The organism is Streptomyces sp. WM6372, assembly GCF_001279655.1.
Lineage (GTDB): Bacteria > Actinomycetota > Actinomycetes > Streptomycetales > Streptomycetaceae > Streptomyces.
This window is the reverse complement of sequence record NZ_LGDB01000001.1, coordinates 168,237-225,539: the sequence shown is the minus strand read 5'-3', so window position 1 is coordinate 225,539 and position 57,303 is coordinate 168,237. Positions and strand designations below refer to the sequence as shown.

Genomic DNA, 57,303 nt, shown 5'->3' with positions numbered 1-57,303 from the left:
GAGGTCTTCTTCGTGACCGGCCGCCCCGCCCGCTGGATGGACGTGGTCAGCGACCACGTCCACGGCCACGGCCTGGCGATCTGCGCGAACGGGGCCGCGGTGGTCGATCTCCACGCCGGCCGGGAGTTCGTGGAGGTCCGCGCACTGCCGCGGGCCACGGCGCTGACGGTCGTGGAGACACTGCGCGCCGCCGTGCCGGGCACCTCCTTCGCGGTCGAGATGACCACCGGCATCAACTACGAACCGCTGTACCCGCCCTTCTTCCAGGACCCGGGTGCCCATGTGGCCACCGCCGAGAAGCTGCTGGAGGAGGAGGCGGACGACACCTCCGCTCCCGTCCTCAAGCTCCTCGCGCACCATGCCGAGCTCGCCCCGGACGAGTTCCTGGCGCTCGCCCGCTCCGCCGCCGGTGCCTACGCGTCGATCACCCGCTCCAGCCCGACCGCTCTGCTGGAGATCAGCGGACTGGGGGTCTCCAAGGCCAGCACCCTGGAGCTGTGCTGCGCCGAGCGCGGTATCTCACCGGCCGAGGTCGTCGCCTTCGGGGACATGCCGAACGACGTGGAGATGCTCCGCTGGGCGGGCACCTCGTACGCGATGGGCAACGCCCACCCGGACGTGATCGCGGCCGCCTCCGGCCGTACGGTCGCCAACAACGAGGACGGCGTCGCCGTCGTCATCGAGCGCATCCTCGCGGATCGCGCCGCGCAGCAGCGCTAGGACGAGCGCCGGGACGAGCGCCGGGGCCTCAGAGCAGGACCTCGGAGCGGGGCCTCAGAGCAGGCCCTCAGAGCGAGCCCTCAGAGCGGGGCCTCCCACACCAGGGTGGTCCCGGTGCCGTCCTCCCCGATGCCGGGGCCGTACCAGCTCGACCCGCCCAGCGACTCCGCCCGCCGGCGCAGATTCCGCAGCCCGCTGCGCCGGCCGCCCTCGGGGATGCCCACCCCGTCGTCGGCGACCTCCAGCCGCACCCCGGGCCTCCCGTCGGCCAGCGTGCCGGTGCAGTCCACGACCACCTCGATCCGGGACGCCTCCGCGTGCCGGAAGGCGTTCGACAGGGCCTCGCGCAGCGCCGCGATCAGGTTCTTGCCCACCAGCTCGCCGACCACCGCGTCGATCGGCCCGAGGAACCGGTGCGCCGGCTTGAAGCCCAGCGGCACCGCGGCCATGTTGATCTCCCGCAGGACCCGGGTGCGCAGCCCCGACGGGGCCTCGGCCGGTCCCTGCTGGAGCGCGAAGATCGCGGTACGGATCTCCTGGATCGTCACGTCCAGCTCGTCCACGGCCTTGCCGACTCCGTCGACGACCTCGGGGACGACGGAGCGCCGCTGGGCGCCCTCCAGCATCATCCCGGTGGCGAACAGCCGCTGGATGACCAGGTCGTGCAGGTCGCGGGCGATCCGGTCGCGGTCCTCGAACACCGCGAGCCGCTCGCGGTCGCGCTGCGCCTCGGCCATCATCAGCGCGAGCGCCGCCTGGGAGGCGAACTGGGTGGCCAGCGTCCGCTCGGCCTCGCTGAACGGCCTCTTGCCACGGCCCCGCGGGGTGACGAGCGCGCCCAGCACGCGTCCGCCGCTGTGCAGCGGCAGCATCATGCAGGGCCCGTACTGGCTGGTCAGCCGGCTGATCATGCGGGGGTCGCTGGCAGCGTCCTCCACGAAGACCGGCTCGCCTTCGAGCAGCTTCGCCACCACCGGGCTCTCGGCCGGGATCACCAGGCCGAGTGAGGTGGCCGCGCTCTCGGCGGAGACGGCGACGATCTCCATGCCGCCCTCCTCGGCCGGCAGAAGCACGATCCCGGCGGCGGAATCCGCCAGGTGGCGGGCCTGCTCGGCCACCACCGAGAGGGCGTCGTCCGCGTCCCCGCCCGACAGCAGGGCGGTCGTGACGGCCACCGAACCGTCGATCCACCGCTCCCGCTGGGTGGCGGCCTCGTACAGCCGGGCGTTGCCGATGGCGATGCCCGCCTCGGTGGCCAGCACCCGGACCATGTGGATGTCGTAGTCGTTGAACCGGCCGCCGCCGTTCTTCTCGGCGAGGTACAGATTGCCGAAGATCTCCCCCTGCACCCGGATCGGGACGCCGAGGAAGGTCTTCATGGGCGGGTGGTGCGGCGGGAACCCGGCCGAGCGCGGGTCCTTCGTGAGATCGGCGAGCTGCACCGTGTCGGGATGGGAGATCAGCGCGCCGAGCAGGCCCCGCTTCCCGTCCGGCCGGTGCCCGATCTTCCGGGCCGTCTCGGCGTCGATGCCGAAGGTGACGAAGTCCGACAGCCCGCGGCCCTCGGTGTCGACGACCCCGATCGCCGCGTACCGGGCGTCCGCGAGCTCGGCCGCCGTCTCACAGATGCGGTCGAGGGTGGAGTGCAGTTCGAGGCCGGTGCCCACGGATCGCATGGCCTCCAGCAGTTGTGGCACCCGGGCGGTGAGCTCGGTGGAGAGGCCCTGCAGACTCCGGGTGGCCTGCGTGGCCGCCTCCAGCGGGTCCGGAGTTCCGGGGGGCGACTCCGGCGGTTCCTGCGACTCCTGCACTGACATGCCCTTGAGATTAGTTAGTCCCTTTTACCGGGGAAAGTCGGCCAGGGCGCCGTCGGCCGACCGCTCCTGCTCCAGCAGGCTGCGCAACGGGCCCTCGGCTACGGCCAGCTCGGCGTACGAGCCACGCTGTACGACCGCTCCGCGCTCCAGTACGAGCACTTCGTCGACCGCCTCCAGGCCGGCCAGCCGGTGCGTGATCAGCACGGTGGTGCGGCCCTCGGTCGCGGCGAGCAGATCCGCGGTCAGGGCGTCCGCGGTGGCCAGGTCCAGGTGCTCGGCCGGCTCATCGAGTACGAGGACGGGGAAGTCCGCGAGCAGCGCCCTGGCCAGGGCCAGCCGCTGGCGCTGGCCTCCGGAGATCCGCTCGCCGTGCTCGCCGACCAGGGTGTCCAGCCCGTCCGGGAGGCCCTCGGCCCACTCCAGCAGCCGCGCCGCCGCCAGGGCCTCCCGCAGCTGCTCCTCGCTCGCGCCGGTCCGGGCCAGCCGCAGGTTCTCCCGTACCGAGCTGTCGAAGAGGTGCGCGTCCTGCGCGCACAGGCCCACCATCCGGCGGACCTCGTCGCTGTCGAGGGTGCGCGCGTCGGTGCCGCCCAGGGTGTACGTACCTTCGTGCGGTTCCAGGAACCGCAGCAGGACCTGCGCCAGCGAGGTCTTGCCCGCACCCGAGGGGCCGACGACGGCGATCCGCCGGCCGGCCTCCAGGGTGAGGTCCAGCCCGCGCAGCGCGTCCTGCTCCTGCCCGGGATGCCGGGCGGCGAGCCCGGTCAGCCGCAGCGGGAACGGGGAGGCCGGTACCGCGGCCGGCCGCTCCGGCTCGGCGACCGGGACGGGCGCGTCGATGACCTCGTAGATCCGCTCGGCGCTGCGGCGCACCCGCTGGCGGTACTGGACGGCCTGCGCCAGCCCGTTGACGGCCTCGAAGGCGGCGAGCGGGGTCAGCACGGCCACGGCCATGGCCACCCCGGACAGCCGTCCGTCGTGCACGGCGTCGGCGGCCAGGGCCGCGGCGACCACCACGGTCAGCCCGCACACGAGGGCGGTGAGCCCGCTCCCGAGCCCGGTCGCGGCGGCTCCCCGCGCGGAGATGCCGGTCAGCGTCCGGTCGCTCTCCTTCGCGGCGCCCTTCCGCCCGGCCAGCGCGCCGGCGACCGTCAGCTCGGCGGTCCCGGTCAGCAGATCGGCCACCCGGGTGGCGAGTTCTCCCCGGGCCGGCGCCAGCCGCCGCTCCGCACGCCGGGCGCAGGCTCCGCTGACCAGCGGCACCCCGACCCCGGCCGCGAGCAGCCCGACCGCGAGAGCGGCTCCCGCCCCGGGCAGCAGCCAGGCGGTGAAGGCGACCGAGCCGGTGCCGACGAGTACCGCGGTGCCGACCGGCAGCAGCCAGCGCAGCCAGTAGTCCTGGAGGGAGTCGGCGTCGGCCACCAGGCGGGCCAGCAGGTCTCCGCGCCGCTGCTCGCGCAGCCCGGCGGGCGCGATGCGCTCCAGCCGGCGGAACACCGACACCCGCAGGTCGGCGAGCATCCGCAGCACGGCGTCGTGGGAGACCAGCCGCTCCGCGTACCGGAAGACGGCGCGCCCGATCCCGAAGGTCCGGGTGGCCGTGACGGCCACCATCAGGTAGAGCACGGGCGGCTGCTCCGAGGCCCGCGAGATGAGCCATCCGGAGACGGCCATCAGCCCCACGCTGCACCCGACGGCCAGTGCCCCGAGCAGCAGGCCGAGCCGGAACCGCCCCTGCCACGCCTTGGCCACCGCCCGCACCCGCCGCAGCGGATCTCCCCCGCCCGAGTCGGCGCCGCCGCCCTTGGCCGCCCTCTCGGGGGCATTGCCGAGGATCCATTCCCCGGGGCCGGACGGCCCGTTGCGCTCCCCGCCGAGGCCGTCGGAGCCCTCGGCCGTGGCCCTCCCGGGCAGGACGGCGCTCCCGGGCCGGACACCGGACGGCGTCGGCAGGACGTCCTCCCCACTCGGCAGGACTCCCGACGCGCCGACCCGCACCACCCGGTCGGCCACGGCCAGGAGCGCCGGCCGGTGGACGACCAGCAGCACGGTCCGTCCCACCGCGAGGCGTCGTACGGCGTCCACCACGGCCGCCTCGGTCGCACCGTCGAGAGCGGCGGTCGGCTCGTCCAGCAGCAGCACCGGCCGGTCCGCGAGGAACGCCCGCGCCAGTGCCAGCCGCTGGCGCTGGCCGGCGGACAGCCCTACCCCGCCTTCCCCGAGCTCCGTGTCGACACCGCGCGGCAGCGCGGCCACGAACTCCCATGCCCCGGCGTCCTTCAGTGCCTCGGCCACCGCGTCCGCGGACGCGTCCGGCCGTGCCAGCCGTACGTTCTGCGCGATCGTCCCGGCGAACAGGTGCGGCCGCTGTGGCACCCACGCGATCCGCTCCCGCCACTGTTCGAGGGAGAGCGAGGCGAGGTCCACACCCCCGATCCGCACCTGCCCCGCGGTCGGCTCGACGAAGCCGAGCAGTACCTGGAGCAGCGTGGACTTGCCCGCCCCGCTCGGTCCGGTGAGCGCGACGCACTCCCCGGGTCCGACCGCCAGCGACACCGGTCCCGGCGAGTCCTCGCCCCGGCCCTCGTAGCGGACCGCGACCGCGTCGAACTCGATCCGCAGCCCCGCAGCCGGCACCGGGGCCACTCCGCCGGAGGCGGCTAGGGGGGTCTGGAGCACCTCGAAGATCTCCTCCGCGGCCGCCAGCCCCTCGGCGGCCGCGTGGTACTGCGCCCCGACCTGGCGCAGCGGCAGATACGCCTCGGGCGCCAGGATCAGGATGACCAGCCCCGTGTACAGGTCGAGCTCCCCGTGGACCAGCCGCATGCCGATGGTCACGGCGACCAGCGCCACCGACAGCGTCGCCAGCAGCTCCAGCGCGAAGGAGGACAGGAAGGCGATGCGCAGCGTCCGCACCGTCGCCTGGCGGTAGTCGTCGGTGATCTTGCGGATCGACTCGGCCTGGGCCTTGGCCCGGCCGAAGACCTTCAGTGTCGGCAGTCCCGCCACCACGTCCAGGAAGTGCCCCGACAGCCGGGACAGCAGCCGCCACTGGCGGTCCATCCGGGACTGGGTGGCCATGCCGATCAGCACCATGAACAGCGGAATGAGCGGCAGCGTGACCACGATGATGGCTGCCGACACCCAGTCCTCGGTGACGATCCGGGCGAGGACCGCCACCGGGACGACCACCGCGAGCCCCAGCTGGGGCAGGTAGCGGGAGAAGTAGTCGTCCAGGGCGTCCACGCCCCGGGTGGCCAGCGCCACCAGCGACCCGGTGCGCTGCCCGCTCAGCCAGCCGGGCCCCAGATCCGCGGCCCGGTCCAGCAGCCGGCCCCGCAGCTGCGATTTGACCGCCGCACTGGCCCGGTGGGCCGCCAGCTCCGTGAGCCAGGCGAGCAGACCCCGCCCCAGCGCGACCGCCGCGAGCAGCAGCAGCGGTGTCCGCAGTGCATCGCCGTCCAGCCCCTGCTCGAAGGCGCCGACCACGATCTCGGCGATCAGCATCGCCTGACCGACGACCAGCCCTGCCCCGGCAAGTCCCAGGACCACCACGGCCGCCAGGAAGAGGCGGGTGGAGCGGGCGTACCGAAGCAGGCGCGGGTCGATCGGTTTCACGTGAAACATCTCCCAGAGCAGGGTCAGGAAGCAGGGTCAGGGATCAGTGCGCATCGACGATGTGCTGCGTACCGATCCGCTTGCGGAACACCCAGTACGTCCAGCCCTGGTAGAGCAGGACGAGCGGCGTGGCCACTCCGGCGCACCAGGTCATGATCTTCAGGGTGTACGGGCTGGACGAGGCATTGGTGACCGTCAGGTTCCAGGCCTCGTTCAGCGAGGACGGCATCACGTTCGGGAAGAGCGTCAGGAAGAGCATCGCGACGGCGGCCGCGATGGTGATCCCGGACAGGGCGAACGACCAGCCCTCGCGGCCCGCCAGGTTGAAGCCCAGGGCCCCGACCAGTGCGAGGACCGCGACGGCCATGGCGATCAGGCTCTTGCCGTCACCGTGCGAGACCTGCGTCCAGATCAGGAAGACGAGGGCCAGTACGGCGGTGAGCACGCCCAGCCGGGTCGCCAGCGTGCGTGCGCGCTCCCGGATGTCCCCGACCGTCTTGAGCGCGGTGAACACCGTTCCGTGGAAGGTGAAGAGCGTGAGGGTGACGAGCCCGCCGAGCAGGGAGTAGCCGTTGAGCAGGTCGAAGAGGCTGCCGACGTACTCCATGTGCTCGTCGATCTTCACTCCGCGCACGATGTTGGCGAAGGCCACGCCCCACAGGAACGCGGGGATCAGCGAGGTCCAGAAGATGGCGTGTTCCCAGTTGGTCTGCCACCGCTCCTCGTCCCGCTTGTGCCGGTACTCGAAGGCGACACCGCGGATGATCAGGCAGACCAGGATGAGCAGGAGCGGCAGGTAGAACCCGGAGAAGAGGGTCGCGTACCACTCGGGGAAGGCGGCGAAGGTGGCACCGCCCGCGGTCAGCAGCCAGACCTCGTTGCCGTCCCACACGGGCCCGATCGTGTTGATCAGGACCCGCTTCTCGGTGCGGTCGCGGGCGAGCAGCTTGGTCAGGACGCCGACTCCGAAGTCGAAGCCCTCCAGGAAGAAGTAGCCGGTCCACAGGACGGCGATGAGCACGAACCAGACGTCATGGAGTTGCATGGTGTGGTCCCCTCAGCCTCAGTACGAGAAGGCCATCGGCCGGTCGGGGTTCTTGTCGTCCCCGCCGATCTTGGTGGGCGGGTTCAAGTCGGCTTCGGTCAGCTCGGGCGGACCGAGCTTCACGTACTTCACGAGCAGCCGGACTTCGATCACCGCGAGCACGGCGTACAGGAGCGTGAAGCCGATCATCGAGGTGAGCACCTCGCCCTGGGACACGTGGGGCGAGACCGCGTCGCGGGTGCGCAGGACTCCGTAGACCACCCAGGGCTGGCGGCCCATCTCGGTGAAGATCCAGCCCCAGGAGTTGGCGATGAGCGGGAAGCCCATGGTCCAGAGGGCGACGATCCAGTACCAGGTGGTGAACCGGGGGCTCAGCGCCTTCTTGAAGAGGACCAGGTGCGGGACCTCGTCCTCGCCGGTGCGCAGCCCCGGAGGCAGCATGAACTTCTTCCGGGTGAGCCAGAGACCCAGTACGCCGACGCCGAGGGAGGCCATGCCGAAGCCGATCATCCAACGGAAACCCCAGTAGGCGACCGGGATGTTGGGCCGGTAGTCGCCGGGCCCGAACTTCTCCTGTTCGGCCTTGTTGACGTCGTTGATGCCGGGGACGAAGGAGGTGAAGTCGTCGTTGGCCAGGAAGGACAGCAGGCCGGGGATCTCTATTGCGACCTTGTTGTGGCCCTTTTCTACGTCTCCGTAGGCGAAGACGGAGAAGGGCGCGGGTGCCTCGCCGTCCCAGAGCGCCTCCGCGGCGGCCATCTTCATCGGCTGCTGCTTGAACATCACCTTGCCGAGCAGGTCGCCGCTGATGGCGGTGCCCATGCCGGCGATGATCAGCGTGATCAGGCCGAGCCGCAGCGAGGTCCGCATCACGGGGATGTGCCTCTTGCGTGCCAGGTGGAAGGCGGAGATGCCGACCATGAAGGCGCCGCCGACCAGGAAGGCCGCCGTGATGGTGTGGAAGAACTGGGTCAGCGCGGTGTTCTGGGTGAGGACCAGCCAGAAATCAGTGAGCTCGGCCCGGCCCCGCTCCTCGTTGATCCGATAGCCGACCGGGTGCTGCATCCAGGAATTGGCCGCGAGGATGAAGTACGCGGAGAGGATGGTGCCGATCGAGACCATCCAGATGCAGGCCAGGTGGATCTTCTTCGGCAGCTTGTCCCAGCCGAAGATCCACAGGCCGATGAAGGTCGACTCGAAGAAGAAGGCGATGAGCGCCTCGAAGGCCAGCGGCGCCCCGAAGATGTCACCGACGAAGCGCGAGTAGTCGGACCAGTTCATGCCGAACTGGAACTCCTGCACGATGCCGGTGACGACACCCATGGCGATATTGATCAAGAAAAGCTTGCCCCAGAACTTGGTGGCCCTGAGGTACTTCTCTTTCCCCGAACGCACCCAGGCGGTCTGAAGGCCTGCCGTGAGCGCGGCGAGCGAGATCGTCAGCGGGACGAAGAGGAAGTGGTAGACGGTGGTGATGCCGAACTGCCATCTCGCCAACGTCTCTGGCGCCAAAGCTACGTCCACGTCGTCGTCTCCTTCGGTGCGCCGTGGTCACTGCCGCAGTTTGCCTGGCATGCCCCACCCATACGGGATGAAGTAGGACACGCTTGTGAACGCGTTCACATTCACAAGCATTATGTCGTACCGGCTTCAGCGCGTTTCAGGCGGGGGTCCCCCTAGCCAATACATTCAACAGATTGTTGAATGCCGCCCATGAGGATTCGTATCTCCTGGCCCGCGGGCCAGCTCACGGCAACCCTTGACGAGACCCCGACCAGCAAGGCGCTGGCCGAGGCCCTTCCGATCTCCGCCTCCGCCAATACCTGGGGCGAGGAGGTCTACTTCGACACCGGCGTCTCCGTGGCGCTGGAACACGACGCCCGGCAGGTCGTCGACCCGGGCACGGTCGCATTCTGGACCGAGGGCGACGCACTCGCGCTGCCCTACGGCCCCACGCCCATCTCGCGCGGAGGCGAGAGCCGCCTGGCGAGCCCGTGCAATGTGCTCGGCTCGTTCGAGGGCGACCCCCGCCTGCTGTCCACCGTCCGCGACGGCGACCCGATCCGCGTGGAACTCGCGTAGCCGCTCAGAGCTCGCGCAGTCCCCCGAGAACTACATCTCCTTGAAGAACGCCTCCGCCGTGTGCAGGAAGATGTCGTTCGCCTCGGGTTCACCGATCGTGACCCGCAGGCCCTCGCCCGCGAAGGGCCGGACCACCACACCGGCCTTCTCGCAGGCCGCCGCGAACTCGGCGGTCCGCTCCCCCAGGCGCATCCACACGAAGTTCGCCTGCGTGTCCGGCACCACGGTCCAGCCCTGGCCGAGCAGCGTCTTGTGGACCCGGGCCCGCTCGCCCACCAGCGCCCCGACCCGGCCCATCAGCTCGTCCTCGGCGCGCAGCGAGGCGACCGCCGCGTCCTGCGCGAGCTGGCTGACACCGAACGGCACCGCCGTCTTGCGCAGCGCCGCCGCCACCGGCTCGTGCGCCACCGCGAAGCCCACGCGCAGGCCGGCCAGCCCGTACGCCTTGGAGAATGTACGCAGCACGCAGACGTTCGGGCGGCTGCGGTAGAGCTCGATGCCGTCCGGCACCTCGATGTCGCGGACGAACTCGCGGTAGGCCTCGTCCAGCACCACCAGGATGTCCGAGGGGACCCGGTCCAGGAACCGCTCCAGCTCGGCACGGCGCACCGCGGTGCCGGTGGGGTTGTTGGGGTTGCAGACGAAGATCAGCCGGGTCCGCTCGGTGATCGCGTCGAACATCGCGTCGAGGTCGTGCACGTCCCCGTCGGTCAGCGGGACCTGCACGGACTTCGCACCCGAGATCTGCGTGATGATCGGGTAAGCCTCGAAGGACCGCCAGGCGTAGATGACCTCGTCGCCCGGGCCGGCTGTCGACTGGATCAGCGACTGGGCCACACCCACGGAGCCCGTGCCGGTGGCGATGTGCTCGACCGGCACCCCGAAGCGCTCGGCGAGCTCGTTCACCAGGCCCGTGCAGGCCATGTCGGGGTAGCGGTTGAACTGTCCGGCCGCCGCCACCGCGGTCTCCAGCACCCCGGACAGCGGCGGGTACGGGTTCTCGTTCGAGGACAGCTTGTACGCGACGGGCCCGCCCGCGGCAGCGGGCTTCCCGGGCTTGTAGGTGGGAATGCCGTCCAGCTCGGCGCGCAGCTTCGGGCTCTTCTCGCTCACCGCAGGTCCTCCTCGACCATCCCGTACGACGTCGCCGTCGACTCAATACTGCTCACCTTATGAGGATTCCGCTCTCCCGAAAATGGGTGGCGCCAGGATTGCGGGGGAGCGCACGCATATATGCGCACGCCGGTGGCCCACGCCGTGGCGCGCATCCCTCGTACAGGTGAGTTGAGACCGTCCCGAGACCACACCGCTTTGGCATGCTCGTACCCGCCGACAAACGCCCCACTCACTCTCCGCGCTCAAATTCCTTCAATTCCAAGGTCATTGGGGGTGGCGAACCATGCAGAATCGTGCCTGTCAACGCGTGCATATGCACCCGGACCACCCACCCCGACGAGCCCTACTATCGGCTCGCCATGACAGCAGCAGGGAAGCATCAGGTGAGCCGGACCGAGACCACCCGGCGGGCCGCCGGCCGACAGGGCCGGGCCGGCATCAGGGACGTGGCCGCCGCGGCGGGCGTCTCGATCACGACCGTCTCCGACGCGCTCAATGGCAAGGGGCGGCTGCCGGACGCCACCCGCCGCCACGTTCGCGAGGTCGCCGATCGGCTGGGCTACCGGCCCTCCGCCGCGGCCCGCACCCTCCGTACCGGCAAGTCGGGCCTCATCGGCCTGACCGTGACCACGTACGGGGATGAACCTTTCACCTTCACCGAATTCGCGTACTTCGCCGAGATGGCCAGGGCCGCCACCTCCGCCGCGCTCGCCCGCGGCTACGCCCTCGTCATCCTCCCCGCCACCTCCCGACACGACGTGTGGTCCAACGTGGCCCTCGACGGCACCGTCGTCATCGACCCCTCCGACCACGATCCCGTCGTCAGCGAACTGGTCCGCCAAGGCCTCCCCGTCGTCTCCGACGGCCGCCCGGCCGGCTCCCTCCCCGTCACCGCCTGGGTCGACAACGACCACGAGGCCGCCGTACTCAACCTGCTCGACCACCTCGCCGCCGCCGGCGCGCGCCGGATCGGGCTCCTGACCGGCACCACCACGGACACCTACACCCGGCTGTCCACGACTGCCTACCTCAACTGGTGCGAGCGCGTCGGCCAGGACCCCGTCTACGAGTCCTACCCCGCCCACGACCCGTGCGCGGGCGCCGTCGCCGCGGACCGGCTGCTCGCCCGGCCCGACCGGCCCGACGCCGTCTACGGGCTCTTCGACCCCAACGGGACCGATCTGCTGGCCGCCGCCCGGCGCTACGGCCTGCGCGTCCCCGAGGACCTGCTGCTCGTCTGCTGCAGCGAGTCCACCGTGTACGCCAACACCGAGCCGCCCATCACCACGCTCTCCCTCAAACCGCGCCGCATCGGCACCGCCGTCGTACAGCTGCTGATCGACGCCATCGAGGGGGTCGACACCGGCCGCCCGGTCGAACAGGTGGTCCCGACCGAGCTGATCGTCCGTACCTCCTCGCAGCGCAGGCAGCCCCGTACGACCGTCAGCCCGCCCCGTTCTCCGGCCCAGGACTGACCGCCACGGCGCGATACCGGCGGGGCCGACGGCCCCGCCGGGGATTTCCGCAACACCTATTTCGGGAGAAAGTGGCAGGAACTACTGGTTCCGCCCAGGATTCACCACCCCTGGTGCGTCACAGAGCGCGAGCCGCATTCCTATGATGGGCGCACGACATCACGGACCCTCCGCTCAGGAGGCCAGGAGGGTCCGCAGGTGTACGGCAGCGCGACGGTGGTGGAGGGGTCGATGACTCAGGGGGCCGGTCAGGGACCCGCGATGCGGACGGAGACGCTGCGGGACTTCCGAGTTCCGGTCACCGAGCCCGTCCCGTACGGCGTGCCCGGCGCGCTTCCCGAAGAGGCCCCGGTGTACGGCGAGTACCCCGCGTACTACGGGGAGGGCGCTCCCGTGCCCCCTCACCCGCCCGTGCCCCCGCAGCCCTCCGTGCCCCCGCAGCCGCCCCTGGGACAGGACCCCGCCGCGGGCGGACCGGCCCCGGCCGACGGGGACGATCTCGACGAGGGCTACACCCCCACCCACCGCGACCTGCCGATCATCGGCCGCGGCGGGCCGGGCGACACCGTCCAGGTCCACTACGTTCCCCAGGAGTCCCCGGCCGCCGGCCCCGGACCGCTGTACGTGGTCGGCGACGTGCACGGCTATCTGGACGAGCTCGTCCACGAACTCCAGGCCCAGGGCCTCATCGACGCCGACCGCCGCTGGTCGGCCGGCAACGCCCGCCTCTGGTTCCTCGGCGACTTCACCGACCGCGGCCCCGACGGCATCGGCGTCATCGACCTCGTCATGCGGCTGTCCGCCGAGGCCGCCGCCGCGGGCGGCTACTGCAAGGCCCTCATGGGCAACCACGAGCTGCTGCTCATCGGCGCCAAGCGGTTCGGCGACACCCCCGTCGCCTCGGGCGCGGGCACCGCCACCTTCCAGGCCGCCTGGCTCCTCAACGGCGGCCAGCGCACCGACATGGAGCGCCTGGAGGACGTACACCTGCAGTGGATGCAGCGGCTGGACGCGGCCGTGCTGGAGGACGGGCACCTGCTGCTCCACTCCGACACCACCGCGTACCTCGACTACGGCGACTCCATCGAGGACGTCAACGACACGATCCACGAGCTGCTCAACCGCAACGACGCCGACATCACCTGGGACCTGTTCCGCAAGTTCACCAAGCGGTTCGCCTTCCGTGACGAGGAGACCGGCCCCCAGGCCGTACGCGAGCTCCTCGACACCTACGGCGGCGGCCGCGTCGTGCACGGACACAGCCCGATCCCGTACCTGCTGGGCGAGGTGGGCACCGAGGACGGCGACGAGTCGCGCGGACCGGAGGCCGTGAACGGCCCGCACGTGTACGCGGAGGGACTCGCCATCGCGATGGACGGCGGAGTCACGATGGCGGGCAAACTGCTGGTCGTGCAACTCCCGTTGAACGACTGAGGGTTATCAGAACGGGGGTAATTTCAGGAAACCCCCTGTCACGGCGTGGCATGGGCGCTCTACCATCGCCCTATCCGTAGCAGGCTCTCCTCCGTTTGTGCCGGCGCCCGGGTCTACGCGGGCAAACCGGTCCCCACGGAGCATCGGGGGATGCACATGAACAGCGCTCCGCACCTGCTGACCGAAGACCGACCCGAGTTCGATCGGCTCCTCGACGAGGCGCTGCGCACCGCGCACGAACGGCCCGAGCTCGCCGCCCTCGGTGAGCGCCTGAACGCCGAACAGCTGCGCACGATGGCCATCGGGGCCAGCGCGCTGCTGACGGCCGCGGCCGCGGCCGAGTACGACCACTACGTGAAGATCCGCGGAGAGCGGCGCGACGAGGTCCTGTCCACCCCCGGTTCGGCCGGGGACCAGGGTGCCGGGCAGCAGGGCGAGGGCGAGGACGGCGCGGGCGTCAGTGCCGTGGTCGCGGTGCTGGCACCGGTCCTGGCGGGCACCGCCATGCTGATCTTCCTGCTCGTGGGCTACATCCTGAAGGCGGTCGAACCCGAACCCGCCTTCGCCGAAACGATGCTGACGGCGGGTTGGCTGTTCGGCGCGCTGACCGTGGTCTCGCTGTTGTTCGCGGTGATCGGGCTGCTGGTGACGGCCGTCCGCAACCGGGCGACCGAGGTGGTGGCCGAGGACCCGGCCGACGCGATACCCGACGAGGTCGCGCGGGCCCGCGAGGCCTGGCGGCATGCCCTGCTGGAGCGGGGCATCCTGCCGTTCCTGCGGGACGCGCTGGCCGATCCGAGCGCGGCGCCGGCGGGGCCGGCGTATCCGTCCCCGCACACGCCGAAGGCCGGGCGCATCCCCAACCTGGGATACACCCGGCCCGACTTCACCAGCCCGGGGTCCCCTTCACAGGGCCCCCGCCCCGGCTACACCCCGCCGGACTTCACCAGCCCGGACTTCAGCAGCCCGGACGGCGGCACGCAGTAACGCCGCGGCCCGGCCCGCAGCGGGCCGTCCGTCCCTGTTTCACGTGAAACATCGCGTCGCGCCGGGACACTGCCCTGGGAAGCCCCCTCATCCTCCCCAGAGCAGCGCCGGCCGCCACGAGCGGGTCAGTCGGCCAGCGGGAGGTACACCCGGTTGCCGCTCGCCGCGAACTCGGCGGACTTCTCCGCCATGCCCGCCTCGATCTCATCGGCCTTCAGGTCACCACCGTGCTCACGACGGATGTCCTGGGAGATCTTCATCGAGCAGAACTTCGGACCGCACATGGAGCAGAAGTGCGCGGTCTTGGCCGGCTCGGCCGGGAGCGTCTCGTCGTGGAACTCGCGGGCGGTGTCCGGGTCGAGGGCCAGGTTGAACTGGTCCTCCCAGCGGAACTCGAACCGAGCGTCCGACAGGGCGTCGTCCCACTCCTGGGCGCCCGGGTGGCCCTTGGCCAGGTCCGCCGCATGCGCAGCGATCTTGTACGTGATGACGCCCGTCTTCACGTCGTCGCGGTTGGGCAGGCCCAGGTGCTCCTTCGGCGTGACGTAGCAGAGCATCGCGGTGCCCCACCAGGCGATCATCGCGGCGCCGATGCCGGAGGTGATGTGGTCGTACGCCGGGGCGACGTCCGTGGTCAGCGGGCCGAGCGTGTAGAACGGCGCCTCCTCGCAGATCTCCTGCTGGAGGTCGATGTTCTCCTTGATCTTGTGCATCGGGACGTGGCCCGGGCCCTCGATCATGGTCTGCACGTTGTGCCGCTTGGCGATCGTGTTCAGCTCGCCCAGCGTCTTCAGCTCAGCGAACTGCGCCGCGTCGTTGGCGTCCGCGATGGAGCCGGGGCGCAGGCCGTCGCCCAGCGAGTAGGTGACGTCGTACGTCGCGAGGATCTCGCAGAGCTCCTCGAAGTTCGTGTAGAGGAAGTTCTCCTTGTGGTGCGCAAGGCACCACGCGGCCATGATCGAGCCGCCGCGGGAAACGATGCCGGTCTTGCGGCGGGCGGTCAGCGGCACGTACGGCAGCAGCACGCCGGCGTGGACCGTCATGTAGTCGACGCCCTGCTCGGCCTGCTCGATGACCGTGTCCTTGTAGATCTCCCAGGTCAGGTCCTCGGCGCGGCCGTCGACCTTCTCCAGCGCCTGGTACAGCGGCACGGTGCCGATCGGGACCGGGGAGTTGCGCAGCACCCACTCGCGCGTGGTGTGGATGTTGCGACCGGTCGAAAGGTCCATGACCGTGTCGGCGCCCCACTTGGTCGCCCAGGTCATCTTGTCGACCTCCTCCTCGATGGAGGAGGTGACGGCGGAGTTGCCGATGTTGGCGTTGACCTTCACCAGGAACCGCTTGCCGATGATCATCGGCTCGATCTCCGGGTGGTTCACGTTCGCGGGAAGCACCGCGCGGCCGGCGGCGATCTCCTCGCGGACGACCTCGGGGGAGACGTTCTCGCGGATCGCGACGTACTCCATCTCCGGTGTGATCTCACCGCGGCGGGCGTACGCGAGCTGCGTGACGGCGGCGCCGCCACGGCCCCGGCGGGGCTGGCGCGGGCGGCCAGGAAAGACCGCGTCGAGGTTCTTGAGGCCACCGCGCGGCGACGTGTGCTTGATGCCGTCGTCCTCGGGGCGCACGGGGCGGCCCGCGTACTCCTCGGTGTCGCCGCGGCCGATGATCCAGTTCTCGCGCAGCGGCGGCAGGCCGCGCCGTACGTCGGTTTCGATCTGCGGGTCGGTGTACGGCCCGGACGTGTCGTAGAGCGTCACGTCCTTGCCGTTGGTGAGGTGGACCTGGCGGACCGGCACCCGGATGTCGGGGCGGGAGCCCGCCACGTAGCCCTTGTGCCAGCCCGGCTGGCGCTCGGTCCGGCCGTCGCCGTCCTCGCTGACGGCAGGCGTGCGTGCGTCATGAATGGTCATGAGACCTGATCTCCCTACGCCGGCATTACCCGGTAACAGGTTCGGCGGTCGACGCAGCCTCTTCCCGTACGCATGTGTGCTGCGCGTACGGTGATCAGCGCCCTCTCAGCCCGGTGCTCCGAGCTCCCGCGTTGTGCAAAGGTGCCCCCACGCTAGCGTCATCTGTGGCGTGCTGAACAGTGGGCCCCCTCAACTCTTGCGATGATCTGCCGGTGACGTCCTCGCCGCAGCCTCCCACCCAGCCCACCGAGCCCACGGGTCACAGCGACCACGCACACGTGGGCCACGGGCATGACCACGGGCATGCCCAGAGCCCGGACCCGAGCCCGGACCAGAGCCCGGCCCCGGGCCACTCCCACGGCCATTCCCACGGCCACGGACCGGCGGCCCCCGTCTCGAAGCACCTGCGCAAGGTCATCGCGGCGGTCCTGATCCCGTTCGCCGTCGCCGTCTTCGTCGGCATGGTGGTGCTCTGGCCGGGCGGCGCGCCCGCCCACGAGCGCTCCGGGGTGGGCTTCGACCGGCAGACCCAGCAGGGCCTCGTCACCGCGCTCGAGCAGGTCGACTGCAAATCCGTGAACGCCTCGCAGGTGCCGGCCACCGGCAGTGTCTCCACCCCGGAGGGGCGCGAGGCCAAGGCCGCGCAGACCGGCGAGTGCAAGAAGGCCACCATCGAGGTCACCACCGGACCCGACAAGGGCCGCACGTTCTTCGAGATCGTCCAGCCGGGCGCACCACGGCAGTTGGAAGACGGCCAGGAGGTGGTCGTCGCGTACGCGCCGGACGCGCCACGGGATCTCCAGTACTCCGTGGTCGACGTGAACCGCAAGCTGCCCCTGGCGGTGCTGGCCGCGATCTTCGCGGTGGCGGTGGTCGTCGTCGGCCGGATGCGCGGCCTGTTCGCGCTGATCGCGCTGGTCGTCAGCTTCGGCGTGCTGACCCTCTTCATCCTGCCGGCGATCCTCCAGGGCTCGAACCCACTGGTCGTCGCAGTCGTCGGCGCCAGCGCCATCATGCTCATCGCGCTCTACATGTGCCACGGACTGAGCGCCCGTACCTCCGTCGCCGTGCTGGGAACGCTCGTCTCGCTGCTGCTGATCGGGCTGCTGGGCTCGGTGTTCGTCGACTGGGCGTTCCTCAGCGGCAACACCGACGACAACACCGGGCTGATCCACGGGCTCTACCCGGAGATCGACATGAGTGGCCTGCTGCTCGCGGGCATCATCATCGGATCCCTGGGTGTGCTGGACGACGTGACGGTCACCCAGACCTCGGCAGTCTGGGAACTCCATCAGGCCGACCCGTCGATGGGGTCCCGCTCCTTGTACCGTGCGGCCATCCGGATCGGTCGCGACCACATCGCTTCGGTGGTCAACACCCTGGTCCTGGCCTACGCGGGCGCGGCGCTTCCGCTTCTGCTGCTGTTCTCGATCGCGAACAGCAGCATGGGTTCGGTGGCCAACAGCGAGCTGGTCGCGGAGGAGATCGTACGGACCCTCGTCGGGTCGATCGGCCTGGTGGCCTCGGTTCCGGTGACAACGGCGCTGGCCGCGCTGGTGGTTTCTGCCGACCGGCCGGGATCCCCGGCCGGAGCGGCGGCCTCGGGGCCGGTCCGCGGAGGCCGGGGACGGCGGCGCAAGCGCTGAGCGACCCGGGTGGCTCGGGGGCCCGGGGCGGCTCGGCGCGTACGGTCCGCTCGGCGTGTACGGTCCGCTCAGCCCGCGTTCTGCTCGTTCTGGCGCGACTCGGCAAGGATCCTGTCCAGCGCTTCGTCGAGGTTGTCCTCGAAGTCGCCGAGGTTGCGCTCCTGACCGAGCGGAACAAGCCGGTCGGTACGGTCGAGGAACGCGACGAGCGGCGCCGCGCCGGCGCGGAACAGGGCCCGGTCACAGCCGACCTGGAGCCGGATGTGGACGTCGGACAGGTCCTCGGGATCGGTGGGGGCGATGTGCACATCACCGTCGCCGCACGGCTTGTTGATGCCGTCGAGGAGCAGCTCCCGTCCGAATGCCCAGGTCACGGGGGCGTCTCCGGGGAGGTGGAACGTCAGGCGCACTGCGTAGGGGTCACGGGTGTCGTACCGGAGTTCCACCGGGATCCGGAAGGAGAGCTCCTCGGAAACGAGGAAGCTCATCATGACCTCTGCCTGTACCGACTCGCGCATGGACTACCCCGCTGTAGTGGAAGTGGCCAGGAATGAACCCCCAGGGCCCTCTTGACAAGGGTGGTGGAAGCTCATGCAGATCACAAGGAGTGAGTTTTCAGATACTGATAGAGAACGAGAGGGTACTCAACAGCGCGCCTACTTCACTCCGTAGTCGATCGACCACATACAGCAACCGTTTCTCCTGGTGCAAAGGGAGGGAAATCGCCATGGTTGCGGCGGTATCGCCCGCGGTAATGGGGATGGCTGCACAGACCGTGCCCAGCGCGTACTCCTGACGCTCCGTAACCGGCTCCATGCGTCCGAGGGAGCCGATGCGGTGTTCGAGGGCGCTCTGATCCCGGACGGTGTACTGGGTGACGGCCTCGACCGGGTGCCGCTCGTAGTAGTCCCTGCGCGTCTTCTCGTCGAGCTGGGCCAGCAGGCACTGTCCGATGGCGTGCGCATGGCCGGTCGCGCGGAAATCGGCCCACTCCTCGACGGCGGGGCTGGCCGGGGTGTCCGAAACACCCACGAGCTCGATCTCACCCTCACGGAACACCGCGAAGTAGACGGGGGCCCCGACCGCGTCGCGGAAGTGCGCGAGGGAGTCGACGATCATGCTGCGACGTTTCTGCTGCAGCCCGCCGCCCGCCAGCCGCCCGGCGGCGGCACCGAGCACGAACACGCCGCTCTCGCGCCGCAGATAGCCCTCGTGGGTGAGGGTGCGCAGCAGGTGGTACGCGGTAGGGAGCGGGAGCCCGGCCTCGCGCGCCAGTTGTTTCGCCGGAGCTCCCTCGCTATGGGAACCCGCTGCTTCGAGCAGCCTCAACGCGCGCTGCACCGAACCGATCAGCGTCGGCACACCGGCATTGTGAACCGAAGACAAAGCTCACCCCCAGGCGTGGCGGCGGGCCTGGGGAGGGCCCGCCCTGCGGGGGCCGCCCCCGCACGCGCCGCGACTCCTGGGGGTCGCACTCGGCCAGCTCTGGAGAAAACCGCAGGTCAGGGCGGCACAACCGGCGTCCGATACCCAGGGAACGGCACAGATTGCCACTCTATCCGCCGATTCCCGCGGTGTGGGCGGTTTGCCACCTCACGTTCCCCCGCCCGGGTTAATCCCCGGGATTGACCCGGGGTCCGGAGACCTACCAGTCGCGGGAAGAGGACTTCGTACCGCTGCCGGTGAACTTCTTCACGATGAAGACCAGGCCGCCGACGAGGCCGACGAAGAGCAGCAGCTTGAAGACGAACGAGATCAGGGCGCCGAGGATGCTCGTGATGACACCGCCGAAGACGAAGAGCACCAGAAGCGGGATCGCGACCCACTTAACCCACCAGGGCATGCCTGCGAATGTCTCTCGGATGCCGTCCATGTCCTCAACCTCTTCCTGAGCTTCCTGAGCCGTGACTTCCTGCTCTCGATGCTAGGAGGCCGCCCAACCTCCCGGGGGCCCGCGAGCCCCCGGACTCCCCTGATCCGCCCCCTAGGGGAATCAGGGGGTCCGACCCTGGTCGGGGCGCGCCAGGCTAGGCCTCCGGCGGGGAGAACACCACCAATACGCGCAGGTCCTCGGTGATGTGGTGGAACTTGTGCACCACCCCGGCGGGCACGTAGACGACGCTGCCGCGCGCCACCGTCGTCGTCTCCTCCCCGACCGTGACCGAAGCCCGGCCGCTCACCACGAAGTACACCTCGTCCTGGCGGTGCGGCTGCTGCGGGTCGCTCTGGCCGGCGTTGAGGGCGTACAACCCGACCGACATGTTCCGCTCGCGCAGGAACTGCAGATAGGCGCCGTCGTTCGCGAGCCGCTCCGCCTCGAGCTCGTCCAGCCGGAAGGCCTTCATCGTCGTTGTGCCCCTTGCTCTCTCACGTTCCCTGGCATCCGCTGATCTGCTGATGTCCCACCGGGATCTTCTCTGCCACGATCAGACACATGACAAATTTCGTAGTCAAGACGCTTGCGAACGCGGCGGCCCTGGCCGTCGCCATCTGGCTGCTCGCCGGCATCACGCTCGACGACAACAGTTCCCTGGGCCACCGGACCCTTTCACTGATCCTCGTCGCGCTGGTCTTCGGCCTGGTCAACCTCATCGTCAAGCCCGTGGTGAAGCTCCTGTCACTGCCGTTGTTCGTCCTCACCCTCGGACTGTTCACCCTCGTCGTGAACGCCCTGATGCTGATGCTGACCTCCTGGCTGTCCAAGCAGCTCGACCTGAGCTTCCACGTCGACAATTTCTGGACCGCGCTGATCGGCGGCCTGATCATCTCCGTCGTCTCCTGGGCCGTGAACATGGCCCTGCCCGACAAGGACTGAGCTGACCGCCATGTACCGCGTCTGCTTCGTCTGCACGGGCAACATCTGCCGTTCCCCCATGGCCGAGTCCGTCTTCCGCGCCCGCGTCGCCGAGGCCGGGCTCGACGCCCTGGTCGAGGTGGACAGCGCCGGCACCGGCGGCTGGCACGAGGGGGACGGCGCGGATCCGCGCACCGTCACCGTCCTGGAGGCCGCCGGGTACGAGCAGAGCCACCGGGCCCGGCGGTTCCGGGCCTCCTGGTTCGCCGGCCTCGACCTCGTCATCGCGCTCGACGCCGGTCACCTGCATGACCTGCGGACGCTCGCACCCACTCCCGAGGACGCCGCCAAGGTACGGCTGCTGCGTTCCTACGACCCGGCGGCGACGTCCGCGGAGACCGACGTACCGGATCCCTACTACGGCTCCCTCGACGGATTCGAGCAGTGCCTGGAACTCGTCGAGGCGGCGAGCGAGGGCCTGTTGGACGCCGTACGCGAGGCAGTGAAGGAGCACACCGCATGACCGACCACGCCGACGAACCGACGGCGGCCGGAGCAGGAGCAGGAGCGGCGGCCGGAGCCGCTGCGGACGGGATCGGCGACGGCACCCGGGCCGTGCGCGCCGGGCTGCCCGAGCCCGTCAAGAACGAACCGCCCCTGCCCGGACCCGTCTTCGCCGCCCACTTCCACCTCCCCGGCGATGTGGCGGGCCCGTACACGTACGGCCGCGACACCAACCCCACCTGGACCCTGCTGGAGCGGGCCATCGGGGAACTCGAAGCACCCGGCCAGGACGGCGTGGACACCGTCGTCTTCGCCTCCGGCATGGCCGCGGTCTCCGCCGTCCTGCTCTCCCAGGCCCGCACCGGCGACACCGTCGTCCTGCCCGACGACGGCTACCAGGCACTGCCACTGGTCCGCGAGCAGCTGGAGGCGTACGGGATCCACGTCCGCACCGCCCCGACCGGCGACGACGCGCAGCTCGCCGTTCTCGACGGAGCCCGGCTGCTGTGGATCGAGACCCCCTCCAATCCCGGACTCGACGTGTGCGACATCCGCCGCCTGGTCGAGGCCGCCCATACGGGCGGCACCCTCGTCGCCGTCGACAACACCCTCGCCACCCCGCTCGGACAGCGGCCCCTGGAACTGGGCGCGGACTTCTCCGTCGCCAGCGGCACCAAGGGGCTCACCGGCCACGGCGACCTCCTGCTGGGCTACGTCGTCTGCCGCGACCCGGAACTCGCCGCCACCGTCCGGCGCTGGCGCAAGATCGTCGGCGCGATCCCGGGCCCGATGGAGGCCTGGCTAGCCCACCGCTCCCTGGCCACCATCCAACTGCGTGCCCAGCGCCAGTGGGCCAACGCGCTGGCCGTCGCCGAGGCGCTGGCAGCCCGTACGGACGTCACCGGGCTGCGCTACCCCGGGCTGCCCGCGGACCCGTCGCACAAGACGGCCGCCCGGCAGATGCGGGGGTTCGGCTCCGTCGTCTCCTTCACCCTGCCGGACCGCGCGCACGCCGAACGGTTCATGGCCGCCCTGCGCCTGGTGGAAGACGCCACCAGCTTCGGCGGCGTACGGTCCACCGCGGAGCGGCGCGGACGGTGGGGCGGTGATCCCGTGCCGGAGGGGTTCATCCGGCTGTCCGCAGGGGCCGAGGACACCGATGACCTGGTCGCGGACGTGCTGCGGGCCCTCGACTCGGCGGGCACGGGCGTCTGAGCAGCCGGAACGAGAGCGGTCCGAGCCTCCCCCCTAGTGGCTCGGACCGCTCCGGGTTCCGCGCGCGAAGAACCACGCGCACAAGGCTAGTTGACTCAGCGTCAGAGTCCAATCACGGTAACGACAGGGGCCTATCGGCATATTTATAGTTGAAGGCCCCCACCGAGAGGGGCCTTCATGGACCTGGCCCTGTTGCGCACCTTCGTCGCCGTGCACCGGGCGGGCTCGTTCACCCGGGCCGCCGCGCTCCTCGGGCTGTCGCAGCCCGCCGTCACCTCGCAGATCCGCACCCTCGAACGCCAACTGGGCCGACCCCTGTTCCACCGCAGGGCCCGCGGGGTGACCCCCACCGCCGTCGGCGACGAACTCGCCCACAAGGCCGCTCCCCACCTTGACGCCCTGCTGCGGATAACCGAGGCGGAACGCGAAGCCGCCGGCGCGTTACGCACCCTGCACCTCGCCGGTCCGCCCGAGTTCCTGTGCGTGCGCGTCCTGCCCGCCCTCGCACCGCTCGTCGGCCAGGGCCACACCCTGCGCACCGTGCTCCAGGCCGGAGCCGAGGAGACCCTCGACGGGCTCGCCGCCGGCCACCACGACCTCGTCGTGACCACCGCCCGCCCGCGCGGCGGGCTCTTCAGCGCGACCGCCCTGTGCGACGAGGAGCACGTGCTGGTCGCCGCGCCCTACTGGGCCGCCCTCATCGATCCGGACCGGCTGCGCGAGGCCGGCCCGGTCGCCCTCGACGGCATTCCGCTCGTCGAGGTCCACGAGACGCTGCCGCTCGTCGCCCGCTACTGGGCCGCGGTCTTCGAGACCCGGCCCGGCACCCGGCCCGATGCCGCCACCGTCGTCGCCCCCGACCTCCGGGCCGTACTGGAGTGCGTCCGGGCCGGAGCCGGACTCGCCGTCCTGCCTCGGTATCTGTGCCAGGACGCCCTCGACCGCGGGCAGATCGTCGCCCTGCTGGAGCCACCCGTACCGCCGCTGCGCACCTGGTTCCTCGTCGTACGGACCGGCAGTCTCGCCCTCGCCCACCTCGCCCGTGCGCACGACCGGCTGCTGCGCGCCGCCGCCCACTGGTGAGCCTCCGCTTCCGGTGTGCGGCGCGTTTCGCCGACACGCGTTTCAGACACCGCCGTCTGGGCCACTCTTCTCCCATGACCGAACGACCCGTGGTCAAACGCACCGCCCGCGCGATCCTGCTCGACGGTGGCGACCTGATCCTCATCAAGCGCACCAAGCCCGGCGTCGATCCGTACTGGCTCACCCCCGGCGGGGGAGTGGAGCCTTCGGACGCCACCGTCGTCGACGCCCTCCACCGAGAGCTCCACGAGGAACTCGGCGCGAAGATCACCGATGTGGTGCCCTGCTTCGTCGACACCGTCGAGCACATCGCCGACGGTGGGGTGACCGGAGTGAAGGTGCAGCACTTCTTCGTCTGCCACCTCGAGTCCATGGACCCCAGCCAGCGGCACGGCCCCGAAGTCGACGAGCCCGCCGGCGAGTACGAGATCGTCCGCGTGCCCTTCAGCCGGGTCGGCATCGCCGCCGTGCATCTCGTCCCGCTGTCCCTGCGTCACTACCTCGACGGCAACATCGAGGGTGTTCGCGCCATGCACGCCCCCGACCTGGGCTGATCCCGGACCGGTCTTCGGTCTGTTCGGCCCGGGTCGCTTCGGCCCGGGGCCCCGGCAGGCAGCCTTGGCCTCAGCCCGCCGCGCCCACCAGCTCCTCCACCGCGTCGAAGCGGATCCGGTCGCCGGGGATCCCGATCCGCTTGAGCTCGCTCACACCGCTGCGGATCATCGCGGGCGGCCCCGAGACGAACGCGTCGTACGAGCTCCACGGCCCGTGTTCGCCGACCGCCTGGGGCAGCTGGCCCGCGAGGCCCTCGCCGACCACCGGGCGCACCGACAGCCAGGGATGCGAGCGCTGCAACCCCAGCAGGGTGTCCTTGTCGTAGAGGTCGCCGTCGCTGCGCGCCCCGAAGAACACCTCGACAGGGCGGCGCTCGCCGTGCTCCGCCACGTCCTCGATCAGCGCCTTGATCGGGGCGATGCCGGTCCCGCCGCCCAGGCACAGCATCCCGTTGTCGGTGCTGTGGTCCACCACCATCGACCCGGCCGGCGGCCCGATCCTCAGTACGTCGCCGGGCCGGGCGTGCCGCACCAGCGCGTTGGAGACCCAGCCGGCCGGAACGGCCTTGACGTGGAAGGAGAGCAGCCCGTCGGCGCGCGGCGCCGAGGCGAACGAGTAGTGCCGCCACACCCGGGGCCACCACGGGGTCTCCAGGGTCGTGTACTGGCCCGCGAGGAAGGAGTACGGCTGGTCGGGGCGAACGGTCAGCACCGCGATGTCCGGGGTGCGCAGATCGTGCGAGACCACCTCCGCGTGCCACCACGCGGGGCTCTTCACCTCGTCCTCCGCCGCGGCGTCGATCATGGTCTGGGACATCACGGTGTACGCCCGCACCCACGCGGCCTGCGTCTCCGGCCCCCAGGTCTGCTGCGCGTACCGGGACAGCGCGCCGATGAGGGCCTCGCCGACCACCGGGTAGTGCCCGGCCATCGTCCCGTACTTCCGGTGCCCGGTGCCCAGCCTGCGCAGGTACGGGACGAGCACGTCCGGGTCGTCGATGTGTTCGGCGGCGGTCAGCAGGGCCTTCAGCAGCCGGTCTCGCTGTGCGTCCATGGCGGCCGGGAACATGCCCCGCACCTCCGGGTGCCCGGTGAACACCAGGGCGTAGAAGTACGAAGTCACCCTGTCGGCGATGGGTGCGATCTCTTCAAGGGTGCGGCGGATGAGCACCGCGTCCGGGGAGGGCTCGACCGCACCGCCCCCGGACGGTATCCGGGCCGTCCGTCTGGCCGATCTGGTGGGCGGAGCGTCCATGCGGTGCCTCGCTTCGAACATCTCGGTCGGTAAGCACGCCACGGCCTTCGAATCCGTGGTTCCGGGCCTCAGAGCCTGCCAGCCGCCCCAACTACTCGCGGGAAAACCCGGAAAGTCCGCGTTTCGAACCCGCTTTCCTCTTAAGATGCTTGGACTTCCGGGCGTGCCGCCCCGACCAGCTGATACGCCTCTCGCAGGTCCCGGCCCTCGTAGACGTGGGTCGCCCGCTCCGCCAGGTACGGCCGTGCGTTGACCGCGACAGATACCGAAACGGCGTCGAAGAGCACCGCGTCGGTCGACGAGTCCGCGTACGCGACGCAGTCGGCCCGGCTCACGCCGAACTGCGCGCAGAGCCGGTCCGCCACCGTGACCTTGCCCTCGGGCGTCAGGATCCCGGCTGCGTCCACCGGCCGGGTGAAGGGCACCTCCGGGAAGACCGAGCCGTGTGCGGCATGCGCGCCCCACTCCAGCAGCAGTTCCACGAAGAACGAAGGCGACAGCGAGACCACCGCGCAGTAGTCCCCGCGCTCCCTGATCTCCCGCCATACCTCGCGGATCCCCGCCAGCCACGGGGCTCCCTCGAACGCCGCCCGGACGTGCCCGGGCGTCAGCCCCGCCCACAGCGCGTGCGCCGCCACCGAGAACTCGTGCGGCCCCATCTCCCGCGCACCGAACGCCCGCTCCAGCTCGGCGATCTCCGCGCTCAGGCCGAGTTGTCGGGAGATCTCGACCGGCGCCGCCGAGCCGTACATCAGCGTCCCGTCGAGATCGAAGAGGTGAAGGAGGGTCATGGCAGACGAGGCTAGCCCGTTCACTTCGCCGAAGGCATCCCCGGCAGGGCGAAGCGGATGCGGCGGATGTTTCACGTGAAACATCCGCTCGGCGCCCCCGAGCCACCTCGCCAACGGAAGCCCCGGGCGAGACCTCTCGATGTTTCACGTGAAACATCGACCCCAAATCCCCTGGACGCCCCCCTGCTGATGATCCAGTCTGGGCCCGTGACACCACCACACCTCACCGACCTGCCGATCCGTGCGCTGACCGTGGATGATCTCCGCAGTTGCGCTGACCTTTCCGAAGACCGCGGGTGGCCGCGCGAGGACCACAAGTGGGGGCTGCTTCTCGCCGCGGGCAACGGCTACGGCATCGACGCCCCCGATGGCCACGGGCTCGCGGCCGCCTGCGTCGTCACCTCGTACGGGCACACCCACGCCGGCCCGGAGCTGGCCGCCATCGGGATGGTCCTCGTCGCCGAGCGCTACGCCCGCCGCGGCCTGGGTCGCCGGCTGATGACGTACGTCTGCGACGACCTGCTCAAGGGCGTCCCGCTCACCCTCCACGCCACTCCCTACGGCCGCCCCCTCTACGAGGAGCTCGGCTTCGACACCACCGGCCGTGCGGAGATGCTCCGGGGCACCTTCCGCCGGGAGCTCTCGGACCCGGCGCCCGAGGCCGGCCCCGTGGCGGTCCGGCCGGCGAACGGCGAGGACATCCCGCGGATCGTCCGGCTGGACACGGAAGTCTTCGGCACGGACCGGACGCACATGATCACGCGGCTTCCCGCCTTCGCGGACCGGCTGCTGGTCGCCGAGGACGGCCGGGGCGAGCTCGTCGGCTATGCCGCGATCTGGCCCAACATGGAGACCCATGTGATCGGGCCGCTGATCGCGCGTGACACGGCCGGTGCCCAGGCGCTCGTCACCGCACTCGCCGCCGCCACCGACCGGCCGCTGCGGACCGACATCGACGTACGCCACGAGGAACTCCTCTCCTGGCTCAAGGACCGCGGCCTCGGCTCCGTGGCGTTCAACGCCGTCATGACCCGCGACATCCCGGGACTGCCCGGCGACTGGACCCGGCGCTGGGCCCCGCTCACCGTGGCAGCGGGCTGAGAGCGGCGGGCCGAGAAAGGAACGTCTCCATGACCGATCCCGACGAAGCGATGATCCGCCCCGCCACCGAGAAGGACCTGCCCGCCATCGTCGCCATGCTGGCGGACGACCCGCTCGGAGCCACTCGCGAGTCGCCCGACGACCTCACCCCGTACCTCGCCGCGTTCAAGCGCCTGGCCGACGACCCCCACCAGCACGTGGTCGTCGCGGTCCGCGACGGGCGCGTCGTGGGCACCCTCCAGCTCACCATCGTCCCCGGACTGTCCCGCAAGGGAGCCACCCGCTCGATCATCGAAGGCGTCCGGGTCCACGCCGACGAGCGCGGCGGCGGCCTGGGGACCCGGTTCATCCAATGGGCCATCGAAGAGTCCCGCCGTGAGAACTGCCGGCTCGTGCAGCTCACCTCGGACGTGACCCGCACCGACGCCCACCGCTTCTACGAGCGGCTCGGGTTCACCGCGTCCCATGTCGGGTTCAAGCTCTCCCTCTGATCGCCCGCACGGCAGGCCGGGCCTCTGTCGGCGGCCCGGCCTACGATCGGGAGGATGAGCCCCAGCCTCCCCCTCGTCACCACCGCCGAGCGCCGCCACCGGCTCGGGTGCAGACACCGCCTGGCTCCCTCGGCGCGTGCCGCCACGGTGGCCGAGGCCGCGGACGCCGTCGTCGCCCTGCACGCCACCGACGCCGCGACCCTGTTCCTCTCGGCCCGCGCCCGGCTCGCGGAAGGCGGCCCCGCCGTCGTCGAGCGGGCGCTCTACGAGGACGTCTCCCTCGTCCGGCTGCTCAGCATGCGCAGGACGCTGTTCGCCGTCTCCGGCGAACTCGCCCCGTACGTGGACTCCTCCACCGCCCGGGGTATCGCCGTCAAGGAGCGCCTCACCCTGCTCAAACACCTCGACGAGGACGGCCAGGGCCTCGACGCCGACTGGCTGGCCGGGGCCGAGGCCGCCGCACTCGACGCCCTCGACACCCATGGCCCCTGCACCGGCAGCCAGCTCTCAGCGGCCGTGCCCGCACTGCGCAGGAAGATCACCGTCAGCCGGGGCAAGAAGTACGAGGCCGAGACCGGCGTCGCCACCCGTGTGATCCGGCTCCTGGCCGCCGACGGCCGGATCCGCCGTGACCGGCCGCGCGGATCGTGGACCTCCAGCCAGTTCCGCTGGGTGCACACCGAGCCCTGGCCCGCCGTACCGCCGGCCGAGGCCCGTGCCGAGATCGCCCGCCGCTGGCTGTACGCCTACGGACCGGCCACCGAGGCGGACCTCAAGTGGTGGACGGGCTGGACCCTCACCGACGTCCGCAAGGCCCTCGCAGTCGTCGGCCCCGACCAGGTCCGCCTCGACGACGGGAGAACCGCCCTGGTCGGCCCCGGCGACACCGTGCCCGAAACCGCCCCGGAACCCTGGGCGGCGCTGCTGCCCGGACTGGACCCCAGCGGAATGGGCTGGGCCGACCGGGGTTTCCACCTCGACCCCGCCCACCGGCCCGCGCTCTTCGACTACGCCGGCAACATCGGCCCCACGGTCTGGTGGAACGGTGAGATCGTCGGCGGCTGGGCCCAGCGCGCGGACGGCGAGATCGTCTGGCGGCTGCTGGGCGACCCCGGCCGGGCCGCCGAAGAGGCCGTCGCGGCCGAGGCCGCCCGCCTCTCCCGTTGGATGGGCGGCGCCCGGATCACCCCGCGTTTTCGCACCCCGCTGGAACGCGAACTCGTGGCCTGAGCCTGCCGGACGCGTTAGCCGATGCCCCGCCAGCCCTGCGGGTCCACCCCGCCGGGCACCGGGGCCTGCGCGTCGTACGGCTCCCTCGTGAACACGAACGAGCCCAGGTCGAGATGGCTCACCGAGCCGTCCTCACGCCGGACCGCGGTCAGGGTCTCCCCTGCGTAGTAGCCGGAGAGTCCGGTCCAACTGCCGTCGGGCTCCGCCCGGAACCGGGCCGCCCGACCGGTCGCGCCCACCGGAGCGAGCTCCATCAGGCCGTCCACCTTCAGCCGCAGTACCTGCGGCGACGTACCCCAGTACCAGGGGCCGCACAGTTCCAGGGCGACCGGATCGGCCTCCTTGAACGGCCGCCACGGCTGCGGGAACCGCGGCTCCGCGTCCGCGACGATCGCCACCAGCTCCGCTGCCACCGTCGCGGCGGGCAGCCCCGACGTGCAGTTCGCCAGCACCACGGCCGCCACGTCGTCGGCTTCGCTCAGCCACAGCCCCGCGACGAAACCCGGCAGCGAACCGGTGTGGCCCGCGAGCCTGCGCCCACCGGTGTCCGTCAGCTGCATGCCGAGCCCGTAGCCGAGCTCGGCGAGACCGGGCTCCGGCGGCGCGGCCGGCGTCCTCATCTCCCGTACCGACTCCACGCTCAGCACCCGCTCGTCACCCCGGGCGAGGAACACCGCGAACCGAGCCAAGTCACGCGTCGTGGACCAGAGTTGTCCGGCAGCGGCCATCAGCCCCAGATCCTCCGACGGCTCGGCCATCATCACGTCGGCCCAGGGATGCACCGCCCAGCCTCCCGCATGCGGGGCCTGCGGCCGCGCCGTCGTACGGTCCAGGCCCAGCGGCTCCAGCACCTCGGCCCGGAGCACCTCGTCCCACGGCTTGCCGCGCACGGCCTCGACGAGCGAACCCAGCAGCGTGTAGCCCGGGTTGGAGTAGTGGTGGCGCCGGCCCGGCCGGAAGCGGAAGGGCTCCTCGCCGAGCACGTCCGCGAGCCCGGGGCGCAGCGCCGCGGGCGAGCGCTCCCACCACTCGCCCGGGGTCTCCGCCGCCAACCCGCCGGTGTGGGACAGCAACTGGGCGATCGTCACCTCTCCGGCGCCCGTCCCGGGCAGATGCTGCTCCAGCGGGTCCTCAAGGCGCAGCAGGCCCTCGTCCCGCAGGCGCATCACCAGAACGGCGGTGAAGGTCTTGCTGATCGACCCGATCCGGTACTGCACGTTCCCGTCGGGCCCGTGTCCCTCGACGGAGGTCCGGGAGCCCTCCCAGACCACCTCGCCGCCGCGCGCCACGGCCGCCACCACCGACGGCGCCCGCCCCTCGCTCTGCGCGACGGCGATCCGGTGCCTCAGCGCACGCCGGGTCGTGGGGAGCAGATCCAGGTCTTCAGATACGGCATCCATGATCGGATGCTACGTGTTGGCCATGTCCACGAACCGCGAGTAATGGCCCTGGAAGGCGACCGTGATCGTCGCCGTGGGGCCGTTACGGTGCTTCGCCACGATCAGGTCCGCTTCGCCCGCGCGGGGCGACTCCTTCTCGTACGCGTCCTCGCGGTGCAACAGGATCACCATGTCGGCGTCCTGCTCGATCGAGCCCGACTCACGCAGGTCGGAGACCATCGGCTTCTTGTCGGTGCGCTGTTCGGGACCACGGTTCAGCTGGGACAGCGCGATCACCGGCACCTCGAGCTCCTTGGCCAGCAGCTTGAGGTTTCGGGACATGTCCGAGACCTCCTGCTGGCGGCTCTCGGGACGGCGCGAGCCGCCCGACTGCATGAGCTGGAGGTAGTCGATGACCACGAGCGAGAGGTCGTTGCGCTGCTTGAGGCGTCGGCACTTCGCCCGGATCTCCATCATCGACAGGTTCGGGGAGTCGTCGATGTAGAGCGGGGCTGCGGAGACGTCGGGCATCCGGCGGGCCAGCCGGGTCCAGTCGTCGTCCGTCATCGTGCCGGAGCGCATGTGGTGCAGGGCGACCCGGGCCTCCGCCGACAGGAGGCGCATAGCGATCTCGTTGCGCCCCATTTCGAGGGAGAAGATCACGCTGGGCAGGTTGCTCTTGATGGAGCACGCCCGGGCGAAGTCGAGCGCGAGGGTGGACTTACCCATGGCGGGGCGGGCCGCGATGACGATCATCTGGCCCGGGTGCAGGCCGTTGGTCAGTGAGTCGAGGTCCGTGAAACCGGTCGGGACGCCCGACATCTGGCCGCTGCGCGAGCCGATGGCCTCGATCTCGTCGAGCGCGCCCTCCATGATGTCGCCCAGCGGCAGGTAGTCCTCGGAGGTCCGCTGCTCGGTGACGGCGTAGATCTCGGCCTGGGCGCTGTTGACGATCTCGTCGACGTCGCCGTCCGCCGCGTATCCCATCTGCGTGATCTTCGTACCGGCCGCGACCAGGCGGCGCAGGACCGCGCGCTCGTGGACGATCTCCGCGTAGTACTCGGCGTTCGCCGCGGTCGGCACCGACTGGACGAGCGTGTGCAGGTAGGAGGCGCCGCCGACCTTGCTGATCTCGCCGCGGCGGGTCAGCTCGGCGCCGACGGTGATCGGGTCGGCCGGCTCGCCCTTGGCGTACAGGTCGAGGATCGCCTGGTAGATCGTCTCGTGCGAGGGGCGGTAGAAGTCGTGGCCCTTGATGACCTCGACGACGTCCGCGATCGCGTCCTTGGACAGCAGCATGCCGCCGAGCACCGACTGCTCGGCGTCGAGGTCCTGCGGCGGGACGCGCTCGAAGCCGCCGCCACCGCCGTCCCAGGAGCCGCCCTCGCGGCCCCGCTCGTGCTGTTCGTCCCCGCGGCCCCGGCTGTCGCTGTTACGGCGCGGACGGGCGGGCAGACGGTCACCCGGACCGCTGTCGGCCCAGGGGTCGTCCATGGGCTCGGGCATACTCACCGGGCCGCCTCCTCCCGTCCGCAACGCGGACCTCGCCGTGCCACTCTTTCTACGACACGGCTCTGACATGTGGGGCACCCGAATCCGCTGTCGGCGAGTCGGGCAACGCACAACGGTAGGGCCGGGAGCGACGTCAGCCAATCTTGTTATCCACAGGCTGTGTGGATGAGATGTGGATGACCGACCCAATGCTGTGGGTAAGTCGCCGGAAGCTGTGCACGGACCGGGGGACGGCGCTGTGGACAAAATCACCTGCCCTACCCAATCACCCACCCTGACCTGCGCTTTCTTCCTCCACGGGCTGTGGGGGAGAAATTTCTTGGCCCCAGTTTCGAGAACGCCTCCAACGGGGTGCCGAGAACGTGTGAACCAACTCGCAGGTAAGGATCCAAAGACCATTGCATCCATTACCTGTGGAAGATTAGATTGAGCGCATGACTCAGGCCCTCGCCCCGCTGAAGGCTGCCCCGAGACGGCACGACCGCGAGATACTCGCGCTCGCCGTCCCGGCTTTCGGCGCGCTCGTCGCCGAACCCCTGTTCGTGATGGCCGACAGCGCCATCGTGGGGCACCTCGGCACTCCCCAGCTGGCCGGCCTCGGCATCGCCGCGGCCCTGCTCACCACCGCCGTCAGCGTCTTCGTCTTCCTCGCCTACGCCACCACCGCGGCCGTCTCCCGACGGGTCGGCGCGGGAGACCTCCGGGCAGCCATCCGGCAGGGCATGGACGGCATCTGGCTCGCCCTCCTGATCGGGGCCGCCGTCGTGGCCGTCCTGCTGCCGACGGCACCCTGGCTGGTCTCCCTGTTCGGGGCCTCGGACACCGTCGCCCCGTACGCGGTCACCTACCTGCGGATCTCCGCCCTGGGCATCCCGGCCATGCTGATGGTGCTCGCCGCCACCGGTGTCATCCGCGGTCTCCAGGACACCCGTACACCGCTCTACGTCGCCATCGGAGGCTTCGCCCTCAACGCGGGCCTGAACGGCGCCCTCGTGTACGGAGCCGGCTTCGGCATCGCCGGTTCCGCCTGGGGCACGGTGATCGCCCAGTGCGCCATGGCCGGCGCCTACCTCTTCGTGGTCGTCCGCGGAGCCCGTACGCACAGCGCCTCGCTGCGCCCCGACCCCGCGGGCATCCGGGCCTGCGCCCAGGCCGGCGTACCGCTGCTGGTGCGCACGCTGTCCCTGCGCGCCGTCCTGATGATCGCGACCGCCGTGGCGGCGCGACTCGGCGACGCCGACATCGCGGCCCACCAGATACTGCTCTCCCTGTGGAGCCTGCTCGCTTTCGCCCTCGACGCGATCGCCATCGCCGGGCAGGCCATCATCGGCCGCTACCTGGGTGCCGGCGACACCGAGGGGGCCAAGGCGGTCTGCCGCCGCATGGTGCAGTGGGGGATCGCCTCCGGCATCGTCCTCGGCGCACTGGTGGTCGCGGCCCGCCCGCTGTTCATCCCGCTCTTCACCGGCGACCCCGTGGTCGAGAACGCTCTGCTGCCGGCCCTGCTGGTCGTGGCCGTATCCCAGCCCGTGTGCGGCATCGTCTTCGTGCTCGACGGGGTCCTGATGGGCGCGGGCGACGGCCGCTACCTGGCCTGGGCCATGCTCGTGACGCTCGCCGCGTTCACCCCGGCCGCGCTGCTCGTCCCGGCCCTCGGCGGCGGTCTCACCGCTCTCTGGTGGGCCATGACCCTGATGATGCTGGTCCGGATGGCCACCCTCCAGCTGCGTGCCCGCTCCGGCCGCTGGCTGGTCGCGGGGGCGACCCGCTGACCACGGGCGCATGTTTCACGTGAAACATGCGAGGGGGCGTCCCATGTTTCACGTGAAACATCGAGCGGCGATCCCTGAGAACGACGATCCCTGAGAACGACGAAGGGCCGCACCCCCACAGGGGTGCGGCCCTTCGCTCGCAGCACTTAGGCGGCGACGACCTCGACGCCCACGTTCGCAGCGACCTCGGCGTGCAGACGCACGGAGACCTGGTACGAACCGAGGGTCTTGATCGGGGCAGCCAGCTCGACGCGGCGCTTGTCGACCTTCGGACCACCGGAAGCCTCGATCGCCGTGGCGATGTCGGCCGGGGTCACGGAGCCGAAGAGACGGCCGGCGTCACCCGAACGGGTGGCCAGACGGACCTTCGTGCCCTCGAGCTTGGCCTTGACCTCGTTGGCCTGCTCGATGGTCGCGATCTCGTGGATCTTGCGGGCGCGGCGGATCTGCGCCACGTCCTTCTCGCCACCCTTGGTCCAGCGGATCGCGAAACCACGCGGGACCAGGTAGTTGCGAGCGTAACCGTCCTTGACGTCGACGACATCGCCGGCGGTGCCGAGGCCAGAGACCTCGTGGGTCAGGATGATCTTCATTAGTCGGTCACCCTTTCCTTATCGCGCGGTGGACGTGTAGGGCAGCAGCGCCATCTCACGGCTGTTCTTCACGGCCGTGGCGACGTCACGCTGGTGCTGCGTGCAGTTGCCGGTGACGCGGCGGGCACGGATCTTGCCGCGGTCGGAAATGAACTTCCGCAGCATGTTCGTGTCCTTGTAGTCCACGTACGCGGTCTTGTCCTTGCAGAATGCGCAGACCTTCTTCTTAGGCTTGCGCACAGGCGGCTTCGCCATTGTGTCTCTCCTGTGTGATCAAGAAGTGGGGATGCGAGCTTCCCTAGAAGGGAGGCTCGTCCGAGTAGCCACCGTTGGAGCCGCCGGAGCTTCCGCCCCAGCCGCCCCCGCCGCCCTGCTGCTGCTGGCCGCCGGCCGGCGCGCTGGACGCCCACGGGTCGTCGGAGGGAGCTCCGCCGCCCTGCGGGGCGCCGCCGCTGGGGGCTCCGCCCCAGCCACCGCCGCCGCCCTGCTGTTGGCCGCCACCGCCGTATCCACCCTGGCCACCGCGACCGGTGGTCTTGGCGACCTTGGCCGTGGCGTTCTTCAGGCTGGGGCCGACTTCCTCGACGTCCAGCTCGTAGACCGTGCGCTTGACACCCTCACGGTCCTCGTACGACCGCTGCCTCAGCCGGCCCTGCACGATGACGCGCATGCCTCGCTGGAGGGACTCGGCGACGTTCTCGGCCGCCTGCCGCCACACCGAGCAGGTCAGGAACAGGCTCTCGCCGTCCTTCCACTCATTGGTCTGACGGTCGAAGGTGCGGGGGGTGGACGCGACACGGAACTTCGCGACCGCCGCACCCGAGGGGGTGAAGCGCAGCTCGGGGTCGTCGACGAGATTGCCGACGACCGTGATGACGGTCTCGCCTGCCATGGATGAACCTCTCGGCGGGGATTGCTGCTGGGCTGCTGTGCTACTCGGTCCCGATTACCGCTGAACCGAAGTTCAGTGGGTCTCGGGGCGAAGGACCTTGGTCCGGAGAACCGACTCGTTCAGGTTCATCTGTCGGTCAAGCTCCTTGACGACCGCAGGCTCGGCCTGAAGGTCGATGACCGAGTAGATGCCCTCGGGCTTCTTCTTGATCTCGTAAGCGAGACGACGACGGCCCCAGGTGTCGACCTTCTCGACCTTTCCGTTGCCCTCACGGACGACAGAAAGGAAGTTCTCGATCAGCGGGGAGACAGCGCGCTCCTCGAGATCGGGGTCGAGGATGACCATCACTTCGTAGTGACGCATGTGGAACCCACCTCCTTTGGACTCAGCGGCCACGGTCGTTCCGTGGCAGGAGGGTCGTGATGCGTGCGCACGGCGTCTGTGAGCAGACACCGCGCAGCTGTACAGACTACCTGCTCGACTCCTTCCGGTTGAAATCCGGCGGGAGGAGGCCACACTCTGTATTCATCGGGTGTGCTCGGTGCTATGCCCCCGGCCCCTGCCGGAGGCGCCCGTGCACCGCTCTGCTTCAGCCAGGAGGTGCCTTCCGATGGCACAGGCAATGCGGTCCCAGTCCTCCATCTCGCTCTTCGCAACCGATGGCAAGCCCCACCCGCTCCAGGACACCCTCATGGTGGCCACGGTGGTGCTCGGTGCCGTGGCGTTCGTCACGGGGTTCTTCGACAATCTGCACCTGCTCAGCTCGTGGACCGGGCTCGTCGGCATCCTGACCGGCGCGTACGGACAGTTCATCTCGGAGACGACACGCGAGCGCTTCGCACTGATCATCGGGCTTGGCGCCTCGGCCGTGGGCTTCTACCTCGGCATGGCGCACGGCGGTCTCTTCGGCGGCTGGGCGGGCTGACCGGGGCTCCTCGGCGACAGGGCGCCGGCCACTCACCGGCCCGGGCCCGGCCTGTCCCCCAGATGGGTGGCGCCCTTGTCGCAGTAGGCTTCGCGCCATAGCCAGCGAAGCCGCCGGAGGAGACGCCCCGCATGAGCCTGTCCCTGAGGACCATCAGCCGAGAGCAGCATCTGGGATACCTCCAGAGCCTGCCCTCGGCTAGCCACTGCCAGGTCCCGGCGTGGGCCGACGTGAAGAACGAGTGGCGCGCCGAGAACCTCGGCTGGTTCGACCAGAACGACGAACTGGTCGGCGCCGCCCTCGTGTTGTACCGGCAGCTGCCCAAGGTGAAGCGGTACCTCGCGTACCTCCCCGAGGGTCCGGTCATCAACTGGTACGCCCCGAATCTGGAGGAGTGGCTCCAGCCGATGCTGGCCCACCTCAAGCAGCAGGGCGCCTTCACCGTGAAGATGGGCCCGCCCGTCGTCATCCGCCGCTGGAACTCGGCCGCCATCAAGGCCGGTATCCAGGACCCGGACGTGAAGCGCCTGCGCGACGTGGAGGCCTCGGTCATCGAGCCCCGCGCCTTCGAGGTGTCGGACAAGCTGCGCCGCATGGGCTGGCAGCAGGCCGAGGACGGTGGCGCCGGCTTCGGTGACGTCCAGCCCCGCTACGTCTTCCAGGTGCCGCTGGCCAACCGCTCGCTGGACGACGTCCTCAAGGGCTTCAACCAGCTGTGGCGCCGCAACATCAAGAAGGCTGAGAAGGCCGGTGTCGAGGTCGTCCAGGGCGGCTACGAAGACCTGCCGGTCTGGCAGGAGCTGTACGAGATCACGGCCGAGCGCGACAAGTTCCGCCCGCGCCCGCTCAGCTACTTCCAGCGCCAGTGGACGGCCCTCAACTCCGAGGACCCGAACCGGATGCGGCTGTACATCGCGAAGCACGAGGGGGAGCCGCTGGCCGCCGCCACGATGCTCACCGTCGGCCAGCACGTCTGGTACTCGTACGGCGCCTCCGCCAACCACAAGCGCGAGGTGCGTCCCTCGAACGCGATGCAGTGGCGCATGCTGCGCGATTCGTACGCGCTCGGTGCGAGCGTCTACGACCTGCGCGGCATCAGCGACACGCTGGACGAGAACGACCACCTGTTCGGCCTGATCCAGTTCAAGGTCGGCACCGGCGGCGAAGCCGTCGAGTACGTCGGCGAGTGGGACTTCCCGCTCAACAAGGTGCTGCACAAGGCGCTCGACATCTACATGTCGCGCCGCTGACCCGCTGCCGCACCCCCCACACACCGCACCGCTGCACAGGCAGCTTTTTCGAGAGAGGCTCCGGACGGGCATGGCGCTCACGCTCTACGTCGACACCGCGCGCTGGCGTGCGCACCAGAAGCAGATCCAGGACCAGTTCCCCGGGATGATCCCGGTCTGCAAGGGCAACGGCTACGGCTTCGGCCACGAGCGGCTGTGCGAGGAGGCGACCCGGCTGGGCGCCGACGTACTGGCCGTCGGGACCACGTACGAGGCCGCCAGCATCAAGGACTTCTTCGGCGGCGACCTGCTCGTCCTCACCCCGTTCCGGCGGGGCGAGGAGCCGGTGCCGCTGCCGGACCGGGTGATCCGCTCGGTGTCCTCGCTGGACGGGGTCCGCGGCCTGGTCGGCGCCCGCGTGGTCATCGAGTGCATGAGCTCGATGCGCCGCCACGGCATCTCCGAGCAGGACCTGGGCCAGCTGCACGCGGCGATCGAGGACGTGCGCCTGGAGGGCTTCGCCCTGCACCTGCCGCTGGACCGCCCGGACGGCTCGGACGCCGTCGAGGAGGTCATCGGCTGGATGGACCGGCTGCGCGCGGCCCGGCTGCCGCTGCACACCATGTTCGTCAGCCACCTGCGGGCGGAGGAGCTGGCCCGGCTCCAGCAGCAGTTCCCGCAGACCCGCTTCCGGGCGCGGATCGGCACCCGGCTGTGGCTGGGCGACCACGAGGCGACCGAGTACCGCGGCGCCGTCCTGGACGTCACGCGCGTCACCAAGGGCGACCGGTTCGGCTACCGCCAGCAGAAGGCCGCCTCCGACGGCTGGCTGGTCGTCGTCGCGGGCGGTACCTCGCATGGCGTGGGCCTGGAGGCCCCCAAGGCCCTGCACGGGGTGATGCCGCGCGCCAAGGGCGTGGCCCGGGCCGGTCTGGCGACCGTGAACCGCAACCTGTCGCCGTTCGTGTGGGCCGGCAAGCAGCGCTGGTTCGCGGAGCCCCCGCACATGCAGGTGTCGATCCTGTTCGTGCCGTCGGACGCCCCGGAGCCGAAGGTCGGCGACGAGCTGGTGGCGCACCTGCGCCACACCACCACGCAGTTCGACCGGGTGCTCGACGCCTGACCGGTCAGTCCTTGCGGGCCACGCCCCACTCCACCCGCTGTCCCTCCGAGGGCGCCGCGTCCTGCGGCGCCCTCGCTGCGTCCGAGAGCACGAACACGTCCTCGGCCCCGTCCAGGACGCCGCCGGACGGGTCGTCCGACCCGTCGCGGCGGACGACGTCCCGCTCGGGCAGCAGGATGTCGCGGACGACGACCGCGCAGAGGTAGAGGGTCGCCAGCAGGTGGGCGGCGATCGCCAGCTGGTAGCCCTCCACGGGCAGGCCCTGGTGCTTGTCGCCGCTCGTCGTGTAGGCGAGGTAGAACCAGATCCCGAGGAAGTACACGACCTCGCCGGCCTGCCAGATCAGGAAGTCCCGCCAGCGCGGACGGGCCAGCGCCGCGAGCGGGATGAGCCACAGCACGTACTGCGGCGAGTAGACCTTGTTGGCCAGGATGAAGGCCGCCACGACCAGGAAGGCCAGCTGCGCGAAGCGGGGGCGGCGGGGGGCCGTCAGGGTCAGCAGGCCGATGCCCGCGCACAGCAGCAGCGTCAGGCCCGTCGCGTACGTGTTGGCGTCGTGCAGGGGGTTCCCGGAGCGCTGGGAGATGAGCAGCCACACGGAGCCGAAGTCGATCGGGCGTTCCTGGCTGAACGTGTAGAACTTCTTCCAGCCGTCCCAGGCGTAGATCATGACGGGCAGGTTCACCACGAGCCAGGAGACGGCCGCGCCGAGGACGGCGGAGCCGAACGCCCGCCACTTCCCGGCCCGCCAGCACAGCACGAACAGCACCCCGAGCAGCAGGACGGGGTAGAGCTTGGCGGCGGTGGCCAGGCCGATGAGGACGCCGAAGAGCAGGGTGCGCCCGCGCGACCACATGAGCATCCCCGCGGCGGTCAGGGCGATGGCCAGCAGGTCCCAGTTGATCGTCGCGGTGAGCGCGAAGGCGGGCGCGAGGGCGAAGAGCAGCGCGTCCCAGGGCCGGCGGCGGTGGGTGCGCACGACGCAGACCGCGATGACCGCGGTGCAGGCCATCAGCATCCCGGCGTTGACCATCCAGTACATCTGCTCGCGGTGCTGCATCGAGCCGCTGCCTGGGGTCAGCCAGGAGGCGACCTCCATGAAGAGGCCGGTGAGGACCGGGTACTCCAGGTACTCCATGTCGCCGGGGAGGCGGTCGAAGTAGGGCGTGAGCCCGTCGGCGAAGCCGCGTACGGAGAACAGGTGCGGGATGTCGGAGTAGCAGGCGTGCGTGTACTGGGAGCCGGCTCCCCGGAACCACGCCCAGTCGTAGCAGGGCAGCTTCTGCACCATGCCGAGCGCGAACATCCCGAGGGCCACGAGGACCACGACGCGGACCGGGGTCAGCCAGTGGCCGCCCAGCCGGGCGTAGCGGCCCATGGGGCCGCCGAGGAACTCACTGCCGGCCGCGGCGACCTCGTCCTGCTGGGTGGGCAGTACGGGCCGGTCCTCGTGCACCTTCGTCATGCGCTCATCCTGCCGTACGGGGCCGGACATGCGGGAGGGCCGCCGCACGGTGTGCGACGGCCCTCGCCGGAGCAGGGGAGGCGGGTCAGCCCGAGGTTCCCATCGAGGTCCCCCAGCTGGTGCCGCCGGGGCGGCCCGGTTTGCCCGTCGGGGTCCCCGACGGTGATCCGCTGGGCCCGCCGATTCCGCCGGGGCCGCCGTTGGTGTTGCCGCTGTTGGTGCCGCCGGTGGTGTCCGGGACGCAGTACAGCTCCCACGGCTTGCAGGTCGGCTTGCCGCCCTTCGACGGGGAGGGGGAGACCGGCGGAGAGGAGCTCGCCGAAGGCGAGGGCATCGACGGGGAGGGCGACGGCGAGAAGGACGGAGACGGCGTGGGCGCGCCGGACGCGTCCGCGGTGACACCGATCTTCTCGGCCTCCGGGAAGTCCTTGACCGGGGCTCCCTTGAGGGCTTCCTTCATGTACTCGGTCCAGATCGCGGCCGGGATGTCACCACCGTGGATGGAGTCCACGCCGCCCACGCCGTTCATGGAGATCAGCTTCTTGTCCGCCGAGTTCGGGTCGGTACGGAACAGGGCGACCGAGGTGGACAGCTCCGGGGTGTAGCCGACGAACCAGGCCGACTTGTTCTGGTCGGTGGTTCCGGTCTTGCCCGCGGCGGGCCGGGTGAAGCCGAGCTTCCTGACCTTGGTGCCGGTGCCGTTGTCGATGACGTTCTCCAGCACCTTGGTGACGTTGTCGGCGATGGAGTCGTCCATCGCCCGCTGGTCCTTGGGGGCCCCGAAGCCGGGCAGCTCCTTGCCGTCCTTCTCGACGCTGGTCACGGAGAACGGATCGTGATGGGTGCCGGAGGCGGCGAAGGTGGCGTACGAGTCGGCCATGCGGATGGCGCTCGGGGTCGAGGTGCCGAGGGCGAACGAGGCGTCGTTGTTCGGGTTCATCGAGTCCTTGAGGATGCCCGTGGCCTCGGCCACCTCGCGGACCTTGTTGTGGCCGACGTCGAAGACGAGCTGCGCGAACGGCACGTTGATGGACTTCTCCATCGCCTCGTTGAGGGTCACGTAGCCGTAGGGGTAGGGGCCCTCGTTCTTCTGCTTGAACGGCTTGCCCGAGGCGTCCCGCAGCGGCTTGCCGTCGCGGTTGTTGATGACGGTCAGGTCGTTCGCGTTGTACTTGCTGTCGGCCGAGATGCCCTGGCCGTTCGAGTTCTGGGTGCCGTATTGCATCGCGGCCGCCAGGACGTACGGCTTCCAGGTCGAGCCGACCGGGACACCGAGCGTGTCGGCGTTGTTGCTGAAGTACTTCTTGTCCATGCCCGGGCCGCCGTACAGGGCCACGATCGCCCCGCTCTTCACGTCCACCGAGGCGGCCCCGAACTGGACGAAGGTGTCGTACTCGGGGCGGGCCTTCTCGTCCAGGAAGTTGTTGCGGGTGTCCTCGACGGCCTTGACCAGGGCGTCCACCTTGGGCTTCTGGAAGGTGGTCTTGATCTGGTAGCCGCCGCGGGCCATCTCCTCGGCAGTGAGGCCGGTGACCTTCATCACGTACTTCTTGGCCGTGTCGACGAGGTAGCCGGTCTGTCCGGACAGGCTCCGGGCCTGCTCGGAGTCGACGATCTTCGGGAACTCGGCGAACTGGTCCCGGTCGGCCTTCTGCATCCGGCCGACCGCGACCTCGCGGTCCAGGACCCAGGCCCAGCGCTCCTTGGCCCGCTCGGTGTTCTTCTCGGGGGTGGCCGCGGTACCGACGCCGCCGTCCGGGTTGTAGAGGTTGGGCCCCTTGAGCACGGAGGCCAGGAAGGCGCTCTCGGACGGCGTGAGGTCCTTGCAGTCCTTGCCGAAGTAGGCCCGCGCGGCCGCCTGGATCCCGTAGGCGTCACGGCCGTAGTAGGCGGTGTTGAGGTAGCCGGCGAGGATCGTGTCCTTCTCCTCGGACACACCCAGCTTTATCGAGATGAAGAGCTCGGTGACCTTCCGCTTCAGCGTCTGGTCGGAGTCCAGGTACGTGTTCTTCACGTACTGCTGGGTGATGGTCGAGCCACCCTGGGTGGAGCCGCCCTTGGCCATGTTCCACACGGCGCGGGCGATGCCCATCGGGTCGACGCCCTTGTCCGTCTCGAAGGACTCGTTCTCCGCGGCGATCACCGCGTTCTGCATCGACTTGGGGATCTTGTCGATGGGCACGATCTGGCGGTTCATCGAGCCGCCGGTGGCCACCATCTGGGTGCCGTCCGCCCAGAAGAAGACGTTGTTCTGGGCCTGGGCCGCCTTGTTCGGGTCGGGGGTGTTCACCGACGCGATGCCGATGCCGGCTCCCGCCGTGACGACCGCGAAGAAGCCGAGGGCCGTGCCGCAGACCAGCTTCCAGGACGGTACGAACCGCTGCCAGCCGTTCTTGTCGGAGCGCGGGTAATTGATCAGCCGCTTGTCCGGGCGGCCCGAGCCGGCGCCGACCGCGCCGCGGCCGCGCCCTCCGGATCCACGGGGTGCGGCCCGGCGCGCGCCGGCACGCCCGCTGTGGCCGGGCGGCTCTGCGTACGGTCCGCTGGGCGACGCGGTGGGCACGTCGCGTGCGGGTCCGGCGCCCCGGCCGGGGCGCTGGGCGGCCCGGCGGGCCGAGGCACGTCCGCCCCCCTCGGGCTGCGGCGGTTTGCGGCGGTGCTCGCTCATCGAACGACTACTCCTCGGGCAGGCGAGTGGCCTGGAAGCGGCAGGTGAATTCCGGTTCCCCCGTTGTCATGGCCCACAGACTACGCACGCTCAAAACCCGAACAGTGCCGAAGTTCACCCCAAATCAGGCAACTCGCCTGGTACGAATTGGTGATGTGACGCCGGTCACCACGTCACCCCTTGTCGCCGAAGACGGCCCGTTCTATCGTCTGGATGTATCGAGCCGATACATCAGCTCGGTATAAAACTCAGGGGCGAGGGAGAGGCAGGCGGATGAGCAGGCGCTCAGGCATCCTCGAGTTCGCCGTCCTCGGCCTGCTCCGCGAATCCCCCATGCACGGGTACGAGCTCCGCAAGCGGCTCAACACCTCGCTTGGGGTGTTCCGGGCGTTCAGCTACGGCACGCTCTATCCCTGCCTGAAGACGCTGGTCGCCAACGGCTGGTTGATCGAAGAACCGGGCAACGCCCCGGAAGACGCTCTCGCCACTTCACTCGCAGGGCGCCGCGCCAAGATCGTCTACCGGTTGACGGCAGCGGGCAAGGAGCACTTCGAGGAGCTCCTGTCCCACACGGGCCCCGACGCCTGGGAGGACGAGTCCTTCGCCGCGCGCTTCGCCTTCTTCGGTCAGACCGAGCGGGAAGTGCGCATGCGGGTCCTCGAGGGCCGCCGCAGCCGGCTGGAGGAGCGCCTGGAGAAGATGCGCGCCTCACTCGCCCGTACGCGGGAGCGCCTCGACGACTACACGCTTGAGCTGCAGCGGCACGGCATGGAATCCGTGGAGCGCGAAGTGCGCTGGCTGAACGAGCTCATCGAGAGTGAGCGGGCGGGACGGGATCAGAGACGACCCGGTCCGCCCGACGAAACAGCAAAGTGAGGCCTGCATCTCGCAGGCCTCGTCCGAGAACAAACAGGGAGCAACCGGAATGGGTTCGGTTCGCGTAGCCATCGTCGGCGTGGGCAACTGCGCCGCCTCGCTGGTGCAGGGCGTCGAGTACTACAAGGACGCCGACCCGGCGGCCAAGGTCCCCGGTCTGATGCACGTCCAGTTCGGCGACTACCACGTGGGTGACGTCGAGTTCGTCGCCGCGTTCGACGTCGACGCGAAGAAGGTCGGCCTCGACCTTTCGGACGCCATCGGCGCCAGCGAGAACAACACCATCAAGATCTGCGACGTCCCCAACGCGGGCGTGACCGTGCAGCGCGGCCACACCCTGGACGGCCTGGGCAAGTACTACCGCATGACGATCGAGGAGTCCGCCGAGACCCCGGTCGACGTGGTCCAGGTCCTCAAGGACCGCGAGGTCGACGTTCTGGTCTGCTACCTGCCCGTCGGCTCCGAGGAGGCGGCGAAGTTCTACGCCCAGTGCGCCATCGACGCCAAGGTCGCCTTCGTCAACGCCCTCCCGGTCTTCATCGCCGGCACCAAGGAGTGGGCTGACAAGTTCACCGAGGCCGGTGTCCCGATCGTCGGCGACGACATCAAGTCGCAGGTCGGCGCCACCATCACGCATCGCGTGATGGCGAAGCTGTTCGAGGACCGTGGTGTCCGACTCGAGCGCACCATGCAGCTCAACGTCGGCGGCAACATGGACTTCAAGAACATGCTGGAGCGCGACCGCCTGGAGTCGAAGAAGATCTCCAAGACGCAGGCCGTCACCTCGCAGATCCCCGACCGTGAGCTCGGCGACAAGAACGTCCACATCGGCCCGTCCGACTACGTGGCGTGGCTCGACGACCGCAAGTGGGCCTACGTCCGCCTCGAAGGCCGCGCCTTCGGCGACGTCCCGCTGAACCTCGAGTACAAGCTCGAGGTGTGGGACTCCCCGAACTCCGCCGGTGTCATCATCGACGCCGTGCGCGCCGCGAAGATCGCCAAGGACCGCGGCATCGGTGGCCCGATCCTGTCGGCCTCGAGCTACTTCATGAAGTCCCCGCCGGTGCAGTACTTCGACGACGAGGCCCTGGCCAACGTCGAGAAGTTCATCAAGGGCGAGGTCGAGCGCTAAGTCGGACCCCACGGGTCTTCGGACACCTGGTCTTCGACTGTTCTTCCGCGGAGGGTCCCCGGGCAATGTGCCCGGGGACCCTCCGCGTATGTGACCCTTGCCCTCATGCCTGTCGTACGTGATCTGCGCGTACTCCTGCGCCTGAGGGACTTCCGCAACCTGCTCGCCGTACGGCTGCTCTCCCAGGCCGCCGACGGCGTGTACCAGGTGGCGCTCGCCACGTACGTGGTGTTCTCCCCCGAGAAGCAGACCTCGCCCGCGGCCATCGCCTCGGCCATGGCGGTCCTGCTGCTGCCGTACTCGGTGATCGGCCCCTTCGCCGGGGTGCTGCTCGATCGCTGGCGCCGCCGCCAGGTCTTCCTCTACGGGAACCTCCTGCGGGCGCTCCTGGCCTGCGTCACCGGCGTCCTGATCGTCGCGCACGTCCCCGACTGGCTCTTCTACGCCTCGGCCCTGTCGGTCACCGCCGTCAACCGCTTCGTCCTGGCCGGGCTCGCCGCCTCCCTGCCCCGCGTCGTCGCCCCCGCCCAACTGGTCACCGCCAACTCGCTCTCCCCCACGGCCGGGACGCTCGCGGCCGTCGCCGGCGGGGGGCTCGCCTTCCTCGTCCGGCTGCTGGCCTCCGACTCGAACGCCCTGGTCGTACTGCTCGGCGCCGGGCTCTACCTGTGCGCGGCCCTGGTCTCGCTGCGCCTGGCCGTGGGCCTGCTCGGCCCGGACCACCCCGCCGGGCGGGTCCACCCCTCGGTCGCCCAGGGGATAGCCCTGACCGTCCGGGGCATGGTCGAAGGGCTGCGGCACCTGGCCTCCCGGCGCGAGGCGGCCCAGACGCTCACCGCCATGACCCTGATGCGCTTCTGCTACGGGGCCCTGTTCGTGATGCTGCTCATGCTCTGCCGGTACTCCTGGTCGGACAGCGAGTCCGCCGGCCTCGCCCTGCTGGGCATCGCGGTCGGCGTCTCCGGGGCCGGGTTCTTCGCGGCCGCCGTCGTCACCCCCTGGATGGTGGGCCGACTGGGCACCCGCGGCTGGATCACGGCCTGCTCCGCCGGGGCAGCGATCCTGGTGCCCCCGCTCGGCCTGTTCTTCACGCCCGGTCCGATGCTGGTCGCGGCGTTCCTGCTGGGCCTCGCCACCCAGGGAGCCAAGATCTCCACCGACACGGCCATCCAGTCCCATGTGGACGACGACTTCCGCGGCCGGGTGTTCTCCGTCTACGACGTGCTCTTCAACATCGCGTTCGTGGGGGCGGCCGCCGTAGCCGCCCTGATGCTCCCCCCGGACGGGCGCTCCGTCACGCTGATCATGAGCGTGGCCGCCCTCTACGCGGCGACCGCGGTCTACCTGCTGCGGCGGGGCACGCCGTCGTGACGTTCCGACCACGTCGGCCGGGTCGATGTTTCACGTGAAACATCGACCCGGCCGGCCTCGGATCAGGCCTGCGCCGCCCACCATTCCTTGAGGGCGGCGACCGCGGCGTCGCGCTCCATCGGGCCGTTCTCCAGGCGCAGCTCCAGCAGGAACGCGTAGGCCTTGCCGATCACCGGCCCGGGACCGACGCCCAGGACCTGCATGATCTCGTTACCGTCCAGGTCGGGCCGGATGGCATCGAGCTCCTCCTGCTCCTGAAGCTGCGCGATGCGCTCCTCCAGGCCGTCGTAGGTGCGGGAGAGGGCATTGGCCTTGCGCTTGTTGCGCGTGGTGCAGTCGGACCTGGTGAGCTTGTGCAGGCGGTCCAGGAGCGGGCCGGCGTCGCGGACGTAGCGCCGCACCGCGGAGTCGGTCCACTCGCCGTCCCCGTAGCCGTGGAAGCGCAGGTGCAGCTCCACCAGCCGGGACACGTCCTTGACCATGTCGTTGGAGTACTTCAGCGCGGTCATGCGCTTCTTGGTCATCTTCGCGCCCACCACCTCGTGGTGGTGGAAGGAGACCCGGCCGTCGCTCTCGAACCGGCGGGTGCGCGGCTTGCCGATGTCGTGGAGCAGGGCCGCCAGCCGCAGCACCAGGTCCGGGCCGTCGTGCTCCAGCGCGATGGCCTGCTCCAGCACGATCAGCGAGTGGTCGTAGACGTCCTTGTGCCGGTGGTGCTCGTCACTCTCCAGCCGCAGGGCGGGCAGCTCGGGCAGGACGTGGTCGGCCAGCCCGGTGTCCACGAGCAGACCCAGGCCCTTGCGGGGGTGCGCGGACAGCAGCAGCTTGTTGAGCTCGCCCTGCACCCGCTCCGCCGAGACGATCTCGATCCGGTCCGACATCGCCTTCATCGCCGCCACGACCTCGGGAGCGACCTCGAAGTCGAGCTGGGCGGCGAAGCGCGCCGCACGCAGCATCCGCAGCGGGTCGTCGGAGAAAGAGTCCTCCGGAGTGCCGGGGGTGCGCAGAACGCCCGCCTGGAGGTCCTCCAGGCCCCCGTGCGGGTCCACGAACTCCTTCTCCGGGAGCGCGACCGCCATCGCGTTCACGGTGAAGTCACGGCGGACCAGGTCCTCCTCGATCGAGTCGCCGTAAGAGACCTCCGGCTTGCGCGAGGTGCGGTCGTACGACTCCGAGCGGTACGTGGTCACCTCGATCTGGAAGCCGTTCTTCTGGGCTCCGACGGTGCCGAAGGCGATGCCGACGTCCCACACCGAGTCGGCCCACGGCCGGACGATCTTCAGGACGTCCTCGGGGCGGGCGTCGGTGGTGAAGTCGAGGTCGTTGCCGAGACGCCCGAGCAGCGCATCGCGTACGGACCCGCCGACCAGGGCAAGGCGGAAGCCGGCCTCCTGGAACCGGCGGCCGAGCTCGTCGGCGACAGGAGCGACCCGCAGCAGTTCACTGACCGCGCGGAGCTGCACCTGACTCAGGGCACTGGGGTTGTCTTCGTTGGCGTTCGGCACAACAGAAAAGGGTACGTGCCCCGCCCGGCGAGGGCTCCCGCGTTTACGGCCGCCCCGGCATGCGCCGCCCCCGGGGCGGCCCCGATCATGTGGAGCAAGGCGCGGCACTCGCGCACAGCGGGTCTCGTTACCATGCGTGGACGCACAAACGACGACCACTGACACTTCGAGGGACGGGCTAGCGCGTGGCCGAGGCGGCAGACATCCAGGGGGCACCCCCCGCACCTGCCCGGCGCCGCTGGCTGCGGCGGGCAGTCGTTCTGCTGGCCGGGACCCCCGTGCTCGCCGCTCTGGTCTACTCACCCGCCCCTCAGGCCGCCCAGGCCGCCGAGGCGGGCACCGTCGACGTACAGCTGGACGGGATGGCCCCCGCGGCCCCGGTCAAGGGCGACACGCTCACCATCTCCGGCAGCGTGGTCAACAACGGCCGCGAGACGATCACCGGCGCGCACGTGGGTCTGCGGGTCGGGCCCGCCCTGGGCGACCGGGCCTCCATCGACGAGGCGGCGGAACGCGCCGGGTTCCGGGCGGGAACGGATCCCGGTGAGATCGATCCGGCCTATGCCGTGAAGATCCCCTCGCTGCCGTCCAAAGCCAAGCAGGAATTCACCCTCAACGTCCCGGTGAACAAGCTGGAGCTGGACAAGGACGGCGTCTACCAGATCGGCGTCTCGCTGTCCGGGGAGACCGAGAGCCGCCAGTACGAGCAGGTGCTCGGCATCAAGCGGACCTTCCTGCCCTGGCAGCCGGAGGCCGCCTCCAAGCGCTCCCAGCTCACGTACCTGTGGCCGCTGATCTCCACCACGCGCCTGACCGCGGAGACCGGCTCGGACGAGCTCCAGACCCCCGTCTTCCTCGACGACTCCCTCGCCGGGGAGCTCAAGCCCGGCGGACGCCTCCAGCAGATGGTCGCCCTCGGCAAGGACCTGCCCGTCACCTGGGTCATCGACCCCGACCTGCTCTACACGGTCGACGCCATGACGAAGGGCTACCGGTACCGCACGCCGGACGGCCGGATCGTCCAGGGCAAGAGCAAGGCCGTCGCCGAGCAGTGGCTGAGCTCCCTGGAGACCGCGGTCCAGGGCAAGAAGATCGTCGCGCTGCCGTTCGCCGACCCCGACATCGCCTCCCTCGCCCACCAGGGCAAGGACGTCTCGGGCACCCTGGGCCAGCTGCGGCCGGCCACCGACAAGGCGAAGCAGGCCGTGGAGACCGTGCTCCACGTCACCCCGTCCACCGACTTCTCCTGGCCCCTGGACGGTGCCATCGACCCGTCGATCGTCAACGTGGCGACCTCCGCGGGCGCCCACAACGTCCTGACGCGCAGCGACAGCCTCCAGGAGACCGGCGCCCTCGGCTACACGCCCTCCGCGGCCCGTCCCATCGGCGCGGGCACCACCGCCGTCGTCGCCGACGCCGACCTGTCCACCGCCTTCGAGGGCGACATGCTGAACGCCGGGAACGCCACGCTGGCCGTGCAGCGCTTCCTGGCCCAGAGCCTCGCCCTGAACCTGCAGAAGACCGACAACCAGCGCAGCTTCGTCGTCACCCCGCAGCGGATGCCGTCCAGCAGCCAGGCGCAGACGATGGCGGCCGCCGTACGGGGCCTGCAGGCGGGCCGCTGGACCCAGCCGGCCGACCTCGACGCCGCGGCCGCGGCCAAGCCCGACGCGGGGGTCAACACCCAGGTCCCGGGCGCCGGCCAGTACCCCGAGGCACTGCGCAAGACGGAGCTCCCGGTCTCCGCCTTCGAGAAGATCCGCACCACCCAGAACACCCTGGACCACTTCAAGGTGATCCTCAGCGCGCCCGACCGCGTGGAGATCCCCTTCGGCAACACCACCAACCGCGAGATGTCCACCTCCTGGCGCGGCCGCCCCGAGGAGGCGCGGCTCTACCGGGAGCAGGTGCAGGAGTACCTGATCGGTCTCACCGAGAAGGTCAAGGTCGTCCCCAAGTCCGACGCGACCCTGTCCGGACACAGCGCGACCATCCCGGTCAGTGTCCAGAACAGCCTCGTCCAGGACGTACACAACCTCGTCCTGCGAGTGAAGTCCGCCAACCCCACCCGCCTGATGTTCGGCGACAGCGGCCAGGCCGAGCAGGAAGTGACCGTCACGGGCGGACACAGCCAGACGGTCAAGTTCACCGCCAACGCCACCGCGAGCGGCCCCGTCGAGGTCACCGCACAGCTCTTCACCACGGACGGCGTGCCCTACGGCAAGGCACGCAAGTTCACCGTGGAGGCCACCGAGATCACCCCGACCGTCATGCTCGTCATCGCCGGCGGCGTCCTCCTCCTCGTCCTGGCGGGCATCAAGATGTACGCCAGCCGCAAGCGCGTCGCGGCCCGTGCGGCCGCCGAGGAGAGCACGCAGCCGAGTGACGAGACCCCGGACACCGGACCGCAAAGCACCGGGCCGTCCGGCACGGGTGAGACAGTGGACCGTTGAGCGATGCCGTGGCCGGTCGGCCTGGGGACGATGAGGTGGGGTTTCGATGAACGCGCCGTACGACGGTGACCGCGCGCAGGGCACTGGTGGGCCCGCGCCCTACCAGGGCGCTGCCCCGGGCACCCCGGTGGCCGGGCAGGTCCCCGTGCCTGCGCCCGCGCCGGACCGTGACCCGTACGTCCAGGACGCCTACGACTACGATCCGTACCGGTCCCAGGACCTGTCGGCCCAGGACCCCGTCGCCGAGGTCCTCTACGACCGGGCCTCGCACCCTCCGCCGCCGCCCGGCACCTACCAGGAGCCCGGACCGCTCTACGCGGCCCCGCAGGCGCCCGCGCACGCCCCCGACCCGCAGGTCTGGGCCCAGACCCCGCCGCCCGAGCCGGACGGGCCCTCCCGGCACCTGCCCTACGGCGACCACGCGACGACCACCCAGTTCGTCGGCGTGGACTCCCTGGTCACCAAGGCGGCGGACGAGAAGCCCGAGCCCGACGCCTTCGCGCACCTCTACCGGGACCAGCAGGGCGCTCCCGGCACCCCGGTGGAGGACGTCCCCGTCGCCGCCCCGGCGCCGAGCAAGCCCGCCGGCCGCGCCTCGGGCCTCCTCAAGTCCAGCGCCGTCATGGCCGCGGGCACGATCGTCTCCCGCATCACCGGCTTCCTGCGGACCCTCGTCATCGCCGGTGCCATCGGCGTCGGCACGTTCAACGACACGTACCAGATCGCCAACACCCTGCCGACGATGATCTACGTGCTGGTCGGCGGAGGCGCGCTCAACGCCGTCTTCATCCCGCAGCTGGTACGGGCCATGAAGCAGGACGACGACGGGGGCGAGGCCTACGCCAACCGCCTCCTGACGCTCGTCGTCGTGCTGCTGGCCGCCATCACCACGATCTGCGTCCTCGCGGCGCCGGTGTTCATCACGATGATGTCGCCGAAGCTCGCGTCCGACCCCCAGCAGATGGACGTCGCGGTCGCCTTCGCCCGCTACTGCCTGCCGACCATGTTCTTCATGGGCGTGCACGTGGTCCTCGGTCAGATCCTCAACGCACGCGGCCGGTTCGGCGCGATGATGTGGACCCCCGTCCTCAACAACATCGTCGTCATCGCCACGTTCGGCGCCTTCATCTGGGCCTTCGGCGGCTTCACCACCTCCGGTGTCAGCGCGACCACCGTCACCCCCGAGGGCGTCCGCCTGCTCGGTCTGGGCACCCTCCTGGGCCTCACCGTCCAGGCCCTCGCGATGCTGCCCTACCTGCGCGACGCCGGCTTCAGGCCGCGCCTGCGCTTCGACTGGCGGGGCCACGGCCTCGGCAAGGCCGCCCGCCTGGCCAAGTGGACGTTCTTCTTCGTCCTGGCCAACCAGATCGGCCTCGTCGTCGTGACGCAGCTGGCCACCTGGGCCGGATCCGTCGCGGAGAAGCAGGGCCACCCCGGCACCGGCATCACCGCCTACAACTACGCCCTGCTGCTGTGGCAGATGCCGCAGGCCATCATCACCGTCTCCGTCATGACGGCCGTGCTGCCGCGCATCTCCCGCTCCGCCCACGACGGGGACGCCGCCGCCGTCCGCGACGACATCTCCTACGGACTGCGCACCTCGGCCGTCGCGATCGTGCCCTGCGCGTTCGCGTTCCTCGCCCTCGGCGTCCCGATGGCCACGCTGCTGTACGCCGGTTCCGGATCCGGAGCCCAGAACATCGGCTACGTCCTGATGGCCTTCGGCCTCGGACTCATCCCGTACTCCGTCCAGTACGTCGTCCTGCGCGGGTTCTACGCCTACGAGGACACCCGGACGCCCTTCTACAACACGGTCATCGTCGCCGGCGTCAACGCGGCCGTCTCCACCGCCGCGTTCTTCGTGCTCCCGGCGCGCTGGGCCGTCGTGGGCATGGCCGCCGCCTACGGCCTCGGCTACACGGTCGGCGTCGGTGTCGCCTGGCGGCGCCTGCGCACCCGGCTGGGCGGCGACCTCGACGGCGCCCACGTGATGCGCACCTACGCCCGCCTCACCGGTGCCTGCGTCCCCGCGGCCGCCGTGGCGGGCGCGGCCGCCTACGCAGTCACCCAGTGGCTCGGCAGCGGAGTCACCGGCTCCCTCGCCTCGTTGGCCGCCGGCGGTGTCGCACTGGCCGCCGTATTCGTCGTGGCGGCCAAGCGGATGCGCATCGAAGAGCTCAACGCCATGGTCGGAATGGTCCGCGGCCGCATGGGTCGCTGATGCGCACAACCGTCGGACCCCTTCGCGTGTCGTGCATAGCGCCGGACTGTGGGCACAATTGGCATGGCTTCGCAGACTGGCCGACAGCGCGTAACGGATGGGGAGGCAGGAACGACGGTGGCGGAACGTAGCACGGCTGCCGTCGACGTGGCCGACAACGGCGGCAACAAGCCGCCCGCCGCAGATGCGGCGAAGGCCACGGCCGACGGGGTGGACACCCAGAACGGACGAGCCGCGGACGGATCCATGCCCGAAAAGGACGGCGAACGCAGAAAAGCGGCCCCTGCTGCCGCCCCCGAACTCCACAGCGGCCACAAGCTCGCCAGGCGCTACCGCCTCGAAGAGTGCGTCACCCGTCTGGACGGATTCAGCAGCTGGCGCGCCATGGACGAGAAGCTCCGCCGCGCCGTGGGCGTCCACCTGCTGCCCGCCGACCACCCCCGGGCCCGCGCCGTCCTGGCCGCCGCCCGCTCCTCCGCGCTGCTCGGCGACCCGCGGTTCGTCCACGTCCTCGATGCCGTGGAGGAGAACGACCTCGTCTACGTCGTCCACGAGTGGCTGCCCGACGCCACCGAGCTGACCGCGGTCCTCGCCGCGGGTCCCCTGGAGCCCCACGAGGCCTACCAGCTCGTCACCCAGGTCTCCCAGGCCATGGCCGCCGCACACCGCGAGGGCCTCGCCCACCTGCGGCTGACGCCCAGCGCCATACTGCGGACCTCCACGGGCCAGTACCGCATCCGCGGGCTCGCCGTGAACGCCGCCCTGCGCGGCATCACCAGCGACACCCCGCAGCGCGCGGACACCGAGGCCATCGGCGCCCTGCTGTACGCCGCCCTGACCCAGCGCTGGCCCTACGAGAACGACGCGTACGGGCTGACCGGCCTGCCCAAGGGCGTCGGCCTGATCGCGCCCGACCAGGTCCGTGCCGGAGTGCACCGGGGGCTGGGGGAGCTCGCCATGCGCGCCCTCGCCAACGACGGGGCCACCGCCTCCCGGCAGGAGCCGCCCTGCACCACCCCGGAGGAACTGGCGAAGGCCGTCGCCGCGATGCCCCGCATCCGGCCGCCGGAGCCCGCTTTCACGGCTCCGCCGGAGTACCAGCACACCACCTATCAGCAGGGCAGCTACGGCCGGCCCATGCCGCCCGGCGCGCCCACGGCCCCGACGCGCGCTGTCCCGCCTCCGCCGCCCCCGCTGCAGAGCCGTACCGGCCGGGTCCTCAAGTGGGGTGTCGCGGCCCTGCTCATCGCCGCCCTCGGCCTGGGCAGCTGGCAGCTCGCCGACACCCTGCTGGGACGCAACAACGCCGGCTCGGGGAACTCGCAGCCCAATCAGCACACCGAGGACGCCCCGAAGAACAAGGAACCGGGCAAGCCGCTCACCATCAAGCACGCCTCCGTCATCGCCTACGGAGGTGTGGAGGGTGTGAACACCAAGGACAGCGACAAGACCGTCGACAACAACCCCGACACCGGATGGATCACCCCCCGGTACGAGGGATACGCCAACTTCGGAAACCTGACCGGACGCATGGACGGCAGCGGCATCATCGTCGACCTCGGCAGTGTGCAGAACGTGTCGGAAGTCGACATAGAGCTGAGCGTGCCGGGACAGAAGGTCCAGGTCCGTGCCGCGGCCCCGGAGGCTTCCTCCCCGGACTCGTTCTCCGACTTCAGTCAGGCGATCACGAAGCCGGAGACGGCCCAGAAGAAGCTCCAGGCCACGCTCGACACCCCGATCCGTACCCGCTACGTGCTGGTCCACGTCATCGAAGTGCCCTCGGACGGCACCGGTGGCTTCCGGGGCGGCATCAACGAGATCAAGGTGCTCGGCACCACCGAATAGGCCCCGGCCGCCACGGATACGGGACCGCTGCGCCAACTGCGCAGCGGTCCCTCGTATTCAGCCCGCCCGACCCGTACGCTCCCTTCCGGAGGGGAGGTGTGATGCACTCAGCCACGGGAGACGACCGGAGCGACCAGGAGCTGCTGGCGCTGCATGTCGCCGGTGATCCCGACGCCTTCGGGGAGCTCGTACGGCGCCACCGCGATCGGCTGTGGGCCGTGGCCCTGCGCACCCTCGGCGACCGCGAGGAAGCCGCCGACGCGGTGCAGGACGCCCTCGTCTCCGCCTACCGGGCCGCCCACACGTTCCGCGGTGAATCGGCCGTCACCACCTGGCTGCACCGCATCACCGTCAACGCCTGCCTCGACCGGGCCCGCAAGGCCGCCTTCCGCAGGACCTCGCCCCTCGACGACACGGAGCGCCTGGAGCGCCTCCTGGAGCCCCACGAGTCCGCCGAGGCACCGGCGGAGCGCCAGGACCTCCACCGGCAGCTCCTGGCCGCCCTCGGCACGCTCCCGGCCGAGCAGCGGGCCGCCCTGGTCCTCGTCGACATGCAGGGATACCCCGTCGCCGAGGCAGCCCGTGTCCTCGACGTCCCCACCGGCACCGTGAAGAGCCGGTGTGCGCGCGGCCGGGCGAAACTCCTGCCGATGCTCACTCATCTGCGCTCGAATGCCGGGGATAACACCGCCGCCGAGCGGGGAAGGAACCGGACGCCGGGGACATCCGTCCCACCAGCGGCAGACCCCAGTCAGCCAGCCCCAGACGCAGACACGGTGAAGGGCGGAGGTGGACGAACGTGACTCCCACAACCGGCACGATCCGGCACCCTGACGTCTCGGAGATCTCCGACCTGACCGAAGGGCTCCTCTCCCCGGTCCGGACCGCCGAGGTACGCCGCCATCTGGGCGACTGCCCGCTGTGCGCCGACGTCCACGCCTCCCTGGAAGAGATCCGAGGGCTCCTCGGCACCCTGCCGGGGCCGCCCCGGATGCCCTCCGACATCGCCGGGCGCATCGACGCGGCCCTCGCCGCCGAAGCCCTCCTCGACTCCACCGCACCCCGGGCGGAGCCCGTCCCGGCCTCCGATGTTTCACGTGAAACATCGCCCGCCGCGCCCTCCGGTCCGGGCATGGGGCGGCCCGCCGGCCACCCGGCCGGAGCAACCGGTCCCGGGCGCCGTCGCGCCCGCCGCCGGATCGCCGTCATCGCCGGCCTGGCCGGAGCGGCTGCCTGCGCTCTCGGGATCTTCCTCGCGGGCAACCTGCTCGGGACCGGCTCCCCGGACACCGCCGCCCGCAAATCCGCGACGAGCGCGACGGCCGAGGCCCCCGTCGACGGCACGTACACCGCGCAGGGCCTCCAGGACAACGTGCACCGACTCCTGGCCTCCGGACCCGGCCCGAAGATCGCCCCGCAGGAGGAACAGCCGAACAACACGTACGGATTGGAGAACACCACGCCCTCGCCGGGCCTGGCTCCCGGTGACGGCAACCGCACGACCACCTCCTCCGTGCCGGCCTGTGTCCAGGACGCCACCGGGCGCCCCGACACCCCGCTCGCGGCCGAACGAGGCAGCTACCAGGGCGCCGAGGTCTACCTCCTCGTCCTGCCGCACCCCGGCGACCCGGCCCGGGTGGACGCCTACCTCGTGGGCACCGGGTGCACGAACACCCCGTCGACCATCCCCGACAAACCATTGCTGACCAGGACATATCCTCGAAGCTGACACCTTCGGGACCGCGAGGGAGCGGACCGGGAATGCATGCGCCGTAGGATCCGTTGGGTGGGGTGAGACAACACACGGCCCCTTCGGCAAGCAGCGTGCAGTCCACAGAGACGAGGAAGAAACCCGTGAGCGACGTACGAAACGTGATCATCATCGGTTCCGGGCCGGCCGGCTACACCGCCGCCCTGTACACCGCACGCGCTTCGCTCAAGCCGCTGGTCTTCGAAGGCGCGGTCACCGCAGGTGGCGCGCTGATGAACACCACCGAGGTCGAGAACTTCCCCGGCTTCCAGGACGGCATCATGGGTCCGGACCTCATGGACAACATGCGCGGCCAGGCCGAGCGCTTCGGCGCCGAGCTCGTCCCGGACGACGTCGTGTCCGTGGACCTCACCGGTGACATCAAGACCGTCACCGACACCGCCGGCACCGTGCACCGCGCCAAGGCCGTGATCGTCACCACCGGCTCCCAGCACCGCAAGCTCGGGCTCCCCAACGAGGACGCCCTGTCCGGCCGCGGTGTCTCCTGGTGCGCCACCTGTGACGGGTTCTTCTTCAAGGACCAGGACATCGCCGTCGTCGGCGGTGGCGACACCGCGATCGAGGAGGCCACCTTCCTCTCGCGCTTCGCCAAGTCCGTCACCATCGTGCACCGCCGCGACACCCTTCGCGCCTCCAAGGCCATGCAGGACCGCGCTTTTGCCGACCCGAAGATCAAGTTCGCCTGGGACAGCGAGGTCGCCGAGATCCACGGCGAGCAGAAGCTCTCCGGCCTCACCCTGCGCAACACCAAGACCGGTGAGACCTCCGAGCTCCCCGTGACGGGCCTCTTCATCGCCGTCGGCCACGACCCGCGCACCGAGCTGTTCAAGGACCAGCTGGAGCTCGACGAGGAGGGCTACCTCAAGGTCGAAGCCCCCTCGACGCGCACCAACCTCACCGGCGTGTTCGGCGCGGGCGACGTCGTGGACCACACGTACCGTCAGGCCATCACCGCCGCGGGCACCGGCTGCTCCGCGGCCCTGGACGCCGAGCGCTTCCTCTCCGCCCTCGCGGACGCCGAAAAGGCGCACGCGACGGTCTGACCCCTCGCTCATCCCCACACCCCACACCCCGCAGGAAAGAATTAGGAGGCCGCAGTGGCCGGCACCCTCAAGAACGTGACCGACGCCGACTTCGACGCCGAGGTCCTGAACAGCGACAAGCCTGTCCTGGTGGACTTCTGGGCCGAATGGTGCGGCCCGTGCCGCCAGATCGCCCCGTCCCTGGAGGCCATCGCGGCCGAGTACGGCGACGAGATCGAGATCGTCAAGCTCAACATCGACCAGAACCCGGACACGGCCGCCAAGTACGGCGTCATGTCCATCCCGACCCTGAACGTCTACCAGGGCGGCGAGGTCGTGAAGACCATCGTGGGCGCCAAGCCGAAGGCCGCCATCCTGCGTGACCTCGACCCCTTCGTGACCATCAAGCCGACGGTCTGACGGCTCGAAGCTCCACCCGGCGGCAGCCGGGAGTGTTTCACGTGAAACGGGGCCGCCCCCTTGAGGGGCGGCCCCGTTCGCACATCACAGCGGGCGCAGCGCGGGTTCCTTGCGTGCCGCACCGAGCAGCCGGTCCAGCGCGAGCTCCACGTCTTCCTTCCACGAGAGCGTCGAACGCATCTCCAGCCTCAGTCGCGGATGGATGGGATGGGGCCGCACCGTCTTGAAGCCCACGGCCAGCAAGTGGTCCGCCGGCAG

At 70.4% G+C, this 57,303-nt stretch carries 50 protein-coding genes and 1 riboswitch (2 of these 51 running past the window's edge); of the genes, 28 read left to right on the top strand and 22 right to left on the bottom strand.

Features of this window, described 5'->3' with window-relative positions:
• A protein-coding gene (locus tag ADK52_RS01050) for a Cof-type HAD-IIB family hydrolase (protein ID WP_053687880.1) crosses the window boundary here: on the top strand, positions 1-720 show its 3' portion. 165 nt of this gene lie to the left of the window's left edge; the window shows 720 of its 885 coding nt (coding positions 166-885); its start codon lies beyond the left edge, outside the window; it ends in the stop codon at positions 718-720.
• A gap of 80 nt (positions 721-800) precedes the next feature.
• On the opposite strand, the gene ADK52_RS01045 is transcribed toward ADK52_RS01050, so the two are convergent.
• The 4 genes from ADK52_RS01045 to ADK52_RS01030 are packed head-to-tail and all read right to left on the bottom strand — an operon-like array spanning position 801 to position 8,724.
• Entirely contained in the window at positions 801-2,537 is a 1,737-nt protein-coding gene (locus tag ADK52_RS01045; RefSeq protein WP_053687879.1) for a GAF domain-containing sensor histidine kinase, read from the bottom strand.
• 24 nt (positions 2,538-2,561) lie between these two features.
• The gene (gene cydD / locus ADK52_RS01040) at positions 2,562-6,164 is read right to left on the bottom strand and encodes a thiol reductant ABC exporter subunit CydD (RefSeq protein WP_420714766.1); all 3,603 of its coding nucleotides are present in this window, start codon (positions 6,162-6,164) and stop codon (positions 2,562-2,564) included.
• Between the two features lie 34 nt (positions 6,165-6,198).
• The gene (gene cydB / locus ADK52_RS01035; RefSeq protein ID WP_053687877.1) at positions 6,199-7,200 is read right to left on the bottom strand and encodes a cytochrome d ubiquinol oxidase subunit II; all 1,002 of its coding nucleotides are present in this window, start codon (positions 7,198-7,200) and stop codon (positions 6,199-6,201) included.
• Positions 7,201-7,218: 18 nt separating this feature from the next.
• Positions 7,219-8,724 carry a cytochrome ubiquinol oxidase subunit I gene (locus ADK52_RS01030; protein WP_053687876.1) on the bottom strand — a complete coding sequence of 502 codons (1,506 nt, stop codon included), beginning with the start codon at positions 8,722-8,724 and terminating at the stop codon, positions 7,219-7,221.
• A 189-nt stretch (positions 8,725-8,913) separates the two neighbouring features.
• Between ADK52_RS01030 and ADK52_RS01025 the strand changes: the two genes are divergently transcribed.
• Complete coding sequence (locus ADK52_RS01025) at positions 8,914-9,282, top strand: cyclophilin-like fold protein (protein WP_030153256.1); 369 nt, start codon at positions 8,914-8,916, stop codon at positions 9,280-9,282.
• 30 nt (positions 9,283-9,312) lie between these two features.
• Here ADK52_RS01025 and hisC read toward each other — a convergent pair whose 3' ends face one another.
• A complete protein-coding gene (gene hisC / locus ADK52_RS01020) occupies positions 9,313-10,395 on the bottom strand; it encodes a histidinol-phosphate transaminase (protein WP_053687874.1) in 1,083 nt (360 codons plus the stop codon).
• Between the two features lie 362 nt (positions 10,396-10,757).
• On the opposite strand from hisC, the gene ADK52_RS01015 reads away from it, so the two are divergent.
• The 3 genes from ADK52_RS01015 to ADK52_RS01005 all read left to right on the top strand — a co-directional run bounded on the left by ADK52_RS01015 (position 10,758) and on the right by ADK52_RS01005 (position 14,294).
• Positions 10,758-11,873: a LacI family DNA-binding transcriptional regulator gene (locus ADK52_RS01015; RefSeq protein WP_053687873.1), complete on the top strand. Its 1,116-nt coding sequence runs from the start codon at positions 10,758-10,760 to the stop codon at positions 11,871-11,873.
• Between the two features lie 216 nt (positions 11,874-12,089).
• Positions 12,090-13,307, top strand: coding sequence for a metallophosphoesterase (locus tag ADK52_RS01010; RefSeq protein ID WP_267887230.1), 1,218 nt, complete (start codon positions 12,090-12,092; stop codon positions 13,305-13,307).
• A 150-nt stretch (positions 13,308-13,457) separates the two neighbouring features.
• Positions 13,458-14,294, top strand: a complete 837-nt coding sequence (locus ADK52_RS01005) for a hypothetical protein (RefSeq protein ID WP_182508618.1) — start codon at positions 13,458-13,460, stop codon at positions 14,292-14,294.
• 125 nt (positions 14,295-14,419) lie between these two features.
• Here ADK52_RS01005 and thiC read toward each other — a convergent pair whose 3' ends face one another.
• On the bottom strand, positions 14,420-16,207 hold the full coding sequence (gene thiC, locus ADK52_RS01000; protein ID WP_053687872.1) for a phosphomethylpyrimidine synthase ThiC: 1,788 nt from the start codon (positions 16,205-16,207) through the stop codon (positions 14,420-14,422).
• Positions 16,202-16,347, bottom strand: a riboswitch (TPP riboswitch). (Overlaps the previous gene by 6 nt.)
• A 39-nt stretch (positions 16,348-16,386) precedes the next feature.
• Between thiC and ADK52_RS00995 the strand changes: the two genes are divergently transcribed.
• A complete protein-coding gene (locus tag ADK52_RS00995; RefSeq protein ID WP_182508617.1) occupies positions 16,387-17,853 on the top strand; it encodes a YibE/F family protein in 1,467 nt (488 codons plus the stop codon).
• Between the two features lie 68 nt (positions 17,854-17,921).
• Here ADK52_RS00995 and ADK52_RS00990 read toward each other — a convergent pair whose 3' ends face one another.
• The 4 genes from ADK52_RS00990 to ADK52_RS00975 form a co-directional block, all read right to left on the bottom strand.
• The gene (locus ADK52_RS00990) at positions 17,922-18,371 is read right to left on the bottom strand and encodes an SsgA family sporulation/cell division regulator (RefSeq protein ID WP_030153244.1); all 450 of its coding nucleotides are present in this window, start codon (positions 18,369-18,371) and stop codon (positions 17,922-17,924) included.
• A 97-nt stretch (positions 18,372-18,468) separates the two neighbouring features.
• On the bottom strand, positions 18,469-19,206 hold the full coding sequence (locus tag ADK52_RS00985; protein ID WP_420714770.1) for an IclR family transcriptional regulator: 738 nt from the start codon (positions 19,204-19,206) through the stop codon (positions 18,469-18,471).
• A gap of 292 nt (positions 19,207-19,498) precedes the next feature.
• A complete protein-coding gene (locus tag ADK52_RS00980) occupies positions 19,499-19,717 on the bottom strand; it encodes a DUF5326 family protein (protein ID WP_053687929.1) in 219 nt (72 codons plus the stop codon).
• A gap of 163 nt (positions 19,718-19,880) precedes the next feature.
• Positions 19,881-20,198, bottom strand: coding sequence for a cupin domain-containing protein (locus ADK52_RS00975; RefSeq protein ID WP_053687870.1), 318 nt, complete (start codon positions 20,196-20,198; stop codon positions 19,881-19,883).
• A gap of 89 nt (positions 20,199-20,287) precedes the next feature.
• On the opposite strand from ADK52_RS00975, the gene ADK52_RS00970 reads away from it, so the two are divergent.
• The 5 genes from ADK52_RS00970 to ADK52_RS00950 all read left to right on the top strand — a co-directional run bounded on the left by ADK52_RS00970 (position 20,288) and on the right by ADK52_RS00950 (position 24,003).
• Positions 20,288-20,668, top strand: a complete 381-nt coding sequence (locus ADK52_RS00970; RefSeq protein ID WP_053687869.1) for a phage holin family protein — start codon at positions 20,288-20,290, stop codon at positions 20,666-20,668.
• Positions 20,669-20,678: 10 nt separating this feature from the next.
• On the top strand, positions 20,679-21,170 hold the full coding sequence (locus ADK52_RS00965) for a low molecular weight protein-tyrosine-phosphatase (RefSeq protein ID WP_053687868.1): 492 nt from the start codon (positions 20,679-20,681) through the stop codon (positions 21,168-21,170).
• On the top strand, positions 21,167-22,366 hold the full coding sequence (locus ADK52_RS00960; RefSeq protein WP_053687867.1) for a cystathionine gamma-lyase: 1,200 nt from the start codon (positions 21,167-21,169) through the stop codon (positions 22,364-22,366). Before ADK52_RS00965 ends, ADK52_RS00960 begins: the two co-directional genes overlap by 4 nt.
• Before the next feature lie 177 nt (positions 22,367-22,543).
• Positions 22,544-23,449, top strand: a complete 906-nt coding sequence (locus tag ADK52_RS00955) for a LysR family transcriptional regulator (protein ID WP_053687866.1) — start codon at positions 22,544-22,546, stop codon at positions 23,447-23,449.
• 74 nt (positions 23,450-23,523) lie between these two features.
• Positions 23,524-24,003, top strand: a complete 480-nt coding sequence (locus ADK52_RS00950; protein ID WP_030153230.1) for an NUDIX domain-containing protein — start codon at positions 23,524-23,526, stop codon at positions 24,001-24,003.
• A 70-nt stretch (positions 24,004-24,073) separates the two neighbouring features.
• On the opposite strand, the gene ADK52_RS00945 is transcribed toward ADK52_RS00950, so the two are convergent.
• Positions 24,074-25,405 carry a globin domain-containing protein gene (locus ADK52_RS00945; RefSeq protein ID WP_420714769.1) on the bottom strand — a complete coding sequence of 444 codons (1,332 nt, stop codon included), beginning with the start codon at positions 25,403-25,405 and terminating at the stop codon, positions 24,074-24,076.
• Complete coding sequence (locus ADK52_RS00940; RefSeq protein WP_053687865.1) at positions 25,399-26,049, bottom strand: HAD family hydrolase; 651 nt, start codon at positions 26,047-26,049, stop codon at positions 25,399-25,401. Before ADK52_RS00940 ends, ADK52_RS00945 begins: the two co-directional genes overlap by 7 nt.
• Positions 26,050-26,256: 207 nt before the next feature.
• Between ADK52_RS00940 and ADK52_RS00935 the strand changes: the two genes are divergently transcribed.
• From ADK52_RS00935 to ADK52_RS00925, 3 genes are read left to right on the top strand one after another with little or no spacing between them, the layout of a single operon-like run.
• Entirely contained in the window at positions 26,257-27,150 is an 894-nt protein-coding gene (locus ADK52_RS00935) for a GNAT family N-acetyltransferase (RefSeq protein ID WP_053687864.1), read from the top strand.
• A gap of 29 nt (positions 27,151-27,179) precedes the next feature.
• A complete protein-coding gene (locus ADK52_RS00930; RefSeq protein ID WP_078987776.1) occupies positions 27,180-27,641 on the top strand; it encodes a GNAT family N-acetyltransferase in 462 nt (153 codons plus the stop codon).
• 54 nt (positions 27,642-27,695) lie between these two features.
• Positions 27,696-28,871: a winged helix DNA-binding domain-containing protein gene (locus ADK52_RS00925; protein WP_053687863.1), complete on the top strand. Its 1,176-nt coding sequence runs from the start codon at positions 27,696-27,698 to the stop codon at positions 28,869-28,871.
• 14 nt (positions 28,872-28,885) lie between these two features.
• On the opposite strand, the gene ADK52_RS00920 is transcribed toward ADK52_RS00925, so the two are convergent.
• Both ADK52_RS00920 and dnaB read right to left on the bottom strand, forming a co-directional pair.
• Positions 28,886-30,271, bottom strand: a complete 1,386-nt coding sequence (locus ADK52_RS00920; RefSeq protein ID WP_053687862.1) for a serine hydrolase domain-containing protein — start codon at positions 30,269-30,271, stop codon at positions 28,886-28,888.
• A gap of 9 nt (positions 30,272-30,280) precedes the next feature.
• On the bottom strand, positions 30,281-31,744 hold the full coding sequence (gene dnaB / locus ADK52_RS00915) for a replicative DNA helicase (RefSeq protein ID WP_053687861.1): 1,464 nt from the start codon (positions 31,742-31,744) through the stop codon (positions 30,281-30,283).
• A 452-nt stretch (positions 31,745-32,196) separates the two neighbouring features.
• On the opposite strand from dnaB, the gene ADK52_RS00910 reads away from it, so the two are divergent.
• Entirely contained in the window at positions 32,197-33,534 is a 1,338-nt protein-coding gene (locus tag ADK52_RS00910) for an MATE family efflux transporter (RefSeq protein ID WP_053687860.1), read from the top strand.
• Positions 33,535-33,680: 146 nt separating this feature from the next.
• Here the strand turns inward: ADK52_RS00910 and rplI are convergent, their stop codons facing one another.
• From rplI to rpsF, 4 genes are all read right to left on the bottom strand, one after another.
• A complete protein-coding gene (rplI, locus tag ADK52_RS00905; RefSeq protein ID WP_030153214.1) occupies positions 33,681-34,127 on the bottom strand; it encodes a 50S ribosomal protein L9 in 447 nt (148 codons plus the stop codon).
• Between the two features lie 18 nt (positions 34,128-34,145).
• The gene (gene rpsR, locus ADK52_RS00900; protein ID WP_005315025.1) at positions 34,146-34,382 is read right to left on the bottom strand and encodes a 30S ribosomal protein S18; all 237 of its coding nucleotides are present in this window, start codon (positions 34,380-34,382) and stop codon (positions 34,146-34,148) included.
• Positions 34,383-34,425: 43 nt separating this feature from the next.
• A complete protein-coding gene (locus tag ADK52_RS00895; protein ID WP_030292604.1) occupies positions 34,426-35,019 on the bottom strand; it encodes a single-stranded DNA-binding protein in 594 nt (197 codons plus the stop codon).
• Positions 35,020-35,091: 72 nt separating this feature from the next.
• A complete protein-coding gene (rpsF, locus tag ADK52_RS00890) occupies positions 35,092-35,382 on the bottom strand; it encodes a 30S ribosomal protein S6 (protein WP_004950685.1) in 291 nt (96 codons plus the stop codon).
• A gap of 247 nt (positions 35,383-35,629) precedes the next feature.
• Between rpsF and ADK52_RS00885 the strand changes: the two genes are divergently transcribed.
• The 3 genes from ADK52_RS00885 to ADK52_RS00875 all read left to right on the top strand — a co-directional run bounded on the left by ADK52_RS00885 (position 35,630) and on the right by ADK52_RS00875 (position 38,296).
• Positions 35,630-35,944 (top strand): hypothetical protein, encoded by a 315-nt coding sequence (locus tag ADK52_RS00885; protein ID WP_030153201.1) that lies wholly within the window; start codon positions 35,630-35,632, stop codon positions 35,942-35,944.
• A 131-nt stretch (positions 35,945-36,075) separates the two neighbouring features.
• The gene (locus ADK52_RS00880; protein ID WP_053687859.1) at positions 36,076-37,194 is read left to right on the top strand and encodes a lipid II:glycine glycyltransferase FemX; all 1,119 of its coding nucleotides are present in this window, start codon (positions 36,076-36,078) and stop codon (positions 37,192-37,194) included.
• A gap of 70 nt (positions 37,195-37,264) precedes the next feature.
• Positions 37,265-38,296: an alanine racemase gene (locus tag ADK52_RS00875; RefSeq protein ID WP_053687858.1), complete on the top strand. Its 1,032-nt coding sequence runs from the start codon at positions 37,265-37,267 to the stop codon at positions 38,294-38,296.
• 4 nt (positions 38,297-38,300) lie between these two features.
• On the opposite strand, the gene ADK52_RS00870 is transcribed toward ADK52_RS00875, so the two are convergent.
• On the bottom strand, positions 38,301-39,761 hold the full coding sequence (locus ADK52_RS00870) for a glycosyltransferase family 87 protein (RefSeq protein WP_053687857.1): 1,461 nt from the start codon (positions 39,759-39,761) through the stop codon (positions 38,301-38,303).
• 85 nt (positions 39,762-39,846) lie between these two features.
• A complete protein-coding gene (locus ADK52_RS00865; RefSeq protein WP_053687856.1) occupies positions 39,847-42,429 on the bottom strand; it encodes a transglycosylase domain-containing protein in 2,583 nt (860 codons plus the stop codon).
• Positions 42,430-42,702: 273 nt separating this feature from the next.
• Between ADK52_RS00865 and ADK52_RS00860 the strand changes: the two genes are divergently transcribed.
• From ADK52_RS00860 to ADK52_RS00850, 3 genes are all read left to right on the top strand, one after another.
• A complete protein-coding gene (locus ADK52_RS00860; protein ID WP_030292615.1) occupies positions 42,703-43,305 on the top strand; it encodes a PadR family transcriptional regulator in 603 nt (200 codons plus the stop codon).
• A 49-nt stretch (positions 43,306-43,354) separates the two neighbouring features.
• A complete protein-coding gene (locus ADK52_RS00855) occupies positions 43,355-44,437 on the top strand; it encodes an inositol-3-phosphate synthase (protein WP_053687855.1) in 1,083 nt (360 codons plus the stop codon).
• Between the two features lie 105 nt (positions 44,438-44,542).
• A complete protein-coding gene (locus tag ADK52_RS00850; RefSeq protein ID WP_053687854.1) occupies positions 44,543-45,808 on the top strand; it encodes an MFS transporter in 1,266 nt (421 codons plus the stop codon).
• Between the two features lie 62 nt (positions 45,809-45,870).
• Here ADK52_RS00850 and ADK52_RS00845 read toward each other — a convergent pair whose 3' ends face one another.
• On the bottom strand, positions 45,871-47,313 hold the full coding sequence (locus ADK52_RS00845) for a CCA tRNA nucleotidyltransferase (protein WP_053687853.1): 1,443 nt from the start codon (positions 47,311-47,313) through the stop codon (positions 45,871-45,873).
• A 185-nt stretch (positions 47,314-47,498) separates the two neighbouring features.
• On the opposite strand from ADK52_RS00845, the gene ADK52_RS00840 reads away from it, so the two are divergent.
• The 7 genes from ADK52_RS00840 to trxA all read left to right on the top strand — a co-directional run bounded on the left by ADK52_RS00840 (position 47,499) and on the right by trxA (position 57,045).
• On the top strand, positions 47,499-49,766 hold the full coding sequence (locus ADK52_RS00840) for a DUF6049 family protein (RefSeq protein WP_199828430.1): 2,268 nt from the start codon (positions 47,499-47,501) through the stop codon (positions 49,764-49,766).
• 46 nt (positions 49,767-49,812) lie between these two features.
• Positions 49,813-51,987 carry a murein biosynthesis integral membrane protein MurJ gene (murJ, locus tag ADK52_RS00835; RefSeq protein WP_053687851.1) on the top strand — a complete coding sequence of 725 codons (2,175 nt, stop codon included), beginning with the start codon at positions 49,813-49,815 and terminating at the stop codon, positions 51,985-51,987.
• A 117-nt stretch (positions 51,988-52,104) separates the two neighbouring features.
• Positions 52,105-53,832: a protein kinase family protein gene (locus tag ADK52_RS00830; RefSeq protein WP_053687850.1), complete on the top strand. Its 1,728-nt coding sequence runs from the start codon at positions 52,105-52,107 to the stop codon at positions 53,830-53,832.
• Positions 53,833-53,933: 101 nt separating this feature from the next.
• Positions 53,934-54,635, top strand: coding sequence for an RNA polymerase sigma factor SigM (gene sigM, locus ADK52_RS00825; protein WP_053687849.1), 702 nt, complete (start codon positions 53,934-53,936; stop codon positions 54,633-54,635).
• Positions 54,632-55,561 carry an anti-sigma factor family protein gene (locus tag ADK52_RS00820; RefSeq protein WP_053687848.1) on the top strand — a complete coding sequence of 310 codons (930 nt, stop codon included), beginning with the start codon at positions 54,632-54,634 and terminating at the stop codon, positions 55,559-55,561. The genes sigM and ADK52_RS00820 overlap by 4 nt, the downstream gene beginning before the upstream one ends.
• A 125-nt stretch (positions 55,562-55,686) precedes the next feature.
• Positions 55,687-56,646 carry a thioredoxin-disulfide reductase gene (gene trxB / locus ADK52_RS00815; RefSeq protein ID WP_053687847.1) on the top strand — a complete coding sequence of 320 codons (960 nt, stop codon included), beginning with the start codon at positions 55,687-55,689 and terminating at the stop codon, positions 56,644-56,646.
• 54 nt (positions 56,647-56,700) lie between these two features.
• Positions 56,701-57,045: a thioredoxin gene (gene trxA / locus ADK52_RS00810; protein WP_053687846.1), complete on the top strand. Its 345-nt coding sequence runs from the start codon at positions 56,701-56,703 to the stop codon at positions 57,043-57,045.
• Between the two features lie 84 nt (positions 57,046-57,129).
• Here the strand turns inward: trxA and ADK52_RS00805 are convergent, their stop codons facing one another.
• Positions 57,130-57,303, bottom strand: partial view of a GNAT family N-acetyltransferase gene (locus ADK52_RS00805; RefSeq protein WP_053687845.1) — the 3' portion only. 444 nt of this gene lie beyond the right edge of the window; only the last 174 of its 618 coding nucleotides appear in the window; its start codon lies beyond the right edge, outside the window; it ends in the stop codon at positions 57,130-57,132.

Excerpts from the sequence above, each read along its gene's own strand:
- ADK52_RS00955 (WP_053687866.1), top strand. The coding sequence starts at position 22,544 with ATGGACCTGGCCCTGTTGCGCACCTTCGTCGCCGTGCACCGGGCGGGC.
- ADK52_RS00950 (WP_030153230.1), top strand. The coding sequence starts at position 23,524 with ATGACCGAACGACCCGTGGTCAAACGCACCGCCCGCGCGATCCTGCTC.
- ADK52_RS00930 (WP_078987776.1), top strand. The coding sequence starts at position 27,180 with ATGACCGATCCCGACGAAGCGATGATCCGCCCCGCCACCGAGAAGGAC.
- thiC (WP_053687872.1), bottom strand. The coding sequence starts at position 16,207 with ATGACCATTCATGACGCACGCACGCCTGCCGTCAGCGAGGACGGCGAC.
- rpsR (WP_005315025.1), bottom strand. The coding sequence starts at position 34,382 with ATGGCGAAGCCGCCTGTGCGCAAGCCTAAGAAGAAGGTCTGCGCATTC.
- ADK52_RS00895 (WP_030292604.1), bottom strand. The coding sequence starts at position 35,019 with ATGGCAGGCGAGACCGTCATCACGGTCGTCGGCAATCTCGTCGACGAC.
- ADK52_RS00940 (WP_053687865.1), bottom strand. The coding sequence starts at position 26,049 with ATGACCCTCCTTCACCTCTTCGATCTCGACGGGACGCTGATGTACGGC.
- ADK52_RS00925 (WP_053687863.1), top strand. The coding sequence starts at position 27,696 with ATGAGCCCCAGCCTCCCCCTCGTCACCACCGCCGAGCGCCGCCACCGG.
- ADK52_RS00860 (WP_030292615.1), top strand. The coding sequence starts at position 42,703 with ATGAGCAGGCGCTCAGGCATCCTCGAGTTCGCCGTCCTCGGCCTGCTC.
- ADK52_RS00870 (WP_053687857.1), bottom strand. The coding sequence starts at position 39,761 with ATGACGAAGGTGCACGAGGACCGGCCCGTACTGCCCACCCAGCAGGAC.
- ADK52_RS00920 (WP_053687862.1), bottom strand. The coding sequence starts at position 30,271 with ATGGATGCCGTATCTGAAGACCTGGATCTGCTCCCCACGACCCGGCGT.
- ADK52_RS01005 (WP_182508618.1), top strand. The coding sequence starts at position 13,458 with ATGCACATGAACAGCGCTCCGCACCTGCTGACCGAAGACCGACCCGAG.
- cydD (WP_420714766.1), bottom strand. The coding sequence starts at position 6,164 with ATGTTTCACGTGAAACCGATCGACCCGCGCCTGCTTCGGTACGCCCGC.
- ADK52_RS01015 (WP_053687873.1), top strand. The coding sequence starts at position 10,758 with ATGACAGCAGCAGGGAAGCATCAGGTGAGCCGGACCGAGACCACCCGG.
- ADK52_RS01045 (WP_053687879.1), bottom strand. The coding sequence starts at position 2,537 with ATGTCAGTGCAGGAGTCGCAGGAACCGCCGGAGTCGCCCCCCGGAACT.
- ADK52_RS00855 (WP_053687855.1), top strand. The coding sequence starts at position 43,355 with ATGGGTTCGGTTCGCGTAGCCATCGTCGGCGTGGGCAACTGCGCCGCC.
- ADK52_RS00850 (WP_053687854.1), top strand. The coding sequence starts at position 44,543 with ATGCCTGTCGTACGTGATCTGCGCGTACTCCTGCGCCTGAGGGACTTC.
- ADK52_RS01025 (WP_030153256.1), top strand. The coding sequence starts at position 8,914 with ATGAGGATTCGTATCTCCTGGCCCGCGGGCCAGCTCACGGCAACCCTT.
- rplI (WP_030153214.1), bottom strand. The coding sequence starts at position 34,127 with ATGAAGATCATCCTGACCCACGAGGTCTCTGGCCTCGGCACCGCCGGC.
- ADK52_RS00875 (WP_053687858.1), top strand. The coding sequence starts at position 37,265 with ATGGCGCTCACGCTCTACGTCGACACCGCGCGCTGGCGTGCGCACCAG.
- ADK52_RS00990 (WP_030153244.1), bottom strand. The coding sequence starts at position 18,371 with ATGCGCGAGTCGGTACAGGCAGAGGTCATGATGAGCTTCCTCGTTTCC.
- ADK52_RS00880 (WP_053687859.1), top strand. The coding sequence starts at position 36,076 with ATGAGCCTGTCCCTGAGGACCATCAGCCGAGAGCAGCATCTGGGATAC.
- dnaB (WP_053687861.1), bottom strand. The coding sequence starts at position 31,744 with ATGGACGACCCCTGGGCCGACAGCGGTCCGGGTGACCGTCTGCCCGCC.
- cydB (WP_053687877.1), bottom strand. The coding sequence starts at position 7,200 with ATGCAACTCCATGACGTCTGGTTCGTGCTCATCGCCGTCCTGTGGACC.
- ADK52_RS00865 (WP_053687856.1), bottom strand. The coding sequence starts at position 42,429 with ATGAGCGAGCACCGCCGCAAACCGCCGCAGCCCGAGGGGGGCGGACGT.
- ADK52_RS00965 (WP_053687868.1), top strand. The coding sequence starts at position 20,679 with ATGTACCGCGTCTGCTTCGTCTGCACGGGCAACATCTGCCGTTCCCCC.
- ADK52_RS00970 (WP_053687869.1), top strand. The coding sequence starts at position 20,288 with ATGACAAATTTCGTAGTCAAGACGCTTGCGAACGCGGCGGCCCTGGCC.
- ADK52_RS00975 (WP_053687870.1), bottom strand. The coding sequence starts at position 20,198 with ATGAAGGCCTTCCGGCTGGACGAGCTCGAGGCGGAGCGGCTCGCGAAC.
- murJ (WP_053687851.1), top strand. The coding sequence starts at position 49,813 with ATGAACGCGCCGTACGACGGTGACCGCGCGCAGGGCACTGGTGGGCCC.
- ADK52_RS00910 (WP_053687860.1), top strand. The coding sequence starts at position 32,197 with ATGACTCAGGCCCTCGCCCCGCTGAAGGCTGCCCCGAGACGGCACGAC.
- rpsF (WP_004950685.1), bottom strand. The coding sequence starts at position 35,382 with ATGCGTCACTACGAAGTGATGGTCATCCTCGACCCCGATCTCGAGGAG.
- ADK52_RS00960 (WP_053687867.1), top strand. The coding sequence starts at position 21,167 with ATGACCGACCACGCCGACGAACCGACGGCGGCCGGAGCAGGAGCAGGA.
- ADK52_RS00885 (WP_030153201.1), top strand. The coding sequence starts at position 35,630 with ATGGCACAGGCAATGCGGTCCCAGTCCTCCATCTCGCTCTTCGCAACC.
- sigM (WP_053687849.1), top strand. The coding sequence starts at position 53,934 with ATGCACTCAGCCACGGGAGACGACCGGAGCGACCAGGAGCTGCTGGCG.